Below are 52886 nucleotides of genomic sequence, written 5' to 3'. Positions count from 1 at the left end.
TGTGAAAACAAAACAAGCAACAAAACAGTATTACAACAATTGTTGCCCGGCAATGTGGTGGCGGTCTTACTGATGTTTGGCGGTTTTGTGAGGTTGTCGGTGTTTTGGGCCGACCGAAAGGCGCGAGGCGATCGCATCATTTTATACATGACATCAATAATCACCTTTTGTATGAAAGGGCATCTGTCGAGAAGGTGATCCATGTCGCTCCGCTCCCTCATCGTGTCAGCCGTCATCAGCCTGGGCATGGTCGTTGCCGTGCAGGCACAATCTTTCCCCGTTACCGTCCAGCACGCCTATGGTGAGAGCGTCATTCCCGAAAAGCCGCAGCGCATCGTGACCTGGGGCTGGTCAACGCAGGACGCGGTCATTGCGCTGGGGGAAGTGCCGGTGGGTATTCCGCATTTCAGCTATGGTGGCGACGAGAACGGCGCGCTGCGCTGGACCAAGGAGGCGGTGGCGGCGCTTGGGGCGGAGTTTCCGACCATTTTGCCGGCTGGTGGCGAGCCGCCGGTCGAGGCGATTGCGGCGCTGCAGCCGGACCTGATCCTGGCGGTCTATTCGGGGCTGACGCAGGAACAGTATGACGTGCTGAGCGGGATTGCGCCGGTGGTAGCGTTTCCCGAGACGGTCTGGGATACGTCGTGGCAGGATACGATCACCATTACCGGCGAGGCTATCGGCAAGAAGGCCGAGGCGGAGGCGCTGGTGGCTGAGCTTGAGCAGTTCATTGCCGACGAGACGGCGAAGTATCCGCAGCTCAAGGGCACGAGTTTTGCCGCCATCGCTGAGTGGAATGGCGAGATCAATGTTTATGGGGACCTCGACTCGCGCGTGCAGTTTCTGGTCAATGCCGGGCTGACTTCAGCGCCCAGCGTGGACGAACTGGCGCAGGGGCAGGACCTCTATTTTATGCTGAGCTTTGAAAATCTCGATCGGCTGGCGAGCGATGTGCTGGTGACCTATTTCGAGACTCCGGAAACCGATGCGGCCTTTTTCGGCAATTCGGTGATTGCGCTGGCGCCGCAGGTGGCCAAGGGGGCGGTGGCGCGGGTCGTGGGGGCGGAACTCATCAATTCGGTTTCGCCGCCGAGTGCTCTGTCGCTGAAGTGGGGATATCCGCAATATATCAAGCTGATTGCCGACGCTGCCACGGCGGCCGGGAAGTAGGGGGCTGCGTTCCGCGGCCTCTCACCGCACTGGTCAAGCGGACGGGGCTGGCTTACATAGGGGCAACACGCGCAACCCGAGAGTTGGAAAAGCCATGACCCAGAGCAGCAACCGGATTTTCGATGGCCTTGGCCGGATCATGAACGAGGCTGCGGGCGTTGCCGATGGCGTGCGCCGGGAAGTGGAAACCGTTGCCAAATCGCAGGCCCAGCGCATCGTGGCCGATATGGAACTGGTGAAGCGCGAGGATTTTGACGCGCTGCGCGAGCTGGTGCAGGTGCAGGGCGAAGAGATCGACGCGCTGCGCAAGGAATTGGCTGCTCTCAAGGCCGAAAAGTCCGCGTAAGCTTTGCGCCTCGCGGTCATTTCAGACGTGCATGGCAATGCGCCGGCGCTGGACGCCGTGCTTGAGCATATTGCCGGCGAGCATGTCGATACCATCGTGCTGCTCGGTGATCATGTTAGCGGGCCGATTGACCCGACCGGGGCGGCGGAGCGGCTGATGGGGCTCAATGCCGTGGCCATTCGCGGCAATCATGACCGCTGGACGGTGGATACTGCGCTGTGTGGGGCAGGGGCGGTGGACCGCTTTGCCAGGGCGCAGCTGTCGGCGGGGCAGCTGGATTGGCTCGCGGCACTGCCGGCGACGGCAAAGGTGGGCGAAGAGGTTTTCGTTTGTCACGGAACGCCCGATGACGACGAGATGCCCTGGCTCGATAATTTCTATGATGGGCGCACGACGACGCTGCCTTCCGAGGAGGAAGTGGCAGGGCATGCCGAGGGGATCGACAGCGCGGTTATTCTTTGTGGCCATACCCATATTGCGCGGACGCTGCGGCTGACTGATGGACGGTTGATCGCCAATCCCGGTTCGGTGGGGATGCAATTGGTGCGTGGTTCGCCCGATGCGCATTATGGGATCGTCGAGAAGGGGCGTCGTGGCTGGCAGACGGCGCTGATTGCCGTGCCCTATGATACGGAGGCGGCCGCAAAGCTGGCCGAGGCCAATGGATTTCCCGGCTGGGGCGAGTCGATCCGGCATGGATGGGCGGGGCCCGAGAGTCTGGGCTAGGTGCTCGCTGGCGCCTGCTGGTTAACAAGTCGTTACTGTCATCCACAAGAGATTGCCCTCTCCGGGATCAGCCGCACTCCCTGAATCAGTAACGCAGTGTACCCTTTCCATTGTGGACGATTCGAGCGCTGGAGGAGGCGCGAGAGACGGTCCGCATTCACGGTGCGTCACATATCGATGCACTCGACAGTCGCGCCAAGCCAGCATGGAAACGGCCAATGTCCTTGATTGCCCACGAGCCCGATCGCGTGTCCCATCCGGTGGACCTGGTCGAGCATATCGCATCGATCAATGACTGGAATTTTGAGCGCCAGGACGCGGACGAAATCTCGATTTCGGTGCGCGGCGGCTGGAGCGACTATCATGTGTCGTTCAACTGGATGGAGGATCTCGAAAGCCTCCATGTGGCGTGTGCCTTTGACCTCAAGGTGCCCGATGGGCGGCGCGCGGAAATCAGGCAGTTGATCAGTATGATCAACGAGCAGCTCTGGATCGGCCACTTCGACATCTGGAACAAGGAAGGCGTCGTGCTCTTCCGCAATTCGCACCTGCTTACTGGTGGCGCCGATGTGTCGCCCCAGCAATGCGAAGCGCTCTTGCGTTCGGCCAGCGATAGCTGTGATCTCTATTATCAGGCTTTCCAGTTCGTCGTCTGGGCAGGCAAATCGGCGGCGGATGCACTTAGCCATGTGATGTTCGAAACCGTGGGAGAAGCGTGATGGCGAATCTGCGCTCGATCGGACCCGTTATGCTGGTAGGTGCCGGCAAGATGGGTATGGCTTTGGCGACGGGCTGGCTGGAAGCGGGGTTGCCGCCGACCAATCTGGTGCTGGTGGAACCGCGGCCAAGCGAAGAGACCAAGGCCTTCGCGGCTGAATATGATTTGAAGATTTATGATCACGCCGTGGGGCTTCTGCCCAATGTGCTGGTGCTTGCGGTGAAGCCGCAGGTGATCGACGAGGTGATGGCGAGCCTCGTGCCGGTGATCGGGCCGCAGACGCTGGTGGTGTCTATTGCCGCCGGGATTTCGCTGGCGCGGCTGGCCAAGGGCACGGGGACGGATCGGGTGGTGCGCAGCATGCCCAATACGCCGGCCCAGATCGGCAAGGGTGTGACGGGTGTCGTCGCTGGAAGCGGTGTCGATCAGGATGGACGGTCGGCGGCCGAGGCTTTGCTGTCGGCTGCAGGGCTGGTCGTCTGGTTCGATCAGGAAGGCGATCTGGATGCCGTGACGGCCGTTTCGGGCTCGGGCCCGGCCTATGTGTTCAATCTGGTCGAGGCATTGGCCGCGGCGGGCGTGGCGCAGGGGCTGGATGAGCATGTGGCCATGGTGCTGGCGCGGCAGACCGTCATTGGCTCGGCGGCGCTGCTGGAGGCCGATGCGGCGCCGGCAAGTGTGCTGCGGCAGAATGTGACGTCGCCCAATGGCACGACGGCGGCAGCGCTGAATGTGTTGATGGGCGAAGATGGCCTGACGCCGCTGATGGATCGCGCGGTTGCGGCTGCGCGGAAGCGCAGCGTGGAGCTGGGGCAGGGCTAGAACTGGTCGTACTAACCACTTCACGCTCTATCTGAGACATCCAACACTCGGTTGTCACCCGGCGAAGGCTGGGGCCCAACCTGAGATCTCGAGATGGGCACCGGCCTTCGCCGGGTGACAGCCGGTGGATGCGTAGGCCCTGCGCTAGACTTCGCTTCACTCAAAGGATGACCTGCTTTAGCGCGAGCCGGTGAGAAGCGAGCGGAGCGAGCGTATCTGTTCGAGCGGGGTGCTTCTATCTCGGCCAATCTATCCAGCTGGATATTGGCGGCGAGGAGGTCTTGCGTCTGGCCTGAAAGCTGGAAGCGCAGGATGTAGGCTTCGGCCAGGGCGAGACCGAGCGTGGGTTCGGTCGGGTCGGATTGGCTGGCTGTTGCAAGCGCGGTGATGGCGCGATTGACGAGGCGATCGACGCGTCGCGGATCGTCGCTGTGGCGGGCTTCGGTGATCAGCAGGAGGCCGAGGCCAAGACCGGCGGCCTGCAGGGTCGGTGTGTCGTCCTTGACCAGAGGATCGCGCAGGATGGTTTCGTAGCACCAGATGGCTTCGACCAGTTCACCCTGTTGTTCCAGGCGCTGGGCTTCGGACAGATACTGAACCAGACTAAGAATCTGCCGCTCCCGAAGGTTGCCGAACTGATTCCAGAGTGCCGGACAAGTTATTGTGGCACAAGCCTATTTTGTGGTGGGGCTCGGTGGTGGCCAGGCGCAGGCCGGTTCTATTTCGAGATCTTGGGATGGGCCCCGGCCTGCGCCGGGGTGACATTCGAGGCGTGGTGAGACTTTGGTGGGGCCAAAGGCCTCAGAGATTGACGGTGAGGTTGAGTCGGTCGAGCACCGAATGGTCGGAAGGCTCGACCATGCCGACGAGGAATTGTCGAACCATCCGTGCGCCTTCGGGGGGCAGGGCGGCGATGGCGTCTTCGATGCGGCTGGCTTGCGTGGCCGAAAGGGTGGCGAAGAGGCTGCGGCCTTTGTCGGTGGCAAAGAGCAGGCGCTGGCGGCGGTCGGAATGGCCGGTCTTTTGCTCGATATAGCCGTTGTCGATCAGCTGGCGGAGCACGCGGGCGAGGCTCTGCTTGGTGATCTTCAAAATGTCGAGAAGGTCGGCGACCGGCATGCCGGGGCGCAGGTTGACGAAATAAAGCACGCGATGGTGGGCACGGCCAAAACCCTGGCGTTCGAGCAGGGCATCGGCATCGCCGGTGAAGTCTCGATAGGCAAAGAAGAAAAGGCCCATGATGTCGAGCGGCAGCCCGGCTTCTGCGGGTTTTGCAGAATTTATGTCAGCCTTGTTGACATTTTTTTGGCTCTCTGCCATTGTCTCTCCATCGCACAGGCGTTCCGTCTTATCCCAAAGACATTCAGGTTTGCCAAGGGCATGGCCCTTGGGGCATGATCAAGGGAACGTCCGTTTCGCGAGCAAACGGCAAAAACGAAGACTCTGGAGAGGATCATGGCAGGCGTGCCCATGGACCAGCGCGATGGCTGGATTTGGTTCGACGGCGAACTCAAACCGTGGAAGGACGCGAAGATTCACGTACTGACGCACGGGCTTCACTATGCCAGCTCGGTATTTGAAGGCGAACGCGCCTATGGCGGCGAAATCTTCAAGTCGCGCGAGCACACTGAACGCCTGATCCGTTCGGCCGCGACTCTCGACATGCCCTTCCCCTATTCGGTCGACGAGATCGAGGCTGCCAAGCGCCTCGTGCTCGACAAGAACGGGCTGGTCGATGCCTATGTGCGGCCTGTGGCCTGGCGCGGCTCGGAAGAGCTGTCTGTGCCGGCGCGCAACAACAAGGTGCATGTGGCGATCGCCGCCTGGGTCTGGCCGAGCTATTTCTCGGTCGAGGAGAAGCTCAAGGGAATCCGTCTCGAGTGGAGCAAGTGGAAGCGCCCGAGCCCGGAGACCATTCCGTCTTCGGCCAAGGCTGCGGGGCTTTATATGATCTGCACGCTCTCCAAGGACCATGCCATGGCGAACGGCTTTGCCGATGCGCTGATGCTGGACTATCGCGGCTATGTGGCTGAAGCCACGGGCGCCAACGTGTTCTTCATCAAGGGCAAGGACATCACGACGCCGACACCGGATTGCTTCCTTAACGGCATCACCCGGCAGACGCTGATCGCGCTGGCCAAGGAGAACGGCTTTACGGTGACCGAACGGCATATCATGCCGGAAGAACTGAGCCAGTTTGACGAGTGCTTCCTGACGGGTACCGCGGCGGAAGTGACGCCGGTTTCGCTGATCGGGGACTACAAATTTACCCCGGGCGAAGGTTGCCGGACGCTGATTGATGCGTATTCGGCGGCAGTGCAGCCGAAGCGGGCGGCGGCGGAGTAATTTTCGCTGAATTGAGTTTTGAGAGGCCGGGCAGCGATGCCCGGCTTTTTTTGTTTTTGAGCGTGCTGGGGCATCCCCCTCATCCGGCGCGATGCGCCACCTTCTCCCCGAGGGGGAGAAGAATGGGCCGGTGGCTTTTGCAAGCTGGATGCCCGTCCCTCTCCCTCTTGGGGAGAGGGTGGATCGCGCATGGCGCAAGACGGGTGAGGGGGCTACTTGCTCCAGCGATCCCTGGCGTTGTCGTCTGCCGCCTTGGCCTCTACCCATTCAGTACCCGTTGCCGTCTCTTCCTGCTTCCAGAAGGGGGCGTCGGTTTTCAGGTAGTCCATCAGGTATTGGGCGCCGTCGAAGGCGGCTTGGCGGTGGGAGGCGAGGGTGATGACCTGCATGATCGGTTCGCCGGGGACCAGGCGGCCGTAGCGGTGGAGGACCGCGGCGTCGATCAGGTTGAAGCGGGCGATGGCGGCGTCGCGAATGGTGGCGATCTCGTTTTGGGCGAGCTCGGGGTAGCATTCGAGGATGAGGGCGGTGATCGGGTGGTCCGGGGTGGAGCGGACCATGCCGGTGAAGGTCACGGCGGCGCCGGCTTCGGGGTGGTTGGCTTGGAACTCGGTAAGGAGGGTGCCGGGGTCGAAGGGGGAATTTGAGATGATGATCATTTCGTTCCGCTCGTCCGGCCCTTCTGGCTTTCAAACTATCACCACGTCATCCCCGCGAAAGCGGGGATCTCGAGCTCAAACAGGGATTCCCGCTTTCGCGGGAATGACACCGTGGGTTAGCCACCGGTCATGGGGGGCAGGATGGCTATGGTGTCGGCATCGGCGATGGGGGTTTCCCAGGCGACGATGCGGGCGTTTTTCGAGAGCTTGAACTGTTTTGGGTTCGCCATGGCGAGATCGAGGGCTTCATCATTGGCGCGGAGCCAGATGATGAGGTCGGCCAGGGTTTTGACTTCGGCAGGTGGAGACACCTCGTCGCTGGCGCGGTTGAGGCGCTCGCGGAGCCAGGCGAAGTAGAGGATTTTCATTTCGCAGTCGTGCCGGAAAGGTGCGGCCAGGAGGCGCGCAGGTAGTTCCAGCCGGTCCAGAGGGTGATGGCGCCGGCGGCCCAGAGGATCAGGTCGGAGATGAGGCGCAGGCCGGGGATGAGGGGTTCGACGAGGACCACGGCCAAAGCGACGAGCTGGATGGTGGTTTTCCACTTGGCGAGCTGGCTGACGGGAAGGACCACGGCGGTGTTGCCGAGGAATTCGCGCAGGCCCGAGATGAAGAATTCGCGGAAAAGGATGGCGCTGACGGGGATCATGTCCCAGCCGGAAAAGCTGCCGTCCCAGGCGAGGGCCGCGATGAGGATGCCGACGAGGAGCTTGTCGGCGATGGGGTCGAGCATGCGGCCGAGGTCGGAATACTGATTCCAGGCGCGGGCGAGGAAGCCATCGACCCAATCGCTGGCGGCGGCCACGACGTAGAGAACCAGGGCGATGATGCGCATGGTCAGGTCGCCGTCCATCACCAGATAGACGATTGGGATGATCGCCGCGATGCGGGCGATGGTGATGATATTCGGGACGAGCGTGAGTGGGTTTCTGGCCATGGGGGGACAGAACAGGAATGGGGGCGGGGGTCAAGAGTGGGCTTCGCTCTTGCTGGTGCCCCCTTGATACGTCCCCTCGCACCGCGTCATTCCCGCGAAAGCGGGAATCTCTCCTTGGCGCGAATGCGATTCCCGCTTTCGCGGGAATGATGCGGTGGGTGTGGATAGATCGATGTGCTGGGCGTTACGCTACTGCCTGATTGGTGGCGGCGCGGCGCTTTTCGACGGATTCGGCCAGGGCGTTGAGGGTGGTGACCGTCGTGTCCCAATCAATGCAGCCGTCGGTGATGGACTGGCCATAGGTTAGTTCTTGGCCGGGGACGAGGTCCTGGCGGCCGGCGACGAGGTTGGATTCGATCATGACGCCGATGATGCGCTTGTCGCCGGCGGCGAGCTGGGTGCCGATATCGGCGAGGACCAGCGGCTGGTTTTCCGGGTTTTTCGAGGAATTGGCGTGGCTGGCGTCGATCATGATGGCCGGGTTGAGGCCGGATTTGATCGCGGCCTGGGCTGCGGCTTCGACGCTTGCGGCGTCGTAATTGGTGGTTTTGCCGCCGCGGAGGATGATGTGGCAATCTTCATTGCCCGTCGTCGCGGCGATTGCCGAGCGGCCGCCCTTGGTGACGGCGAGGAAATGGTGCGGGTGGCTAGCGGAGAGGACGGCGTCTAGGGCGATCTTGACGTTGCCATCGGTGCCGTTCTTGAAGCCGACGGGGCAGGAAAGACCGGAGGCCAGTTCGCGGTGGATCTGCGACTCGGTGGTGCGGGCGCCGATGGCGGCCCAGGAGACGAGGTCGGCAATGTATTGCGGTGTCGTCATGTCGAGGAATTCGCAGGCGGCGGGGAGGCCGAGATTGGCGATGTCGAGCAGCAGGGTGCGGGCGGTGTGGAGGCCCTGGGTGATGTTGAAGCTGCCGTCGAGATCGGGGTCGTTGATCAGACCCTTCCAGCCCACGGTGGTGCGGGGCTTCTCGAAGTAGACGCGCATGATGATTTCGAGACGGTCGCCGAGGGTTTCGCGCAGGGCGACGAGGCGGTTGGCGTAGTCCATGGCCGCCTTGGGATCGTGGATGGAGCAGGGGCCGACGATGACGGCCAGGCGATCGTCCTGGCCGGTGAGGATGTTATGGAAATCGTGGCGGGCGGCGATGACGGTGCGGGTGGCGGCATCGGTGCGCGGGTGCTGGCGCATGACCTCGATGGGCGTGGTCAGCGGCTTGATTTCGGTGATGCGAAGGTCGTCGGTGGATTTGAGCATTTGGTGGTCCTCGGAGATTTTGGTCGAGGGGCCAACAAAAAAGCCGCCTCGAAAGTCGGGCGGCTGGCTTGCGATTTGGGTCTGGTCGTGTCGGGATCAGAACGCGCGCGCAATAGCCTCCGCCGGGAGCGGATAGCTAAAATACCAAAAAAAGGTCGCTGCGTTGATCATGGCGTGGAAGCTAGCGGAGGAGGTCGAGGGTTGTCGAGTCCCGACTTTAGGAGGGGTCAGTGTCGATCTTCTACCTTATTTCTATCGTCACCACCGGGCTTGTCCCGGTGGTCCATGCGGAGGTGAGATGGATTGCCGGGACAAGCCCGGCAATGACGATGGAATGGGGTAGGCGGAGGGACAACTAACCGCCTGCGCCCTGGTAGTTGCGGATGCAGTGGCGCCAGTGGAGGGCGCCGAGGGTGACTGCCAAAGGGCCGGCGGCGAGGGAGCCGAAGAGGGCCCAATCGCCGAGGAGGGGGACTGGTTTGCCAAGGGTGACGGCGACCGGGACGAAGGCGAGGAAGCCGAGCGGGGCCACGGTCAGCATAAGGATTTGCAGGGGCACCGGGAAGATATTGAGCGGATAGCGCGCCAATTCCCAGAAGCCGAAGAAGATCGAGAACAGGTGTTTTGAGCGTACCCAGACGAGGGCCGTGGCGCCGATCATGGTCATGATGGCGGCGGTGACCATGGCGGCGCTGATGAGGCTGGCGAGGAAATAGAGCGCTGTGAGCACGGACCAATCGACGGCGACCTGGGTGACGGCCCATGCCATGAGGCCGACGGCGAGGATGATGTGGCCGGCATAGCCGATATTGAGGCCGGAGAAGACGAGGTAGACCCAGGGACTGACGGGCTTGATGAGCACGGCATCGAAGGTGCCCAGCCGAACTTGTTCCTCGATATTGCGGAACTGGGTGAAGCTGAGGGAGGCGCCGATGGAATAGGCGAGGAGGTGGAAGGAGAGCAGGAGGGCCATTTCGCTCCAGTCCCAGCCGCCGAGATTGCCGAAGCGGAGGAGCAGGAGGGCGATGGCCGTATAGGTGGCGGCGTAGCTCAGGGCTTGGGCGAACCAGGCGAGCAGCATGGCGCCGCGATATTCCATGCGGGTGCGCACATACATGCGGACAAGATGGGGGACGACGGCGAGGGAGCGGGGCATTTCAACCTCCCTGCACGATGAGGCGGTGACGCGCCTTGGCCCAGAGCGCGAGCACGGCGGCGGTCAGGACGGCGAGCCACACGAGGCCGATGCCGAGATGAGCCCAGGTGGCGGCGACGTCGAGTTTTCCGAGATAGACGGCGGATGGGTAGTAGCTGATCCAGGCGAAGGGCATGTAGCCGAAGGCGGTGGCGAGCGGTGCGGGCAGGAACCAGAGGGGGATGATGGCGCCGGAGAAGAGCGACATGATCGCCATGAGGAACCATTCGAGGGAAAAGGCGGTGAGGAGCCAGAAGGCGAGGAGGCCGCAGAGGCAGGCGAGGGTGAAGAGGATCAGCCAGGACACGGCCCAATAGGCGAAGAACATCAGGCCGTGGAAAGGGCTGGCGGGAGGCAGGAGACCGACGGTGAAGCCGACGATGAGGCCCACCGGCAGGACGATGGCGACGCATTCGAAGGCGAAATGGCCGAAATGGGTGCTGAGTAGATAGGACGGGTAGTGCAGCGGCTTCAGGAGGAAGACCGCCACGTCGCCGGTGCGCACGGCGTCGCCGACGTCGTAGAGGACGCGCGAATATTCCCAATAGAGCAGGGGGCCGGCGAGGAGGGAATAGGTGACCATCTCGGGCAGGGTGATGCCATCGACCTGGCTCGCGCCCGCAAAAAGGGCGGTCCAGATGGCGACGCGGGCAAAAATGCTGACGAGATCGCCGAAGGCGCTGGCCCAGACCTGGTTGCGATAGACTAGGCGGGACTGGAAGGCCGTGAGTGCGAAGGCGGGGTACGCGGCGGCCCTCATGGCCGGGCTCCGGCTGATGTCAGCTTGTTCTGGTAGAAGGTGCGGATCACTTCCTCGATGTCGGGCTCTTCGAGCTTTATGTCGGTGAGGTCGTGGACTGAGCCGAGCTCGGTGAGGACATCGAGGATGGAGGTCTGCTCGCTTTCGAGCAGGAAATGTTTGGCGAGGCCTTCGTCGGTGACGAGTTGAGCCGTCTTGAGCGTGATGGGGCCGGGATCGGTGCCGAATTCGAGCTTCAGGCGGCGGCGGGAGCCGAGGGCGGTGCGCAGGCGGTTTAGTTCGCCGTCGAAGAGCAATTTGCCATCGTCGACCATGATGAGGCGCGGGCAGATTTCCTCGATGTCCACGAGGTCGTGGGTGGTGAGGATGATCGTGGTGCCGCTGTTGCGATTGACGTCTGCGAGGAACTTTCGGACCACATCCTTGGCGACGACATCGAGGCCGATGGTGGGTTCGTCGAGGAAGAGGATTTTGGGGTCGTGCAGCAGCGCCATGGCGATTTCGGCGCGCATGCGCTGGCCGAGGCTGAGCTGGCGGACCGGGCGGTCGATATAGCCCGCCATGTCGAGCATGGTGGTGAGGCGCGCGAGGTTGTCGGCGAAGCGCGGGGCCGGGATGTCGTAGATGTGGCGATTGAGATCGAAACTGTCGCGCACGGGCAGGTCCCACCAAAGCTGGCTGCGCTGGCCGAAGACGACGCCGATTTCGGCGGCATTGGTGATGCGGTGGCTGTGGGGCTCGCGACCGAGGACTTCCACCGTGCCGGTCGTGGGGACCAGGATGCCGGTCATCATCTTGATCATGGTGGATTTGCCGGCGCCATTGGGGCCGAGATAGCCGACGGCTTCACCGGGCTGAATCTCGAAGGAGATACCGTCGACGGCGCGGACTTCGGTGAATTCTTGCGAGAAGAGGCCGCGAATGGCGCCGCCGAAACCGGCCTGGCGCTTGGGCTGGCGGAAGATTTTTTCGACGCCTGATGCCGCGATGATAGCCATGTTTCCCCTCCCCAGAGGCAGGGCAAGCTAACCGATTCTCGGGGCGTGGGAAGGGGATAGAAGTATTGGGCCCGCGGAGAGAGCCGCGGGCCGAAAGGGCGCTACATGCGCACCTTGGCGGTGTCGCCCATATTGGGCTTGGCGCCGGTGGCGGCAGCGACCAGCATTTTTGCGGTGGCGACGAGCATGTTGGGGCTGTCCCAGACCTCGCCATCTTCCGGGGTCACGCGGAGGAGGCGGATCTGCGGATCGCTCGCATCGTCCCACCAGGCCTTGTCGAAGCTCTCCCAGAGATCGGCGATTTTGGCGCGGTCGTTCAGCGCTTCGGCCTCGCCGGCGATGACAACGTATTTGTGGCCGCCATTGTCGGCCCAGGCGAGGGAGACGTGCGGAAAGTGCTCGATCTCGGTGAGCTTGTGGCCTTCGAGATCGGTGAGGAAGTAGATGGCGTTTTCCTCGCGATGGACGCGGGCAGACATGGGACGGCTGCGCTGCTGTTTGCCGTCCCAGGTGGTCAGCATGCAGATGTCGATCTTTTCGGCCAGCTCCCAGATGCGGTCGAGGGCTTCGCCGGGCGGGAGGATGTTGTTGTTCTCTTCGGTCATGGTTCGTCTCCTTGAAGGGGCTGGGAGACGAACGGGTGGAGGCGGGGGAGGTTGCCGGTGAACGGGCCTCCCGCCGATCACATCATTCGGCGGCGCAGGGCGATGGATCGAAATAGTGGAGCTGGCGGATGACGACTTCGCCGTCCCACGCGGGCCAATGCTGGCGGTGGAGGTCCATGAAACGCTCGGTCCAGGCGAGGGCTTCGGCTTCGGAGGGAAGTTCATAAACGGCGAAGCCGCCGACGACTTCCTTGGCTTCGGCGAAGGGGCCGTCGGTGGTGAGGGCGCCCTTGCGGATAGTCACGGTCGCGGTGTGGGACATGCCGCCATTTTCGGTCATGCGGGCGCCGGCCTCCATGCCGAGCTGGGCGATGGCCTGCATGAGGGAGGCCGGAGGGGAACCGGCTTCGGCGGGGTTGAGGGTGGTGACCATGGTGAGGAATTTCATCGGACGCTCCGGAGTGGGTTGCTGGTGCGACGAGTGGGGGTGGGGGATTTCGACAGGGGCACGCCCTCGCCCTTCGAGGCTACGCTACGCTTCGCGCCTCAGGGTGAGGTCTACTGGGGTTTTGTCACCGAGGTTATGCGTATGTCAGGTCCGATTGAAGTGGTCGTAGACCAGTTGGGCCATGGCTTTGGAAATGCTCGGGACGGATTCGAGGTCCATGAGGCTCGCCCTTGCGACGGCCTTGGCGGAGCCAAAATGGTTGAGGAGGGCGCGCTTTCTGGTGGGGCCAATGCCTTCGATCTCGTCGAGGGGGTTTTTCACCACGTCTTTCTTGCGTCTTGCGCGGTGGGTGCCGATGGCGAAGCGGTGGGCTTCGTCGCGGAGGCGCTGGACGTAGTAGAGGACCGGGTCGCGGTGGGGGAGCATGAAGGCGTCCTTGCCTTCCATGAAGAACTTTTCGCGGCCCGCGTCGCGCTCTTCGCCCTTGGCGATGCCGATGAAGGTGACCTCCTTGGGCAGGTTCAGTTCGGCGATGACTTCCTTGACCGCATTGAGCTGGCCGGCGCCGCCGTCGATGAAGACCACGTCGGGCCAATCGGGCATGCCGGTCTGCTCGTCTTCGGCGTCCGTTTCACTTTCGGCAGCGAGGCGGGTGAAGCGGCGGGTGAGGACTTCGCGCATCATGCCAAAGTCGTCGCCGGGGGTGATGTCGGTCGATTTGATATTGAAGGTCCGGTAGTGCTTTTTGGAAAAGCCTTCCTCGCCGGCGACGATCATGCCGCCCACGGCATTGGTGCCGGAGATATGGGAGTTGTCGTAAACTTCGATGCGGCGCGGGGTTTCCTCCAAGCCGAAGATTTCGCCGACGCCTTCGAGGAGCGCTCGGTGGGAGGCGCCTTCGGCGAGCTGGCGGCCGAGGGCTTCGCGGGCGTTTTGGAGCGCATGGTTGACGAGGTCGCGCTTTTCGCCGCGCTGGGGTGTTTCGACGCGAACCTTGTAGCCGGCGCGGGTGCGCAGGGCTTCTTCGAGGACGTCCGGCTCTGACATTTCGTGGCTGAGGAGCACGAGACGCGGCGGGGTGCGGTCTTCGTAGAACTGGCCAATGAAGGCTTCGAGCACTTCGGCGTCCGAGAGCGAGTCGTCGGCCTTGGGACGGAAGGCGTGGTTGCCCCAATTCTGGAAGGCGCGGAAGAAGAAGACCTGCACGCAGAACTGGCCGCCTTCGTGGTGGATGGCAAAGACGTCAGCTTCTTCAACGGATTTGGCGGTGGCGTCGCCCTGGGACTGGATGTGGGCGAGTGCGGAGAGGCGGTCGCGGAGCAGGGCCGCGCGCTCGAAATCGAGGTTTTCGGCGGCGCTGGCCATGTCCGTTTGCAGGTGGTCCCTGACAGTCTGGGATTTGCCGGTGAGGAAGAGGCGCGCGTCTTCGACCAGTTCGCCATAGGCTTCGAGGCTGATCTCGCGCGTGCAGGGCGCGGCGCAGCGCTTGATTTGAAATTGCAGGCAAGGCCTTGTTCTGGCGGCGTAAAAGCTATCGGAGCAGTTGCGCAGCAGGAAGGCCTTCTGGAGGCTGGCAATGGTGCGGCTGACGGCGACTGCGGAGGCGAAAGGCCCAAAGTAGTGGCCTGGGCGGCGGCGGGAGCCGCGGTGCTTGGTGAGTTCGGGGGCCTCGTGATCGGTGGCGATCAGGATGTAGGGAAAGCTCTTGTCGTCGCGGAGGAGGACGTTGAAGCGCGGCTTCAGGCGCTTGATGAGATTGGCTTCGAGGAGGAGCGCCTCGGCTTCGGTCTCGGTGCGCACGAACTCCATCGAGACGGTGGCCATGATCATGCGCTGGATGCGCACAGAGAGGCCTTCGGGGCGGGTGTAATTGGTGACGCGCGACTTTAGCGAGCGCGCCTTGCCGACATAGATGACCTCGCCGTTTTCATCGAGCATGCGATAGACGCCCGGCGCCGAGGGCAGGGTGCGGACGAAGTTCTTGATGACTTCGGGGCCGGCGGGAATGGGGGCGGGAGTCGTGTCGGTATCAGTCATTTTCGGGGCGTGGGGCCGCGGCGGCTCGGGTAATCGAGGTGCTTGCCGCCATCGAGGGCGAGCATCTGGCCGGTAAAGGCGGGCATGGAGAGAATGGCGAGAACGCCCTGCGCGATGGCTTCGGGATCGGCATGGCGCTTGAGGGGCAGGGTTTTGACGCTGTTCTCAAAATCCTCTTCGCTCTGGCCATTGTGTGGCAGGACGGGGCCGGGGCCGATGGCGTTGACGCGAATGGCGGGCGCGAGGGACTGGGCCATGGTCTGGGTGGCGGTCCAGAGCACGGATTTTGAGAGGGTGTAGCTGAAATAGGCCGGGCTGGGTTTGAGAACCCGCTCGTCGATCATGTTGATGATGTTTCCCTCCACGCCGTCGGGAAGCTGCGCGGCAAAGTCGCGCGAGAGAAATATGGGGGCTTCGGCGTGGATGGCAAAGTGCTCGTCCCAGAGAGCCTCGTTCACATCACTGATACTGTCTGGGTGAAAGACCGAGGCATTGTTGACGAGGATGGTCAGCGGGCCGAAGGGCTTTTGGGCCTTGGCGACAAGGCCGGCCCGGTCGGTGCGGCTGGCAAGATCGGCTTTGACGGTGGCGGCGCGGCCGCCTTGGGCGGTGATTTCGGTGGCGAGATCACGCGCGCCGGTTTCGTCGGAGCGGTAGTGGATGATGACGGCATGGCCTGCCCCAGAGAGAGCGCGTGCGATGGCGGCGCCGATGCGGGTGCTGGCGCCGGTGACGAGGGCTGTGCCGGGGCGGTTCGGAAAGATTCGGGGCGTTTCGGACATCGGGCGGACAATAGGCCGGATTGGCCGCTTCCTTCAATCGGGGCGTGGCGATGGTGAGCGAGGCGCAAAGGCTTCTTCGGGCTCAATTATCTCAAACTGAATGACAGAACCCGGCAGTAGCTTTGTGCTTTCCCTGCACCGCGAGGAGAGTTAACGTCCTCATACACGGAGGTTGGAGCTTCCGTGAAAAAGAGGGGGACTACCATGGAAGTCATAGTGCCTTTATTGGTGCAATTGATCGCTGGCGGTGCTGGCGGCAATGTCATCGGACAATTGGCGAAGAACCTCAACCTCGGGACCACCGGCAATTCTATTGTTGGTGCAATCGGGGGCCTTGCCGGCACATGGCTGGCCGGCATGATTCCGGGTCTCGACTCGCTGGTGGGTGCAGCCGCCGGCACGGGAGGCCTGGATTTTGGTGCACTGGCAGGACAGGGCGCGACCGGTCTGGTCGGCGGTGGCGTGCTGACGGCAATCGCCGGCATCATCAAGTCCGCAACGGCCAAGAGCTGAGGCCGAAGGCACTTTCGGCTCATCTGGAGCCGAAGGTCGACTTGGCTTCTCTCCTGCGCTAGCGTTCCGGCGCCCCGCGAGGCCGATATTTGCGAGGCGCCACACTCTTCCCTCCGGTGACCATGTCCTCCCCCTTGAACCACGCGCGGATAATCTGGGCCGCGCGATCGCGCTCACCCTCACCACTATCGCGGTATTCGGCGTTCAGGATGCGGTCGCCAAGCTCCTGGTGCAGGAGCATTCGCCGTTCCAGATCACGATGATGCGCTATTGGGGCTTTGCGGTCTTCGCGCTTGTTATCGTGATGCGGCAGGGGCCGCTGCGCGAGGCGCTGCGCTCGAAAATGCCGAAGCGGCAGATCCTGCGCGGCGTGTTGCTGATGATCGACATCTGGTGCTTCGCCATTGCGCTGCAGACGGTGGCGCTGGGAGAGTTGCAGGCCATCGTCATTGTCTATCCGCTGATGGTGACGGTTTTTGCGATTCCCATTCTGGGCGAGAAGGTCGGCATTTTCCGTTTTGCGGCGGTGGGGGCGGGGCTGTTGGGGGCGCTTATTATTCTTCGGCCGGGTGGCGTGCCGCTGGAATGGGGCGTGGCCTTTGCGATTGCTTCGGCTGCCTCCTATGCGCTTTACATTGTCCTGACGCGGCAGGTTTCGGCCAGCGATAGTGCGGCGACCAGCCTGGCTTATGGCGCGCTGGTGGGGCTGGTGATGTCGAGCGGGGTTGGCATCTTCTTCTGGCAGCCCATGCCCTGGACGGATTTTGCGCTTGTTGTCGTGACCATGCTCACGACCTGCGCGGGGCATGGCCTGATGGTCTATGCGCTGACCATGGCGCCGGCCAGCGTGCTGCAGCCGTTCAACTATTTCTCGCTGCCCTGGGCCATTGTGCTCAGCATCGTGGTTTTCGGGCAGTGGATCGATCCGATCTCGCTGATCGGCGCAGCTGTTATCGTGGCGGCGGGGCTGGTGGTGATGGCGCGGGAGCGGCAGAAGCGGATTCCGGCCGTGGCAGCGACGCCTGTGGGCGAGGAATAGGCTGCACTTGCAGGCGTGCCCTCGAATGGGCATGTGATGCAGAATGGTTCGGGAGACTTGCCGATGTGGCTACAAATCGCCTTGGTGCTGATGCTGATCGGTGGTGGCTGGACGCTTCTTACCCGCGGAAAGGTGACCAAAGAGCGCGAGGCGCTGACCTTGCGGCGCGTAGACGCCTATATCGAGACGATCCGCCGCGAGAGGCGCAATCCCGAACTCGTGGCCATGAGCGACAGCGAATTGCGCGATCTGCTGCATGCGGGGGCGCGGAATTTTCGCGTGGCAAGCCAGAAGCGCGGCTGGTTCCTGCTCGGCGTGGGCGGCGTGACGCTGTTTTCCGCCATCGCCATTGCCAGCCAGGACGGCTGGCGCGGCTTCGGCATTGCTGTGGTCGTGGGCGCCATCGTCGCCTATGGGCTCAACGAATTTCTCGTTCGCAAGGCGCGGGCGCCGCTCGAGCGCTATGGCGTCGATGTGGAGCGGCTGACGGTGGAATGAAAAACGCACCGGGTGGGGACCCGGTGCGTCTCGTTTGCGTATGGGCCGGAATTAGCTGCCGGCGCAGAAGTAGCCGTTGGGGCCGTTGAAGCAGAAGCTGGCGCCCGGGCGGGTCGGATAGGGCGTCGGGTAAGGACGCGGCGGCCAGGGTTCCGGATTCCAGTGGGGCGGACGCGGCGGGCGCGGGTTCCAGTGGGGCGGGCGCGGGGGCGGAGCGGGTTCGTAATAGTCGTCGTCCCAGCCACCATTCCATCCGCCGCCGCTCGACAGATAATTGGCCGAAACCCAACCATCGGGACCGCGCTTCTGCACGAAGCACCAGCTGCCGCGGCAGTATTGGATATCCACACGTTCGCCGCGACGCAGCGCATCGACCACAGCGTAGCCAGTGCCCGGGCCGGAGCGCACGTTGACATTGCCGGTGGCGATTGCAGGCGCGGCAGAGGCCGCAGCGGTTGTCGCCAGGACTGCCAGGGTGGCAAGCGCGGAAGTGATCAGCTTGCGATTAAGAGCCATGGGAGTTCTCCTTTCCCTGTCGTTAGCTTTTTTGCCTGGGTCCACTAAAGCGCATTGTGGATGAACCCAGACTGAACGAAGCCTTCAGACGTCGATTCAGGAAATGCGCGAAGCTGCAGCGCGTTGCTGCAAGCGCAGCAAAACACTCAAAATTGCAGGAGATCGGTGAACCGGCGCAGGATCTTGCCGAACCGCTTGCGGTGCTTGGGCTTGAGTTCGCCCAGGAGCGCTTCCTCGAGCTGGGCCCAATGGTCGGCGAGGCTATTGCGGATGCGGATGCCGCGCTCGGTGAGGGCGACGCCGGGAATGAGTTCGGGGCCCACGGCGCGACGATCGACCAAATCCCGCTCGATGAGGCGGGCAAGGCGGGGCGCCAGCATGTCGGAGGGGAGGCCGAGTTCTGCGGCCAGGTCCTCTTCGGTGGTGCCGGAGCGGCCGAGTTCGAAAAGGATGGCATCGTCGCCAGGTTCGAGCCCGCGCTCCTTGAGCGGCACAAGCAAAGCCTTATGCGCCAATTGCCCAGCCGCAATGAGCTGATAGAGCGAGGAACTGGGTGAAGGTTTGGCCATGAGCGGGAAAATAGTCCGAACTCCGGTTGCGCGTCGATGACGCATCTATCCTATCGTTAATCAGGCAACGCCCAGAACCAAACGACATTCAGGTGATGCTGGTCTGCAAATGACGGCTTTCTGCGCTTCCGGTGCTCACGTACTCAAACGTACGCTGTGCCACAGCCCTGCGAGCGTAGCTCTCCGGGCGTTCTTCGCTGCAAAGGTCCACCGGACCTTTGCCGAGTCGCTCATCACTCTCGATAGCCATCATTTTCGCCTCAGCCTGACCTGAATGTCGATTGGTTCCAAGGCCCGTTATTGTTCACCCTATGCAGATGAGTTATGCGTCGATTGGTGGTGTTCAACGGTGTAATTCCGCTTGGACGATTCCCGGCAATGGAGGCCAATTTGCAGGATCTTGCCCGCATTCGCGCATTCGTGCAGGTCTTTGATGCTGGCGGATTTTCTTCGGCGGCGCGGCTGCATGGCCGCTCCAAGGCGCTGCTCAGCAAATATGTGACAGACCTTGAGGACTATCTCGGGGTGCGGCTGATGAATCGCACGACGCGAAAGCTGAGCCTGACCGAGGCGGGGGAGGCTTATTATCGCGAGGCTTCCTCGCTGTTGCAGCAGCTTGACGATCTCGATGCGACGATAACCGACCAGACGGCCGAGCCGCGCGGCATGTTGCGGGTTTCGGCGCCGCGCAATTTTGGCGAGTCGACGCTGGCGCCGGCGATTTTTGAATATCTCAAGAAGTATCCGAAGGTGACGCTCGATCTGCGGCTCGAGGATCGCTATGTCGATCTCGTCGACGAGGGGATCGACGTGGCGCTGCGGATTTCGACGTTGGCGGACTCTTCGCTGATCGCGCGCAAAATTGCCGATATGCATGTTGTGGTGGGCGCTTCGCCGGGGCTGATCAAGACCATCGGCGCGCCGCAGCATCCCGATGATCTCAGGCATTTGCCCTGCATTATCGACGTCAACCTGCAGGGCCAATCGAACTGGCGCTTCATCGAGAACGACAAGACGATTTCGGTGCCGGTGAATGGGCCGCTGCGGGTGAATTCGCCGCTGGCGGCGCGTACGGCGGCGGCCATGGGTCTCGGTTTTGTCGTATTGCCGTCCTATCTCGCTGACCCGCTGGTGGCGAGTGGCGAACTCGTGCCGGTGCTGCCCGGCTTCCTGCCGACGGGGCAGACGCTGCAAGCGGTCTATCCGCATCGGCGGCATCTGGCCGGCAAGGTAAGGGCACTGATCGACCATCTGGTGGACTGGTTCGCGGTGCACCCGATCAACTGACGGGTTTGGGCGTGGGTTTTTCGCGTTTTGGGGCGTGGGCTCTGCGGGTTGCGGGGCTGGTTCTGGTGCTGTTCGGGCTGGCGCAGCCGGCGATGGCGCATCCGCATATTTTCATCGACGCCAAGGTGGCCGTGGTCTTCGACGACGCCGGGCGGATCGCGACGCTGCGCAATAGCTGGACGTTCGATACGGCCTTTTCCGTGTGGATGGTGCAGGGGCTCGATACCAATGGCGATGGTGTCGTCTCGTCCGAGGAAATGCAGGAGCTGGCCGACGAGAACATGGTCGGGCTGGCCGACTATGGCTTTTACACCGTGGCCGGTGATGGGGTGCATTTTACGCCCGTGGGCGACCAGCGCATGCGCTACGAAGATAACAAGGTCACGCTGGATTTTTCCATCGACGCGGCAGAGCCGGTTGTGCCGGGATCGCGCTTTGAGCTGGGGATTTTCGACGCCGAATATTATGTGGCGATCAGCTTTGCCGATGTGGGGCATGTGACGCTGGAGAATGCGCCGGCAAGCTGTGGCACGGAGCTGGTGCCGCCGCGGCCGATGGATCGGGCGACCGAGGATCGGCTTTATGCGCTGGGGCCGGACGTGCTGGAACTGCCGCCGGACCTGGCCGCGGCGATGCGCGGGACGCAGGGGATGATCGTTATTTCCTGCGGCGCGGCGCCGGCGCCGGTGACGGCACTGGAAGCGACGGAGCATGTGGCGCAGGCGCGGCCAGCCGCACCTTTTGGTGGCCCGCCGCCGGAACCTGGGCTCAATCTGCCGCGCACCGGGTTTTTCGGTTGGGTGCAGGAGCAGCAGCGGGTGTTTTATGGTGCCATGACCGATGCTCTCGACCGCATGCGCAGCGACTGGACGGCGTTCTGGGTGCTGGGCGGGTTGAGTTTTCTCTATGGCGTTTTCCACGCGGCGGGGCCGGGGCATGGCAAGGTGGTCATCTCCTCCTATGTGCTCGCCAATGAACGGCAGCTGCGACAGGGCATTGCACTGAGCGCGCTCTCGGCGCTGCTGCAATCGCTGGTGGCGATCGGGTTCGTGCTGGTGCTGGCTGGCGTGTTGCAGATGACCAGCACGGCCATGGGCGATGCGGCGCATTGGGTGGGCGTGTTGAGCTATGCGCTGGTGGCGCTGCTGGGACTTTGGCTGATTGCCCGCAAGATTTTTGGGTGGGGGCACCATCACCACCACCATCATGAAGAGCCGGCGAAGCGCGATATCTGGCATGAGCATGATGGGCACGATCATGGGCATAGCCATGACCACCATCATCATGACCACGATCACGATCACGATCACGATCATGCGCATGAGCATCATGCCGAGCATATGCATCACGCCGTAGGGCCGGCCGACCTCAAGGGGAGCTGGCGGGAAAAGCTGGGCGTGGTGTTGGCGGTGGGGTTGCGGCCTTGTTCGGGTGCGCTGGTCGTGATGGTCTTTGCGCTGTCGCAAGGCGTCTTGGCGGCGGGCGTGGTTTCAGTGCTGCTGATGGGGCTGGGAACGGCGATTACCGTGGCGGTGCTGGCCTCGCTGGCCGTTGGCGCCAAGGGGCTGGTGAGCCGGCTTGGCGGCGGCGACAGCGCGCTGGCGCAGGGAATCGTCTGGTGGGCGGAGCTGGCTGGGGCAGTCTTCGTGCTGCTGTTCGGTGTTCTGCTGCTGATGGCAAGCCTCTAGAACCGCTCTTTGCCTTGATCTCGCGCAAGCGGGAGCGCGACCCATCGCCGCCTTGCGGCGGGGCGAGAAAGGGCTATGTTGCCGGGAACTCTGGAAGTTTTCCAAACTGGCGCCCCATGTCCTCTTCGCTTTCCAAGAATCCGCAATTTGCCGCTCCGCAGAAAATCGGGGTGCTGCTGCTCAACCTGGGGACGCCGGACGGGACCGACTACTGGAATGTGCGCCGGTATCTTGGCGAATTCCTGTCCGACCCGCGCGTCATCGAGTCGCCGAAATGGCTTTGGTGGCCGATTCTGAACTTTGGTATTTTGAGCTTTCGGCCGCAAAAGGCCGGACACGCCTATGAGCAGGTGTGGGACAAGGAGTTCAACGAAAGCCCGCTGCGGGTGATTACCCGCAAGCAGACGCAAGCGCTGGCGCAGCGGTTGGAAGGCGACGGAATCGTGGTCGATTTCGCCATGCGCTATGGCAATCCCTCGACCAAAAGCGTGCTCGAGAAGATGCAGGCGGCCGGCTGCAAGAAAGTTCTCCTCGTGCCGCTCTACCCGCAGTATTCTGCTACGACGACGGCAACTGCGAATGACAAGGCGTTTGATGCGCTGAAAGAGATGCGCTGGCAGCCGGCCGTGCGGACGCTGCCGGCCTATTATTCGGACGCGAAATATATCGAGACGCTGGGTAATTCGATCCGCGACGGGGTGGCGGCGCTGGATTTTGAGCCGGACCTGGTTCTTACAAGCTATCACGGCCTGCCGCAGACCTATGTGGATGCGGGCGACCCCTATGAATATCACTGCCACGAAACGACGCGGATGGTGCGCGACTATCTCGGCTGGCCGGAAGACAAGCTGATGGTCACGTTCCAGTCGCGCTTCGGGCCGACCAAGTGGCTGGAGCCGGCGACGGCGGATACGCTTGAAGAACTGCCCAAGAGGGGCGTGAAGAAGGTGGCCATTCTCGCGCCGGCCTTTTCGGCTGACTGCATCGAGACGCTGGAAGAAATCTCCATTGGCGGCAAGGAGGCCTTCATGGAGGCCGGGGGCGAACGGTTCGCCTATATTCCCTGCCTCAATGACAGCCCCGCCGGCATGGACATGATCGAGGCCATGGTGCGGCGCGAGCTTGGGGGCTGGCTGTAGGGCTAATCGTCATTCAGCTGATGCTGGTCTGCAAAAGGCCATCTTCTGCGCTTCCGGTGCTCACGTACCAACGTACGCTCCGCTCCGGTTCTCGAAGATGGCCTTTTTCGACTCAGCCTGAGCTGACTGCCGATCAGCCCTAGAGGCCCAGGATTTCTCCCAAAGCACTGACCAGCTTGTCCATTTGCGGGCGGGAATTGTAGCCCTGCACCGAGACGCGGGCGATACAGCGGTTTTGCCAGCGGTAGACCGGGATTTCGATGCCGTAGCGCTCGAAAAGGGTCTTGTGGACTTCCGGTGGGTCGCATTCCGGGATGGGCATGGCGGCCATTTGTGGGGCGCGGAAGGTTTCGGCGCTGAGCGGGGGCAGGCCGGTCATTTCGGCGACACGAGCGGCGGTCTCGCGGGCGAGGGCGCTGCAATGGTCGGCGATCGCCCACCAGTCGTTTTCGGCGCGGAATTTTAGCGCGGCCGGGACGGCGAGCCAGGGGGCGGGATCACGCGTGCCCTGCATTTCGATCTCGTCCACGAAGGGGGAATTGCCGAAGGCGCCCTTGGCGCCTAGCTCTTTCGACTGCGCGGTCCAGCCGTGGCTGATGACCAGCGGATCGAGCAGCCCTTGCACTTCGGGGCGGGCGTGGAGGAAGGCGGAGCCTTTGGGGGCCATCATCCATTTGTGGCAATTGCCGGCGTAGAAATCGGCGCCGAGGGCATCCAGCGCCAGCGGAATGTGGCCGGGGGCGTGGGCGCCGTCGATGACCGAGAAAATGCCGCGGCGGCGGGCTTCTTCTATGGCGCGCTCAATGGGGAAGACGAGGGCGGTGGCCGAGGTGATGTGGCTGAGGAACAGCACGCGGGTGCGGTCGGTCATGCCTGCGATCACCGCATCGGTGAACTGCGCCTCGGTTTCGAGCGGCATGGGAATGCTGACCACCACGATCTCGGCGCCGGTCTTGCGGGCGACATAGGCCCAGGTCTTTTCGAGCGCGGAATATTCGTGATCGGTGGTGAGGATCTGGTCGCCGGGTTTCAGGGCCAGCGATTGGGCGACGATATTGAGGCCGGTCGTCGCATTGGTGACGCCGACGATATTTTCGGCCGTGGTGCCCAGCTCTGCCGCGAGGATTTCGCGGGGGAGGCGCATGTGCTCGGTGAGCTTGCGACCCAGAAATTCCACCGGCTCGCGCTCGAGTTCGAGCTGCCAGGCCTGGTAGGCTTCGAAGACGGGGCGGGGACAGGCGCCGAAGGAGCCGTGGTTGAGAAAGGTCACATCCTCGCGAAGGAGGAAGTGGCTGCTGAGATTGTCTGACATGGAGTGGTTTACCAGCCGGGGCCTTGGAAATCGGGCGGAGTGACGCGCATTTTGGCTGACCAGCCGACGAGCCAGGAGGCGTCGACCCAGCCGGTATCGGTGACGAAGCACCAGCGATCGTCGCGGGTGCAATAATCGAGGGTGACCTCTGTGCCGTCGGGGATGCGGCCGACCGTGGGGTAGAACAGGCCCGGGCCGGTGCGGACGGCGATGTTGCCGCCGGACACTCGGGCAGTGGGTTCGGCCAGGGCCGGAGTGATGGTCAGGGCGGCGAGGGCCGCTACGATAGGGATGCGCATGGAGGCAGTTTTGCGCTGGCTCAGTGGCCGATGCAAGGCGGTGTCTTTAAGTCGCGCTTTCCGGGAGCACTTTTCCTGAAAGCGCCTAGTAGCGGATTGGGCGGCGGCGCTTGATTTCGGCGATGCGGTCCACGTCGCCGGTGCCGAGATAGCGGCCGCGTTCGAGGATTTCGAGCGTGTATTCCTCGTAGGTGAGGCCGATCAGGGCGGCGCGGCGGGCGCGGAGGACGGCGACGTCATAGGGGGCGTCGAAGGCTTTTTTCTTCGCCGCGGCCCATTCGAAATAGCGGCCTATGCCATTGCGACCCCAGGGTGGGGCGTTGTCGTCTAGAGGAGGGCCGCCGTTAGAGAGGGGTTCGGTCATGCCTGCAATGTTGCGGGGAAGAGGTCCGGGCGTCCAACGAAGGTTTTTTATCGTGGCGATTGGACCAGCTGATGCGAAACGGCCGCCCGGGGCGGCCGTTGGGAAGAACTTACTCGGCGGCTACGACGATGCCGGGGGAATAGACGACCGCGCGATTGGAGAGGTCTACGAAGTAGACGCGGTCATTGGTGTAGAAATAGCCGTAGGTCGGGTCACCCTCGATGGGGTGGATGACGATGGCTTCGGGGACGGCGTAGCCGACATCGATCTCGCCTTCGAGCACCACGGGGTCTGTGGGGTTGAGGCGGACATAGTCGACCGATGAGGCTTCGATGCCGGCGCCAGCACCGATGGTGGCGCCAGCGAAGCCGCCGATGGCAGCGCCGATGGGGCCAAAGATCAGGCCGCCGACGACGGCGCCTGTGACGCCGCCCGCCGTGCCGCCGACAACGGCGCCGCCCGTCGCTTCGGCGTCAGGCTGGCTTTTGATGATCTGGGCATGGGCAATAGTGGGGACGACCAGCGCGGCCGAGGCAATGATTGGAATCAGAAATTTCTTCATTTTTATCTCCTTCGGCTTTCGCCTTTGGCAATGGCAAGACAACCGAAGGGGGCGGATTTGGTTCCGATCTGTTGACCGACGGGCGACGCGCAAGGGCTTGATTCTTCGTCGAAATCGCTGGCATCGCTGAAAAAATCCAACAGACGTGCGCAAGTGTCGCCCGGCCCCTTGGGCGTTGCGATTGCACGGTCGCGACGCCCAAGGGCGCACGGTGGAGAGCGGCTTTCGCCCCGAAAATTTAAGACAGAAGAGGCGAAAGCCGCTTCCCACGAACGGGATTTTTGCGCACGCCTTGAGCGCTCCCTTTTTGGGGGGGGCGGTCCAGATCGCCGTCGGAAGCTCGGCACTTCGTCGATGCCGCGTGTTTTCGGCGGTGGGGATAAGACCAATAGGTTAGCTGGGCGGTGCGCGGACTCTACTTTTGCGGCGAAGGCGCTAGAGTGGGGCATTCTTGGAGGGAGAATGCCGATGAAGGGGTCTTTTTCGCGTCTGAGGTTTGTTGCGGTAGCGGTGATGGCCCTGCCGGGGGCTGCGGCCATGGGGCAGGAGGTGCCGGAGGGCTGGCATCTGCAGGAGGAGGATATGGGCGGGTACATCGACCTGAACCTCGCCTGGTACGAACCGGGCAGCGGCGATGTGAAGGCGGCGATCAGTTGCCAGAAGGGTTATGCCGACGTTGTGGTCACCATCTATGTGGATGGGCCGGCGTCGGACACGCCGGTGGCGGTGGCGCTCGAAAAGGACGGCACGCGCTTTGCCTTCGAAAGCCCGGTCAGCGACTATAATGGCTATTCGGTCGGCACCATTACCAGCTTTGGGCCAGAGCTGACGGCGCTGCTGCAAGGCGGTTTTGCGGTCAGCCTCGACGGCGTGGCCCATGGCGATTTCGGTGCCAAGAGCGGCAAGGGGGAAATCGACCGGATTCTGGAGGCCTGCCCGGCAGGCTAGGCATGGACCGGACTGTTCATATCTATACCGATCGCGGCGCGATCAGCATTCTGCTGGTGGCGGTCAAGGGCGCCATGGTGGTGTTCGGGATTGTCATCCTGGCCCAGGCGTTTTTCCGCGGCGAAGTGGGGCAGGTGCTGTGGATCGGGCTGGTGCTGGTTTTGGGCGGCGCGGTGTTTGGTGGCTATGATCTGATAAAGCTGATCGACCGCTCGCCGCAATTGACGTTTTCGCCGGAGGGTTTTGTCGATCATCGCGTGGCCCGGCCGGTGGTCATTCCCTGGGAAAAATTCGGCTCGCTCGGCTATCGCGGCGGCGGGTCCTCGGGCTGGACGCTGGAGCTCTTTATGGTAGATGGCGGGCACGTGCTGGTGCCGGCGAGCCATCTGGCGGTGACGCCAAAGGGGTTGGCGCGGCTGGTGCAGGAATATGCACCGCAGGCCGAGGTGGATCGGCGGTTTCGGCTTTGGTTGGGGTGATGGGTAGGCGCGGCTCATTGCTATGGACGTCGCCCCTTTGCTGTGATCTTAATTCTGCAGTTCCCCCCGAAGTATTACTTTTGAAAGACCAATGAAATCCCAAGCGCTTAGTGGAATACAAGTTTCCAAGGAGCTTCTCTCTCAAGCCGTTATTCTGTCTCGAAGTGAGGACAGATTTTCTTCCTCTGCAGCGCTTGTTGTACTTCAGGATGCGGTTGAGCTGATTTTTTTGTCGTCGTTGATTGAGCTTGGCGTAGACGAAATCTCACCACTGGAGGGACTGTCATTTGACCAGATGATTGGTGCTCTCGGGAAGCAAGGCGTTAAAGTGCCAAAGAGCGGCACCTTAAAGGCGATGAATAAGCAGAGGGTGATCGTCAAGCACTACGGACAAATCGTAGATTTTCAGTCTTTATCAACCTACCTCGGTGCCGCGAACCAGGCAATCGACACCATCTGCCATCAGGTATTCGGCAAATCTATCGATGATATTTATAGAACGGAAATTATTGGAGGTGCGCCTAGTGCTTCCCATCTCGATGCGGCCATCAAGAGTTTAGAAGCCGGAGATATTTGGGAGACGCTCGTCTCGGTAAGAAAGGCGATATTTGTAGAAATTGAAGAAGATTACTGCATCGACGAGTACTTGGATTCAGGCGCTAAGAATTATTTCGGCCTTGGGATGCGCGGAAGGAAGTCACCGTATTATACGCAGAACAAGGAATGGATATCCAATAACGTTCAGAACGCTTTCGATTTCATCCAACTTGATCACGAGAATATCCGGATGGACCTTATGGAATGGGGGGCATCGACGGACCAGTTTTGGAACCTGTGGCGATTAACGCCAAAGGTTTACCGTGCCAAGAACAGCAAATATTGGATTATTGAACGCGACGCTCGCGTGGTTTCCCTTGGAGTCACCGAAGGGAACGCGAAATACTGCCTAGATACGGCAATTAACTTGATTGCAAAACGTCGTAGACATCTATCTGCTAGTCGATCTTTGGAGTGGGGCGCCAAATTCTTGATTGAAATATTGTCTGATACTGAACTTCGAAAGAAGGCAGATGTAGAATCGGACGTTATTCGCACGCTCCGTTCCGGAGAGTTATTTGATGCTGACGAAATCGTCTATGGAATAGATCTCGAAACAGAATATGTACATTTGGCGCATTTGACGCCTACTAAGCCTCCTGATTTTGTCTTTGGATATATCCCGCTGACGAAATGCAGATTTCGCACCAGCTAACTACTTAAATTTAGATGCGCTTGGGTCGTCGGAGTAATGAAGTACGATTTTGTCATCATCCTCGTCTATGCCTCCGCTTTGAAACGTTATGTCTTCAAAGGTCATTCCGGCATCGAGCATTCTGGCGAATAGATTCTGTCCGTCTCTGTCGCCCATGAAGTGAGCAAACTGCTCCGGAGTTATACGGCGGGCGAGAAGGTCGATTACTAGTCGCGAGGATATCTCCACGCTTCCCTTGTGATCCTTACTTCGATAGGTCACTCCGGTGTACCAACCCTTGGCTGTGGGACCGTACGCCCTTTGTTGCACTAGCTGCCTCGCTTGATACCCCGCGAAGCGAGGGGATGGCAGCTTCAAGCATGCCTTTTGGAGCCATTCGACGTCCAATTGAGCTCCCGCGTCGTTGTTTGTAAAGTGCGATAGGTGCCACCAGTTTTCCCTCGACTGGCCCAAAGTTGAATTGCTATGGCGGGGAGACAGAACGATGACCAAGTCTATATCTTGGTAGAGCAGCAGAAAATTTTGAATAATCTGCTCGGCGGATATTGAGCTTTGCATGTGACGTACAGTCCCGCAGGCTCTGAGGATGTCGGATCCCGCGTCGCATAGCCAAATAACGCGTTTGTACTCCGTTGAGGCGGAAACAAGCTGCTCGCGCTTGCGCTTCAAGGCGTAGAAAATCGGATTGTCGGTAAGCGACTTGGCTTCCGGGGGAACCGAACTGTGGAAGTTGAAAAGGTGATGCTGCCGCCGCTCTCGCCTCTCTATCACAACATCCAAATTTCCTTCCTTTAGCCGTACGGTCTTGAGTTCACCTAATAGAAGGTCATGAAGGCCCTGTCGAATATACGGTGTGATTTCGAGATTTAGAGGAACCTGCCGCACACGCACGCGCCGATGGTTTATCCTCTCCCACTCTTCTAGATACGTGAAGAACAGATATTGACCGGTGCCCTTCTTAATTCTGTTTGCCGCGTCGACCATGCGTTGTGACGACGACCTCATCTCGCCTTCTTGTTTGGTCTTGCTGTTATCCAGCGCGGTGATCTCTGATAGCTCCCCGACATTGCCGAGAAAGATGCTTTGGCTGTAGGCGTCCGGTCGCGTTGGAAAGCACCAGTGGGGCTCAAGCTCAAAATTTCGGTCTGCCGAAAGCATCCAGAAAACAATGAGTTCGTACTCGGCTCCAAGCGTTTGTTCTGGTCTCTTCTCGTCGTTGAGCCGATTGACCAGATCCTTTCTTTTCTGAGAATCCAGAGAACGTGCGCCAAGCTCATCAAGAATGGCTTGCATACGTCGCCGAGTTAGGAAGGCCATCCTTACCGCGCCGTTGTTTCTAGTCCACCTCGCCCGACAACGTATCCAGCTCCATCTCCCGCAGCCGTTTGACCTCGTCGCGCAACCTCGCTGCCTTTTCGAACTCCAGGTTCGTGGCGGCCTCGCGCATTTCGCGTTCGAGGTCTTTGATGACCGTCGCCAGGTTATCGCCGGTGACGACTTTTTCCTTGCCGTCCTTGCCTTTGCCGATTGAGATCGTGACGTGGTCCTGTTCGTAGACGCTGTCGACGATGTCGTTGATGCGGGCTTTTACGCTCTGGGGCGTGATGCCGTGTTCGGTGTTGTAGGCGATCTGCTTTTCGCGGCGCCTTGTGGTCTCGGCAAGGGCGCGTTCCATGGAGCCGGTTTCCTTGTCGGCATAGAGGATCACGCGGCCATCGACATTGCGCGCGGCGCGGCCGATGGTCTGGATAAGACTGGTTTCGGAGCGGAGGAAGCCTTCCTTGTCGGCGTCCAGAATGGCGACGAGGCCGCATTCGGGGATGTCGAGGCCTTCGCGCAGGAGGTTGATGCCCACCAGCACGTCGAAGGCGCCGAGGCGGAGATCCCTGATGATCTCGATGCGCTCGATGGTGTCGACGTCGGAGTGCATGTAGCGGACCTTTATGCCCTGCTCGTGCATGTATTCGGTGAGGTCTTCGGCCATCTTCTTGGTGAGGACCGTGCAGAGGGTACGATAACCCTTGTTGATGGTCTGGCGGATCTCGTCGATGACGTCGTCCACCTGATGGGTGGCGGGGCGGATTTCGACCGGGGGATCGATGAGGCCGGTGGGGCGGATGACCTGTTCGGCAAAGACGCCGCCGGCCTGTTCCATTTCCCATGAGCCCGGGGTCGCCGAGACATAGACCGATTGCGGGCGCATGGCGTTCCACTCCTCGAAGCGGAGGGGGCGGTTGTCCATGCAGCTTGGCAGGCGGAAGCCGTATTCGGCCAGGGTTGCCTTGCGGCGAAGGTCGCCGCGATACATGGCGCCGAGCTGGCCGATGGTGACGTGGCTTTCGTCGACGAAGACCAGCGCATTGTCAGGAAGATATTCGAAGAGGGTCGGAGGGGGCTCGCCGGGGCGGCGGCCGGAGAAGTAGCGCGAATAGTTTTCGATGCCGGCGCAGGAGCCGGTGGCTTCCATCATTTCGAGATCGAAGAGGGTGCGCTGCTCCAGGCGCTGGGCTTCGAGGAAGCGGCCGGCGCCGTTGAGTTCCTGCAGGCGGCCGGCGAGTTCGTCGCGGATCATCTTGATGGCGCCGGTGGTGGTGGCGCGGGGGGTGACGTGGTGCGAGTTCGCATAGATGCGGATGAACTTGCGCTCGCCGATGGTTTTTCCGGTCAGCGGGTCGAATTCGACGATCTTTTCGATCTGGTTGCCGAAGAGGGAGACGCGCCAGGCGGCGTCTTCATAGTGGGACGGGAAGATTTCGACCGTGTCGCCGCGCACGCGGAAGGTGCCGCGGGTAAAGGCCTGCTCGTTGCGCTTGTATTGCAGGGCGACGAGCTTTTGCAGCATTTCGCGCTGGTCGATGCTCTCGCCCTGGTGCACGTCGATGATCATGGCGGAATAGCCTTCCACCGAGCCGATGCCGTAAATGCACGACACCGAGGCGACGATGATGACGTCGTCGCGCTCCATCAGCGCCCGCGTGGCCGAGTGGCGCATGCGGTCGATCTGCTCGTTGATGGTGGATTCCTTCTCGATATAGGTGTCCGTGCGCGGAACGTAGGCTTCCGGCTGGTAGTAGTCGTAGTAGGACACGAAATATTCGACGGCGTTTTCCGGGAAGAAGTGCTTGAACTCGCCATAGAGCTGGGCGGCGAGGGTCTTGTTGGGCGCCAGGATCAGCGCCGGGCGCTGGGTGCGCATGATGGTCTGGGCGACGGTAAAAGTCTTGCCCGAGCCGGTGACGCCGAGGAGGACCTGATCAGTCTCGCCGTTGGAAATGCCTTCGACGATGTCGGCGATGGCGGTGGGCTGGTCGCCGGCGGGTGTGTAGTCGGTTGAGAGCTTGAAGGCGCGGCCGCCTTCGAGCTTTTCGGGGCGCTCGGGACGGTGGGGCACCCAGGGCGAGGAGCCCTCCACTTCCTTGCGGCCGTGGAGAATGATCTGTTCGAGCGCCTTCACCGTGGCGGTGATGCCGACGGTGGTGGCGTTTTCGAGGGATTCGCCTTTGCGGGCCTTGTTCTTTTTGACCGAGGCGTCGAGGGCTTCGCGGAGTTTGGCCTGGGCTTCGGGATCGGCAGCGGCGGCGCGGGATATGTCGCGGGCGGTGACGGCCTTGGAGGGCATGTGGCCGAAGCCGGCTTGCGGGGCTTCGCCAAAGCCGTCGAAATCGACGCGGTCGACGGAATTGATCTTGGTCTTGCCGGCCTTGGCGGCCATGCCGGTGGCGGTGTCGTAGTTCGACTTGGTGGTGCGGCGCTTTTCGAGCGGGGTTTTGGGAGCAGCCGCTTCCTTCTCGGCTGCTTCGGCGCGGTCGAGGGCGCGCTTGTTCTTCATCCGCTCGGCATAAAGCGGCTTGGACGCCTGAATGTCCTCGGCCTTTTCGATCTCGGCGAAGAACTCGTCGATGGAAAATTCGGCTTTGCCGGGGCGAGTCGTCTTGGGGGCCATGGCGCGGGCTCTTCTTCAGCAGAACAGGTGAGGCAGGAGAACCCTAAGATGGGTGTCCTGTCACGCAATGTCAGCAGGGGAACGAAGACCAGCCATTAACATGTTGTGAACGGAAAGGGAACGGGCGTCAGGCGGCGTTCGCCTTGGCGTCGGCGTCGGCATCGTCCGCGGGAGCAGGTTCCTCCACGATGCCATTGATGCGCGCAAAGCCGCGTTTCAGGGCGGCGAAAATTTCCGGGTCAATGGCCGTGCCGACGCCGCGTTCCATGGTTTCGAAGGCGACGGGGACCGACATGGCCTTGCGATAGGGTCGGTCGGCGGTGAGGGCGTCGAAGATATCTGCGGCCGTGACGATGCGGGTGTCGCGGTCGATCTCGGCGGCCCCGATGCCGAAGGGGTAGCCCTTGCGGTCGAGCCGCTCATGGTGGTCGCCGGCAATGCGGGCCATGGAGCGGAAGGCGCTGATCTTGGAGAGAATGATGCGGCCGAGCTGCGAGTGGCTGCGGACCTGTTCCCATTCTTCCTCGTCGAGCGGGCCATTCTTGTCGAGCACGGAATTGGAAACACCGAGCTTACCGATATCGTGGAGAAGCGCGGCGCGCTTGAGCCAGCGGCGGTGTTCGGGGTCGCAACCGAGCTCTTCGGCGATCAGATCGGCGAAGAGGGACACGCGATCGCTGTGGCCGGCGGTGAAGGGGCTTTTGGCGTCGACCACCTGGGCGAAGCCGGCGGCGATGTCGTCGAGATAGTCTTCATCGACTGAGCGCACGAGGGTCTGCGGTTCGAGATCGGCGACGCGATCGGGCAGATCGTTGGCGAGGAGGGGGAGCCAGAAGAAGGCGTCGTTTTCCAGGGTCGAGACGATTGAGACCAGTTCCGGATCGAACCAGCGGCCGGAGCGGCTTTTGACTTCAGCGACTGCGGCGGGGGCGCCGCCGCGCATGAAGAAGACGTCGACCACCTGTGAGATGAGGGCGATGCGGGCGAAGAGGGAAATGTCGCGGCCGCGACGCTGCAGCGGCTGGCCGGTGCCATCCCAGTGTTCGTCGAGGTCGAGGATGCCGTGGGCGACGGCTTCCGAGAAGTGCATGTTGCGCACGATATCGGCGCCGCGCTGGCAGCGTGTCTCGATCAGCTCGCGGGCGATTTCGCCGCTGCTGCGGGCGACGTTGATCATGGTCTGCAGGCGTTCGACGAAGCCGGATTTGCGCGCCGTGTTGGCAAGCAGGAAGCGCAGGACTTCGGGAAGCTTGTTGTCGATCAGCTTGTAGGCGTGTTTGAAGTTCAGGTCGTCGGCCAGGTAGAGCTTGCAGATGCGTGCGGCGTTGGAGCTGCAGCCGATGTCCTTGAGCAGAAGCGTGTAATAGAGGTCGGACAGGGAGGATTCCGACAGTCCCAGACGCTTGCCGATATGCATGCCGATCCAGCAGCAGCGCAGGCTATGGCCAATCGGCTGGCCCTCGGTCAGGTCAAGCGCATAGCTCAGGGCGCCCACGACTTCCGAGAGATGAACGACGTCCTTCATGCCTGTGCCCCCATGCTTTCCCCGTCAGTTCTACGAGAAAACTCTTAATGGGAAGCATTGACCGTCCATCATATTGGACGGGTTGCGCGGCTAGTGGCGGGGTTAGCAGGCAGGGATGGGGTTTTCTGCCCAGGCGGCGGCCATGGCGGCGACTGTGGGTAGGTGGGGGCCACCTTTGGTGTCGAGCATGCCGTGGTCGAGGGCGGGGAACTCCCAATAGGTCAGGTTGCATCTGATGTCAGTGGTGAAGGCATCGGCCGTGGCGCGGGCGGCGGCGAGGGGAGAGGAGGTGTCGAGGCCGCCCTGGATGAGGAGGAAGGGCGTATCGGTCTCGCGCATGTAGTCGATGGAGCGGTGATCGAGAATGTCAGCCCAGAAGCGATAGGCGTGGCCGGCGAAGAGGTCGCTGCTGTCGGGATTGGCGCGGGCAGCGGCAAAGCCGGCATCGATGTGGGCATGGCCTTCGGGTGGGACGGTGCTTTTCACCATGTCGCCAAAACTGGTGCCGGTGGCGGAGGAGAAGATGATGGCGGCATCGGGATCGAGTTTGGTGGCGAGGATGGCCATGGCGAGACCACCTTCGGAGCCGCCGAAGAGGATGATGCGGCCGGGCCGGGGGCCGAGCGCGGAAAGGACGGCTTCGTAGTCGTCGATGCGCTGGGAGACGGTGTAGCGATCATAGAATTCGGTGGGGCAGTTAAGTTCGTCGATTCCCATCTCGGGCGCGATGCCTGCTTTCTCGACGATCAGCGTGTCATAGGCGGAGAAGGCGGCGCGGACGGTGGCAAGCGCGGCATTTTGGGCGCCGGGGCGGCAGCCGGAGCCCTGGCTGAGGACGAGGAGACCGGCGGCGGGTTCGGCGGTGCGGTCGATTGTGTAATGGATGAGGCTGCCATCGGGACGGGTGAGGTGATGGGCTTCCGGGGCCGCGCCCGCCGCGCCGGTGAGCATGACAAGGGCGACGAGGCTTTTCATGTCGTGGACCTGGCGCCGAAATGGAGCAGGAGGGGCAAGAGGGAGAGGGCCGCGAGGGTGACCAGCGGCAGGGGCGCGGGGTGCGTGAGCGCGAGGGTGATTTCGCCGTGGATGTCGGCCAGGGGCATGGTGACACCGATATTCGTGGCGGCGGCGAGGGTGGAAACGGCGAGGGCCGCGATAACCGGCCAGCGCATGGAGGCGCGGCGGCGATGGGCGGCGAGAATTGCGGCCCAGCTCAGGATGACGGAACCGGCAAGCCAGAGGATAGCGGCGCCTGAGGCGAGATCGATCAGGGCGGGGCGGAGCGGCGTCGAGGCTGCGGCGATGAGGGATAGCGCGGCGAGGAGTGCCAGAATGACCTGCGAGACGAGCGGCAGGCCGAGATAGACTAGGGCGGGCCAGCGTGATGCCATGCTGCGGAAACGGGTATCGGCGAGCATGGGTAACAGCAGCGTATCGTGGGAGCCGAGGCGCTGGAGGGCGTCTCGTTCGGCGTCGTGGCGGGAATGGCCGTGGGCCTCCAGATGTTCGGTGAGGTCGGCGTGGTGGTCCGAGAGTTCCCGGACATAGCGGTTCACGCGGCGCGGCGAGATGCCGGCGCGAAGGAGGTCTTCGCGGAGGTCGACGAAATGGTCATGCATGACGGGGCGCCTCCAGAACGTTGGCGATGGCCCCGGTGAGCGTGCGCCAATGGGCCGAGAGGGCATCGAAGCGCTCGCGACCGGTGGGGGTGACGGAATAATAGACGCGGCTGCGGCCATTGATGGTCTGGCGGCGGGTGGAGAGGGCGCCGTCGCGCTCGAGCGTATGGAGCAGCGGATAGATGACGCCTTCGGCGAAGGTGAGTTGATCGGCGCTGGCCTCGCGGATGGCCTGCACCAATTCGTAACCATACATTTCCCGATCGCGCAGCAGGCGCAGGACCAGGAGTTCGGGGACGCCATTGAGGAAGGTGGATGGAGTGGGGGGCATGTTTATACCTATCGTTGATATGTATATGCCTTGCGGTGATAGGTATGTCAACCGAGGGCGGGTAGGAGGCCATTGGGCGAGCGAAGGCGGAGAGATCATCGGGCACCGGAGTTTCTTGCACGCGGCGCGGTGGCCACTGGGCCTATGAGGACGCGCCCGGAGGCACACTCAGCATTGTGATGGGCCGTGGGGGAACGGAGCCCCGCGGATAGCAGTTGGTCCCTCACATGAAAGGAGATTGACCATGGACCACAGCCATCACGTACGCCTTTCCAGCACTGAACTTACCCCGGCCATGCTTGAGGGCGCGACCATCTATGGTGTCGATGACGAAAAGGTCGGCACTGTTGATCACATCGACGGCGCCGGGATGGACAGCACCGCCATTGTCGATGTTGGCGGCTTCCTGGGTATCGGTGCCAAACCCGTTGCCCTGCCGCTGCGCGAACTTGACTTCATGCGCGACGAAGATGGCGAGGTTCATGCCATGACGTCGTGGACGAAGGACGAGCTCAAGGAGTTGCCGGAGCATCCGCGTCACTAGCGACATCTCCGACCGAGAAGAAAGGGCCCGGTTTGACCGGGCCCTTTTCTTGGGATGGCGCGGCGCTGAAAATCGAAGGGGCGCGCTTACTGTTCTGCCATGTATTGGGGTCCGGCATTCATAATGCCCGTGATTTGACAAGCGGCGATTTTCTTCTAGCTTTCCGGGCTTGCTTCCGAGGGACGCGGATGACGGACTGGTTATTTTCGAGCGGACGACATAGCCATGTCGCGGATTTCAACGATCGGGAGCGTTTGAGCTTTCGATATGGGGCTGCCAAGGCCTATCTGGAGGAGACGCTCGTCCTGCCAGGCCTTTGGCTTTATCGCAGCGAGGCTACGCCCGGCTGCCGCTTCAATATTGAAGTGGAAAGCGGGGAGCCGAGCACCGGAAGGCTTATTCTTGGCGCCATCCTGACCAGCCAGGGGATTGCCAGCCTCGAGGGCTGCGACGACCAGATGTGGCGTGAGGACGGGCGGGCCTATGTGATGACGCCGGTGGAGCGGCGGGCGCGCTACGAGATCGATGCGCATCGGGGATGGCGGGCCGTGTCGCTGCGGCTTGAGCCGGAGGCGCTGGAGCTGGTGGGTGGCGATTCAAACCTGCCTGATCTCTTCACGGATACGCTCGACAGGGGCAAGGACGATGTTCTGGGCATGGCGACCCTGCCGGCCAAGCTTCGTCTCGTGGCGCAGGAGCTGCTGCGACCGGCCTTTCGCGGGCCGATGAACCGCATTTTCCGCCAGGCCAAGGCGCTGGAATTTCTGGCCTATCAGTTCAGCGTGCTCGACCGGTCGCATTTGGCCGACGATACATTGCCGGCGCGCGACCTGGCGAAAGTGCGCATGGCGCGCGACCGGCTGCTGTTCGACCTGCGCGAGCCGCCCGACCTCGATGCGCTGGCGAAGGATGTCGGGCTTTCACCCAAGCGGCTCAATCGAGGCTTTCGCCAGCTCTATGGCACGACCGTGTTCGCCTTTCTGCGCGATGCCCGGCTCGATGCGGCGCGCGTGGCGCTGGAAGAAGGGACACCCTTGCCGCTCAAGCAATTGGCCTGGGAGCTGGGCTATGCGCAGGTGAGCAATTTCGTGACGGCCTTCCGCCGACGCTTTGGCGTGACGCCGGGGGCGTGGAAGCGGGGCGACGAAGAGGAAGAGGTCTAGCGCCGGGCCATTATGCCCGGCGGCAATGCTTATGCCCGTGAGGCGCTCGCGTTGAGTGCGTCAATCTAGTCCCCTAATTGGCAAAGCCGGTCCGCAAGGGCCGGTTTTTTCAATTGTGCCGGAGGGACGTATGGCGCGAGTAGCTTTTGGGACGCGGGTGCGGCGCCGGCAGAATAGGAAATGGCTCGGCTTTGGCCTGCTGTTGGCAACGACGGCACTGGTGATGGCGCCGCGCGTCGAGGCAGCCGGGGAAATTCTCGATCTCTCGCGACCGGACCTTGGCTGGATCTACTACGGCATTCCAGCAGTCAGCGCGGATGGCACCATTTTTGTCGGCAATGTCGATGACGTCCTGAACGGCCTCCGCAGCGTCTACTACGAAGCCGATGGCGGGGTGACCAGCCTAGGCAGCTTCGGAGGCAGCTATAGCGAAGCGCGGGGAATGTCTGGCGACGGGCGCTACATTGTAGGCCGGTCGCGCCTGCCTTCGGGCCATGACCGCGCATTCCGATGGGATGCGACGATGCTGACCATGCAGGACCTGGGCTTGCTCTATGTTGGTATTCCCAACGCGCAGATGGACGCCTGGGATGTGTCGGGAGACGGCAAGCGGGTCGTTGGAGGCTACAAGCGTCCCGGGATGACCCGCGCCTGGGCCTGGATCGAAGGCGCGACGACCGGGGAGGTCGGCAATGAGCAGATGTTCCGGCTCAATGGTCTGGATGACGCAGGTCACTGGGCAGCTCACGCAGTGTCGGACGATGGGAACTATGCGGCTGGGTACAGCGATGGCAATGCCACGCTGAGCCGAGCTGTTCGCTGGGACCTCAGGGGGTTGGAGGCCGGCGGCAGCAATGCAGACATAATCTTGGACCTCGGATCGCTGACCGGGGAAATGACGGGATCTTCGAGGGCGCTCGACATTTCGGCCGATGGGCGGGTCGTGGTTGGCCAGTCAAATGATGATGTTGGGCACCCAAAGGCATTCCGCTGGGTGGAGGGGGCAACCACTGGCGTTGTCGGCAATGTGCAGATGTACAATCTCGGGTCGCTGGGGAGCGACCCTTTCAACCACAGCGCGGCAAATGCGGTTTCACGAGACGGGACGATTGTCGTCGGGTGGAGTGATGCGGGACTTCCCCAGAGGCTGGCGTTTCGCTGGGTCGAGGAAACCGGCATGGAGTCAGTTCACGACTGGCTGGGACGCCATGGGGTGTCGGTGGAAGCCGACCAATATCTGATGGATGCGACCGCGGTTTCGGACGATGGCACCGTGGTTGCGGGTGTCATGGCTCTTCCGGATGGAAATGAGCGGGCCTATCTCGCGAGGGTTTCAGGACAGCCCGGCCCGGGGACCGGCCTGATGGATGTGGCGCAGTACAATGCCACGTTGCATGGCGCGGCGGGTATCGCCAGCGCCGGCGAATTCCTGACGTGGCTGCCGATGAATGGGGCGCACCACCGGCCCTTGATGCTGACGCCAAATCTTTCGGGCGACATGTGTGCCTGGGCGACGGGGGACTTTGCCCACTATGGCGAGAGTGGCGCGAATCTGGCGCTGGCGGAGACCGGGGCCTGTGTCGATCTGGCTGGTGGATCAGTGCGCCTCGGGGGCTCGATTGGCACGACTGCTTCTTGGCAGGCGCTGTCGCTGGGCGGGGCGGCCAATATGGTTGGGCAATATGTATTGGGCGAGGTGGATTGGCAGCCGGATGGCACGCCGCTGCTGTTGTCTGTGACAGGCATGTTGGGCGGGTGGCAGGCCAAGGTGGATCGGGCCTATTCCAATGGCGCGGCGACGGCGGTGTCGAGCGGGCAGACCAATGCCATGGGTGGCGTGGTGCGGGTGCGGGCGGATTGGCTGGAAGCGGCTGTCCTAGGCAATACCAGCTTTAATCCGTGGGCGTCGGTGTCGTTCGGCGCGCTGCATGTGGATGGGTATAGCGAAAGCGGCGGGCCATTTCCGGCGCGCTTTGCGGCGCAGAATCTTGGCCATACCGATATTCGCGTGGGCGTGACTGCGACTACCGAGTTTTCTAGCCAGACCAAATTGAGCACGACGCTGGAAGTGGCGCATCGCACCGGTACGGCGGCCTCGGCCGTGGGGCAGGTGGATGGGCTGTTCAGCTTCTCGCTCGGGGGCGGAACCTATGGTCAGACCTGGGGTCGGCTGGGGCTCGAACTCGATCACAAGATCAACGAAGCGGTGGCGCTGTCCGGTTCGGTGCATCTGGCGACCAATGGGCGCGATCCGACCGTGGCCATTTCGGCCGGTATCAAGGGAGCTTTCTGATGAAGTTTGGGATTTTGCTGGCCGCAGCGAGCCTGCTGATGGCGACCCCGGCTCTGGCACTGACGGCTGATGAGGCGGAGGCCGTGGTGACGGTCGTCGAGCAATTGGCGGCGGAAACGGGCGAGGGCATGGTCGCCGACGCTGCCGAGATCTTTTTCGACTATGACGCGCTCGGCACCAATCTGATCCCGGAGGCGGGGTTTGATCGGGCGAGTTGGACGATCGCTTATGACGCGGTGGCGAGCGGCTATATGGCGACGATCCCGCAGGATGAGTTCAACGCGATCTTTGAGGAGCCCCTGGCACGGCTGGCAGACTCGGCACTGCCGGACGACCAGAAGGCGATGATGCGTGAGCATATGGAAGGGCTGATTGCCGAGGCGCAGGCGGCGCGGGAACAGGGTATGGCCCATGCCGATGTGGTGCGGCCGCTCGAGGATCGGCTCCACACGCTGTTTTTCGGAGACTTCGGAGAATAGCGGCGTTCTTCGAATGGTGGGCCGCCACGCAGAAGACTGCGGGCGGCCCTTTTGTCATTCTGCCGGCTGCATGCGGGCAGTGCTGGAACTGGCCGGCATGAAGAAGATATAGGCGCCGATGAGGACGCCCGCGGCGGTGATCAGGGAGCCGACGGCGACCAGAGGTACGAAGCCGGTATTGCCCTTGAGCAGCAGATAGAGCGACACGGTCATGAGCAGCACGCCGAGCGTGTAGACCCAGAAATGCACGCGCGCCAGCATGCCCTCGGCCTTTGCAGGGTTGAGGGCGTAGTAGCCACCGAAGATAGCTGATGTGACCCAGCCGAGCAGGTTTATGTGGGCGTGGGCGCCAATAACGTCGTGGTTTTGGCTGATCGACATGATCAGGCCGAGACTGATCCCGACGATCAGAAACAGAATTCCGGCACGAAAGAACATGTGTGAGATCTTAGGCACGATTTTCTCCCCTCTTATTGCCCGCGGATCGTAAACTCCTCAACACCCGCGGGAGGGGCGAATAATACTGTTTTTCTAAGGGTTTCGCCAGCCGGGAGCGGTGGGCGGCGCGCCAACCTTACCGACCTTGCCAAGAGTTCATGCCGTCGCAATCTCGTGAAGAGTTTCCTATCGCTAGGGTCGTGTTGTTCCGGTTCTGCCGGTTTCCCATGCAAGGAAAAACACTATGACCTCCACCTCGATCAAAGCCCTCATGGCCGTCGTTGCGACTGCAATCGGTCTGAGCGCCGTGGCTCCCGCCATGGCCCAGCCGGCTCCACAGGCGCCGGACGCCGCGGTGACCCAGGAAGATGCCGGGCCGGGCAACCAGGCATTCCGTCCGCAAGGCGGTGGACCTCGCCAGCAGGGCGGCGGTGGCGCCGGCTTCTTGGATTTCTCGCGTGGTGGCGAGGGCATCGAGATTGCACTGGTGCGCCTCAGCCATCGTCTTGACCTGACCACGGAGCAGCAGGCGCTGTTCGACACGCTGAAAACTTCGGCACTGGCTGCGGCGGAGGATTTTGCGACTGCGACCGAAGGCCTGCGCCCGACGCCGCCGGCCGAGGGTGAAGAGCGCACGGTTCCGACCGTTGCGGAGCGCCTGGAAACGCGGATTGCCGTCGAAAAGGCGCACGTGGCGGCGCTTGAGGCGGTGCAGCCGTCCGTTGCGGCTTTCTTTGACAGTCTGACCGATGAGCAGAGGGCAGAGTTGATGCCGGCGCAGGGTGAGCATGGCCCGCGTGGGCAGCATGGCGGCCAGGGTCCGCGTGGTTTTGGCGGCAATAACCGCTAACCCCATTCCGGCTCCCGTGTCTCCTTCGGGCATGGGAGCCGACGAGCGGCGCGGTCCGCCCCCCGAACGACCTGCGTCGCGACAACCCCGGCTCTCAACAGCCGGGGTTGCTTTTGCTGGAGGCTTGTCTACCAATCGATCACTCTTTGACGGATCGATGATGACCAATCTGCCTCTGGACCCGGCGCGTATCCGCGCTCTCTTCCCCGCCTTTGCCGAGCCGAGCCTGCAGGGCCAGGCGTTTTTCGAGAATGCCGGTGGTTCCTATACTGCCAAGGCTGTGCTCGATCGGCTGGAGCATTACTATCGCGCGACCAAGGTGCAGCCCTATGGCGCCTATCCGGCTTCGATAGAAGCAGGGGAGGCGATGAACCTTGCCCATGAGCGCGTTGCGGCGGCGCTTGGTGTTTCGGCGGACTGGATCCACTTCGGGCCGTCTTCGTCGGCGAACAGCTATGTGCTGGGCAATGCCTTTGGCGGTTGGCTCAAGCCGGGCGATGCGATTGTCGTGACCAATCAGGACCATGAGGCGAATTCGGGCTCTTGGCGACGGTTGGCGCAGAGGGGCATCGAGGTCCGCGAGTGGAGCGTCGATGGGCAGACCGGTCGGCTGGCGCTGCCGGCACTGGATGCGGTGCTCGATGACAAGGTGAAGCTGGTTGCGGCGCCGCACTGCTCCAATGTCGTGGGTGAAATCAATCCGGTGGCTGAGATCGCGAAGCGCGCGCATGCTGTTGGTGCGGTGCTGGCGGTGGATGGGGTGAGCTATGCGCCGCATGGGCTGCCGGACCTCAGCGAGCTTGGGGCTGATATCTATCTGTTCTCGGCTTACAAGACCTACGGGCCGCATCAGGGCGTGATGGCGGTGCGGCCGGAACTGGCGATGCAATTGCCGAACCAAGGGCATTTTTTCAACGATGCCAAGCCGCGTTACCGGCTGACGCCGGCTGGGCCGGACCATGCACAAATCGCCGCTTCGGCGGGGATTGCGGATTATCTGGAGCAGGTGGCCGAGATTGCCGGGGGCGAGGGCAATCCGTTTCGGCGGGCGCATAAGGCGATGCGGGCGCAGGAAGTCGCGCTGGCGCGGCCGCTGCTCGACTATCTCAATGGGCGCAATGACGTGAACCTGGTGGGGCCGGGCGATGCGGAATTGCGCGCGCCGACGATTGCGCTGCGGCATCGCGAGCCGGGTGTCGAGGTCGCGAAGCGGTTGGCAAAGCACGGCATCATGGCTTCAGGTGGGAATTTTTACGCCTGGCGATTGATGGAGGCGCTGGGGATCGATCCGCAGCATGGGGTGTTGCGGCTTTCGTTCGTGCACTACACGAGCCCGGAGGAAATCCAGAGTCTCATCAAGGCTTTGGATGCGGAGCTTTAGAAGGGGATTCAGTTCCTCGGCGTTTGACGCCCAAAGAGAGATCCCCGCTTTCGCGGGGATGACGCCGTGGGTGGGTAACCGGCCCGGGACTTCCAAAGAGAAACAAGAAAAATGTCACGTCCACTCGCAGCCCTGCTTTTGCTGCTTTGCACCATGTTTTGGGGTTTTGCCTTTGTGGCCCAAAAGTCGGCCATGGGGTCGATCGGGCCGCTGAGTTTCGCCGGGGTGCGATATATTCTCGGCGGGCTGCTGGTGCTGCCGCTGGCGCTTGGTGAATGGCGGCGGCGCAAGGTGGAGCTGTCGCGTGCGCAGTGGATGCTGGTGGGCGTCTTGTGCTTTGCCTTCTTCATGGGGTCGTGGCTGCAGCAGGCGGGGCTGGCGACGACGACGGCGACCAATGGCGGGTTTCTGACGGGACTCTATGTCTTCTTTGTTCCGCTCATCGGCTATTTTGTCTTTCGTGTGCGGCCGCATTGGATTGTCTATGTCGGCGTGCCGCTGGCGCTGGTGGGGATCTATTTCCTCAATGGCGGCGGGCTTTCGAGCTTCAATGGCGGCGACTGGCTGATCGTGGGCAGCGCAGTGTTCTGGGCCATGCATGTGCTGACGCTGGGGCATCTGGCGAAGGAGACCGGGCTGCCGATTTTTGTTTCGGCGGTCAGCTTCCTCGTGGCGGGGACCGTGGCGCTGGTGATTGCCGTGCCGGTCGAGGCGCCGACGCTGGGGCAGATTTCGGACGTCTGGGTGCAGCTGGCTTATGCCGCGGTGCTGTCGACGGCCGTGGGGTTCACGTTGCAGGCGGTGGGGCAGCAATATGTGCCGCCGGCCAATGCGGCGATCATTTTGTCGGCCGAGAGCCTGTTTGCGGCGCTCGGCGGGGCCGTGGTGTTGGGGGATCGGTTGCCGGCCGTGGGCTATGCCGGGGCGGCGCTGCTGTTCGTGGCTATCGTCATGGTCGAGGCGGTGCCGGCGCTGCTTGAGCGCCGGAGGTTGCCGGAAGTCAGAGCTACGAACTGAGAGTCTGCTCGTAAACACTACTGCGGCGGCCAACTGCCGGCGTTTTCTGCGCTTCCGGTACTCACGTACTAATGTACGCTCCGTTCCGGTTCTCGAAAGCCACCGGCATTTGTCGCGCCGCAGCGTGTTTCCAAGCAGACTCTAGCGCTACTCGGTGTAGCGATACATCTGGTAGGTCTTGCAGACCACAAGCAGGGCGCAGCCGTGCAGTGTCATGTGGTTTTCGCTGTTCTGGGTCAGCGTGCCGGACAGGTTGTAGCCGAAAAGGCGGATGTCGCCCTTCCAGCGATTTGGGCCTGACTGGCGCATGTGGTCGGCCATGGGCCGGTTGAGATAGGGCTTGTACTGCTCGTTGTAGTCCACATCGCTCAGCCAGGTGAGGAGCCCGCAGAGCTGGGTGCCATCTCCGCACATTTCGAGCTGGAAGCGCGTATCCTTGCCTTCCAGCTCCCAGGTGCCGACCGGCGAGGCGAGGGCGGGCGTGGCGATCAAGGCGGCGAGGGCAAAGGCGAGGGTGCGGACGAAACGCATTGGCTGAAACTCTCTACTCGGTGAACCGAACATGGCTGGGCGAGCCTGAATGCTGGCTGAACGGCTTCATGCGTCCGTCATGTAATGTGCCTAGGCTGCAAATGCTCCGGGGCAGCCCATGCATGCCGGATGCGCCGTTCGCACCAGCCCCCAGGCCCGCGGACGCATTCCCCCGAGGCCATTCTGCCTCAACGCGTAGGCCTTGGCCGCCCCCCGGGCGGCCCTTTTTTGTGGACCGTCCAGAATAGTCCTCGCCCCAATGCGCGCGCTGCGCGAGAAAGGGCCGAAGCTTCTGAGGCGGACTATGGCCAAACTCTATTTTTCCTATGCCGCTATGAATGCCGGCAAGTCCACCTTGCTGCTGCAGGCTGCCTACAACTATCGCGAGCGCGGTATGCGGCCGCTCCTCTATACCTCGGCGCTTTATGTCGAGGACGGGATCGGGTTGATTTCGTCGCGCATTGGCATCAGCGAGCCGGCTGAGCTCTATTCGGCGGGGGACGATCTCTATCAGTCGATCCGCGACCAGCATGAAGAGTCCAAGGTCGATTGCGTCTTTGTCGACGAGGCGCAGTTTCTCGAGCGCGAGCAGGTGTGGCAGCTGGCGCGCGTTTCCGATCGGCTGCGCATTCCGGTGATGTGCTTTGGCCTGCGTACGGACTTCCAGGGCAAGCTCTTTCCCGGATCGATGGAACTGCTGGCCATTGCCGATGTGATGCGCGAAATTCGTACCATCTGCACCTGTGGCGCCAAGGCGACCATGGTTGTGCGGCAGAGCATGGATGGGCGCGTGCTGACCGATGGCGATCAGGTTTCGATCGAAAAATCCGTCTATCTCTCGCTGTGCCGCAAGCATTGGGAAGAGGCGGTCGGCCGGTGGCCGGTGAAAGGACCAGAATGAGCGAGACAGTGATGAGCGAACCGCTGGGGCAATTGACCATCCGCACCCTGGCCATGCCGGCCGATACCAATGCGGCGGGCGACATTTTTGGCGGCTGGGTGATGAGCCAGATGGACATTGCCGGGGCGATCGCCGCTGTCGAGCGCGTCAAGGGCAGGGTGGTGACGGTGGCGGTCGAGGCCATGACCTTCATCGCGCCGGTGAAAGTGGGCGACGTGCTCTGCGTCTATACCACCATCGAACGGATCGGCCGGACCTCGATCACCGTGGGGCTTGAGGCCTGGGTGCGGCGGCATGAACTGGACGACCGCAAGAAGGTCACCGAGGGACGCTTCGTTTATGTTTCTCTTGACGATAACGGCCAAAAGCGGGTGATCCCGCAAGGCTGACCAATTACATTCAGACTGCGTTCAGGCTGGACGAGCGACAAGGCGTATGAAGCGCTTTGGTGCTGGGGCAGGGCTATGAAATCTGACGTCATGACCGGTCGCCGTCTCCTAAGCTTTTGAATCCGTTCGGGGCCGGAACTCTTTGAAGACCGTACCCGTTTCTGCATCGTAACGAATTCCGCTCCGGGTTTTGAGCGTCAATCCCGGACGTGGTGGAAGAGGGAATAGTCATGAACCGCCATACCCGCAAAACCCTGCTTAACGTCGCGACGGCCATTGCTGTTGCCACCACCGCAGTCGTCGTGTTCCTGCCGGCAGCGCAGGCCGCGCCGGGGACCGTGACCAGCAATGTCAATGTGCGCTCGGGTCCGGGCACCAATTATGCCGTGGTCGACACCGTGCGCCGTGGGCAGCAGGTCGATGTGCAGCAGTGCCAGGGCTCCTGGTGCTATGTGTCCAAGCCCGGTCCCGATGGCTGGGTCTCGGCCACCTATCTTGCCGCTGGCGGTGGCCAGCCGGTTAATCCGAGCCAGCCGGGGATTTCTTTCGGCTTCAACCTCGGCCCCAATGGCCCGAACGTGAATATCGGCATCGGCAATCCGCAGCAGCCGCCGCGTCCGCCACGCCCGCCGGTGATCCAGCCGCTGCCTGAACCGGTGTATGATGAGGTTTGCTTCTATGACCGCACCAATTTCCGCGGCCAGAGCTTCTGCCTTGCCGCCGGCGACAGCGTGCGTGACCTTCGCGACTGGACCGATCGGATTTCCTCGATCGACAACCAGGGCGGCTATTCGGTGCAGGTTTGTTCGGAACCGAACTATCGTAGCTGCCGGACCTATACGACCAGCGCCAGCTCGCTGAATGATTTCGACGACTATGTTGCCTCGGTTCGCATTCGCTAATTAGTAAAAGCGGCGCTGTACAAAAGTACGGCGCCGCTTTTTCTTGCCCTTGGCCGCAACAAGGTGCCGAGATAAAGTCCCGCTGATTTTCACCTGGGGATTCTCTTTCCATGAAGCGCTTAAAGAGCTTGGCTCTCGCTATCGGTTTCGGGCTTTCCCTGCTTTCTCCGGTGGTAGCCGCGTCCGATGTCGGTTCGCATGGTTGGGCGCAGGTCGACCTGACGCTGCGCAAGGGGCCGGGGGCTGCGCATGACGTGGTCGGGACGATCGCTGAAGATAGTGCCATCCGCATTCTGCGCTGCCAGGTGACCTGGTGCCTCGTTGATGGCGATGGTGGCCGGGGCTGGACAAGCCTTGAAGCGCTGAGCTTTGGTGCTGGTCCCGAGGGGCCGTTGTTTCTCGTTCGTCCGGATTATCCGGAAGGTGGCCCGGGGACGGTGTGCCTCTATGAAGGCCGCAATTTCACCGGCGCCTCGCTCTGCGCGGGGGCCGGGCAGGTGTTCAATGACCTCAAGCTCTATGGCCAGGATAACCGTTTCTCGTCGGTCGAGATCACCGGGAATGTGTCGGCTGCGGCCTGCCGCGATCGGGGCTTCCAGTCCTATTGCGAACGGATCATCGAAAGCCAGCCGGTGTTGAACCGGTATCTGGCGCGCAACCTCTCTTCGATCCGCGTCTACTGACGGCGCTCAAAAATCTGACTGCAAAATCCCCGCGGAAGCGGGGATTTTTGTTTGCGAACGCAGAAGAGGGGGGCAGGGGCTAGCTGGCGATGTATTCGCGCAGCACTTCGGCCTCGTGCTCGACTTCCTCGATCTTGAGCTTGACCACGTCGCCGATGGAGATGATGCCGGTGAGGCGGTCGCCATCGACCACGGGCATATGGCGGATGCGGCGGTGGGTCATGCGCTCCATGACATCGGAAATGGCCGTGGTGCGGTCGCAGGTGACGACTGCCCGCGTCATGACGGAGCCGATGGACTGGGCGAGGGCCGCCGAGGGGTTCTTGCCCAATTGCCGGACGATATCGCGCTCGGAGAGGATGCCGACCACGCTCTCGCCGGTGCCGACGATGACGATGGCGCCTATATTGTGGCTGTTGAGCATGGCAACGGCATCGCCCAGCGTATCGCTGTCGCGCAGGGTGTGAACGGCCGTGCCCTTGAGTTGCAGGATGGTATCGACGATCATGGTCAGGTCCTCCTTGCGTTGGACCAATCGACACTCAGCCGAACGAGCTGGGAGTCGATCGGTGAGAGGAGTGTGAACCCGAAGCCGCTCAGCGGCAAGGCAGAAAAACGCTGGCGCGGGGGCCTGCCTGCGGCGTTTGGGCAGATGGACGGCATGGAGGGCTTCATGCCGCCTTTGAAACTTTTTCGCCCAAAGAACGTAGATATTTGCATGGGATCCAGCGCCCTGGCACAATGGCCGGTGCGCCACCCGGGCGGAGGCCATGATCATGGTTCGGTTTTTTGTGGCGCTGGTGTTTTTCCTGAGCAGTATCGGCATAGCGCAGCCGCAGGAGGCCACGCCCTGGCAGGCGACCGTGACCGGGCAAATCGAGGCGCTGCAAAGTGGCAATGCCGAGATCGCGCTCGGTCTGGCCAGTGCCGCATTTCGCGAGATTTATACCGATCCCGAACGGTTCCTTGCGGATGTGAAGCGATCTGGCTACGGGCCCATCGTTGAAGCGCGCTCGCATAGTTTTGGTGCTTACGAAAAGACCGAGAGCGGCGTGGTGCTGCAGGTGGTCAAGCTGGTGGGGCCGGACTTAGACCTCTATGAAGCCGTGTATCAATTGATGGACGAGCCGGGCCAGGGATGGCGGGTGCTCGGCGTCATACTGCGCAGGGTGCTAGGACGCGGGGCATAACGTCGCTGGCGCCATGATCGACGGCAGGGCAGAAAAAAGGCCGGCGCGAGGCCGGCCTGAGGACTTTGGAGAAAATACACGGCATGGAGGGCTTCATGCCGCGGGTATTGATCAGCGGGTCTTCGCCACTGACCAATTGGTGCGACGCTGACGCGTGGGCGTCGAAGTTGGAATACGGTTGCGCCAGACGAAGCGTCCGACTTCAAACAGCATAGTCAGGATGAGAATAGTGAGCGGGACCATGAAGATGGCCACCTGCGTATCGGGCTGCGCCGCGAGATCGGCGGCCAGGGAAGGCGTAACACCCGCGAGAAATGCGCCGGCAAGACCAAGTGCAGTGGCGAAGCCAGCGGCCACAGCCATCTTCACTTTCAGGCCCTTCCGCCCGCGAGACGAGAATAGTTGCATGGGATAGGCGTCTCATCGTTGTGGATGAGGGGAGGAAACCATGCAAATGGGGTTTTGCTGTGACGCAAGGGTGGCAGGCGTGAATTGTCACGCCGCGGTTACGAATGGCCAGAGGCCAGGCCGGCGGGATAGAGTATGTCGGCTACTCGGCGCAGCAGGGTGGCGAGGCTCTGGCGCAGGGACGGAATGGCGTCGAGGCGAGCTGCTTCCTGGCGGGCCCAAGCGCATTCAAGATCTGGGTCAAGCCAGGTCTGGCGATAGATGTCCTTGTAGAGATAGCTGGCGGGAATCATTGCTTAGTCCCTTTCGTATGAAAGTGTTGAATCGGTTCAATTTGGGGATGTGACATTCCTTGAACCGGTTCAAATGTGCGCTTCTTGCGGCGTTGGGTCAAGCGAAAATTGAACCGATACAAAAACTGTGATAGCGAGGGGGTGGAGGATATCAATGACTCAAGACAATCCGGTACGCCTTCGGGACGTGGCGCGGGTGGCGGGCGTGTCGCAGGGCACGGCGTCGAATGTGTTCAACCGGCCCGAAATCGTGCGGCAGGAAGTGCGCGAGCGGGTGGAGGCGGCGGCCAAGGAGCTCGGCTATGCCGGGCCAAGCCTGACGGGGCGATTGCTGCGGGCGGGCAAGATCAACGCCATTGGCGTGGCGACGGCGGAACCGCTGACCTACTTTTTCGAGGACCAGTGGGCGCGAACCATGATGGCGGCGATCGCCGCCGAGTGTGACAAGCAGGGCGCGGGGCTTTCCATCGTTTCGGCGATGAATCGCGGGCGACCGGCCTGGAATATCCAGAGTGCACTGGTCGATGGGCTGATCCTGCTCTGTGCGGAGGAGGGGCCGGCGCTGATTGGGCAGACGGAAAAGCGTGAGCTGCCATTTGTGGCGCTGGGGTTGGAAGAGAGCACTATCGATGCGCCGGGCGTCGGCATCGACAATCGGGATGGGGCGCGGCAGGCAGCGGAGCACCTGGTGGCGCTGGGGCACCGCAGGATTGCCATTCTCGGTATCGGGGAAAGCTGGAACGCGCTCTGGCCGACGCCCGAAGAAGTGTTGGCGACGCCATATCTGACTGTGCGGGACCGCGCGGAGGGCTATTGGGCAGGGCTGGCGACAGCAGGCATTGCGGCTGCGGATGTGCCCTATGCCGATACCGATGCCGAGCGGGAAACTGTGTGGGCGGCCATGAGCAGGTTGTTTGCGGCGGAGCGGCCGCCCACGGGTGTTCTGGCCATGTCGGATCGCGTGGCACTCTTTGCCATCGAGTGGCTCAAGGGCAATGGCCGGCGCGTGCCGGAGGATGTGTCCGTGGTCGGTTTCGACGGTATTCCGGAAGGAGCTGACACGCTGCCGGCGTTGACGACGGTGCAGCAGCCTTTTCAGGAACTGGCGGCCCGGGCGGTGGGCGCAATTCTGGGCGGCGAAGAGATTGCAGCACGAACTGTGCTGCCTTTGCCGCTCGTGGTGCGCGGCAGTACGGGGCCGGCGCCGAAGAGCGAGTTATGACTTTTCGATAACGGTGGTTTCGACTACACCAGCCACGGCTTAAATGGAGGCGGGCATGGCTTTTCTTTCCGATGCGCTGGGACGCGTAGCACCATCTGCGACTGTGGCGATCAGCCAGAAAGCGCGGGTGATGGCGCAGGAAGGCAAGGACATCATCGCCCTTTCCGCCGGCGAGCCGGATTTTGACACCCCGCTCCATGTCCGCGACGCTGCCAAGAAGGCGATGGACGAGGGCAAGACGCGCTACACCAATGTCGACGGCATTCCCGAACTGAAGGAAGCGGTTGCGCGCAAGTTCAAGCGCGACAATGGGCTCGATGTGACGGCAGCGGATTGCTTTGTCTCCTCGGGCGGCAAGCAGATCATTTTCAATGCGCTGATGGCGACGCTCAATCCGGGCGACGAGGTCGTCATTCCGGTGCCCTATTGGGTGAGCTATCCCGAAATCGTGCGGCTCTGTGGCGCGGATCCGGTTTTTGCCGTGGCGGATGCCTCGACGGGGTTCAAGCTGTCGCCGGAAGCATTGGAAGCGGCGATTACGCCCAAGACCAAGTGGCTGCTGCTTAATACGCCGTCGAACCCGACGGGCGCTGCCTATACGGCGGACGAATTGCGCGGTCTGGCCGATGTGCTGCTGCGCCATGAGCATGTGCACATTCTGACCGACGATATCTATGAAGTGCTGGTCTATGACGGCGGCACCTTCTCGACGATCGCGCAGGTGGAGCCGAAGCTGCAGCCACGCACGCTGACGATGAATGGCGTGTCGAAGTCGCATGCCATGACCGGCTGGCGCATTGGCTATTGCACAGGCCCACGGCCGCTGCTGGCGGCGATGACCAAGCTGCAGGGGCAGTCGACGTCGAACCCGACCTCGATCTCCCAGTGGGCGGCGGTAGCCGCGCTGGACGGGCCGCAGGAGTTTCTGGCGGACTGGCGCCGGGTGTTTCAGGAGCGCCGTGACCTGGTGGTGAAGGGGCTCAATGCCAATACCGGGCTCGATTGCCTGACGCCGGAGGGGGCGTTCTATGTGTTCCCGTCTTGCAAGCGGCTGCTGGGCAAGACCAGCGCGGGTGGCAAGGTGCTGAATACGGACGAGGATTTCGTCATGGCGCTGCTGGAAGAGACCGGCGTGGCGCTGGTGCATGGCGCGGCGTTTGGCCTGCCGGGACATTTCCGGCTGAGCTATGCGGCGAGTAATGCGGAGCTGGAAGAGGCGGTAAGGCGGATCCAGCAGTTCTGTGCGGGGATTAGCTGAGCATGGGCCTTGCCGTGTCGCTGCTTTTCGATGGCGCGACAACGGCGGCTGTTCGGGCGCTGTGGGAACGCTTGGCAGGGGCGGGGATCAGCTCCAGCATGATTGATCTCGGCTATCTACCCCATGTGACGTTGACTGTGGTGCAGGACGAAAACCTTGCGGGCGAACTCCAGCGCAAACTGACGCAGCAGGCGTGGGGCGAGGTTCGGGACATGGAAATCGGCCCAGCGGACCGGTTTGATGGCACCGATGTCGTTTGGCTTGGCTGCTCGGGAAATGAATTGCGGGCGATGCAGAGGGCTGTGTGTGGTCTCATCTCGCCTGACGAGATCGAGCCGCACTATCGGCCGGAGAGCTGGGTTCCGCATGTGACATTGCAGACGAGTGGCGATGCCGGGGCGGCTCGGGCGCTCGCTGAAGTGGTGTGGCCCGTGCAGATAAAGGCGCAAGCTGTGGCTGTCGACCTAATACGGTTCCGGCCGGTGGTGCCGCTGTGGCGTGCAGAATTGCGGGCTGTCGCTTAGCCAGAGACAGAGATCCCCGCTTTCGCGGGGATGACACTGTGGGTGTGGGGGCAACGCCGTTGGCGGCGTTGCCGGTCGAGGCTGATTAGCCCAGCAAGCTCGCAAAACTGAAGCTGGAGCCGGAATTGCTCGAGCTGCTGCCGGCGCTGAGCTGGTTGAACATCTCCAACAGCTTGTTCGACGTCGAGTAATTGGCGACGGCGGCTTCGTAGAGCTGGTCGGACCAGCCGGCGGCCTGGCGCTCTTCGGCGCTGAGCGAGGAAAAGGCCGAGATCACGTTCTGGCTGAAGGCGGTGGGGTCGCTCGACTGGGAGGCCGACTTGAGGCCGGCCATGAGCACCGAGCTCGACTTCGTGCGGAGCTGGGACTTTGCTGCGGCCACTTCCTGCGAGGTGAACTGGCCTTCCTCATCGAGAACGATGGCAGAGAGCGAACGGCTCGAAAGGCCCGACAGGTCGACATAGGTGCCGTTCGGGCTGGTCGGTTTGAAGCTCGGGATGCGGCCGGTGGCGTGAATTTCCTCGTAACGCTTGTCGAGCGCGGCGCGGGCATTGGTCGCCAGGGTCGCCATGGACTGATCGAGTGAGCCGCGGGTTTCCACCAGCTTGATATAGATGGCGACGGGATCGTCCTCGCCGGCCGAGGGCAGCTTCTTGGGATCGGTCTGCAGCTGCTTGAGGCCTTCGGTGACGGCGTCGCGAGAGGCCTTCCAGTCCTCGCTGGCCTTTTCCTC

Annotated in this window: 62 protein-coding genes (1 of these 62 running past the window's edge); 31 read left to right on the top strand and 31 right to left on the bottom strand. The window is 62.2% G+C overall.

Translation table 11 applies throughout. From position 1 onward, the window contains the following. Nucleotides 1-201: 201 nt before the first annotated feature. The 6 genes from NVV77_RS09880 to NVV77_RS09855 all read left to right on the top strand — a co-directional run bounded on the left by NVV77_RS09880 (nt 202) and on the right by NVV77_RS09855 (nt 4561). Nucleotides 202-1170, top strand: a complete 969-nt coding sequence (locus NVV77_RS09880) for an iron-siderophore ABC transporter substrate-binding protein (RefSeq protein WP_295412571.1) — start codon at nt 202-204, stop codon at nt 1168-1170. Nucleotides 1171-1264: 94 nt separating this feature from the next. Continuing rightward, entirely contained in the window at nt 1265-1516 is a 252-nt protein-coding gene (locus NVV77_RS09875; RefSeq protein ID WP_295412569.1) for an accessory factor UbiK family protein, read from the top strand. 3 nt (nt 1517-1519) lie between these two features. Next, a complete protein-coding gene (locus NVV77_RS09870; protein ID WP_295412568.1) occupies nt 1520-2242 on the top strand; it encodes a metallophosphoesterase family protein in 723 nt (240 codons plus the stop codon). A 218-nt stretch (nt 2243-2460) separates the two neighbouring features. Further along, complete coding sequence (locus tag NVV77_RS09865; protein ID WP_295412566.1) at nt 2461-2961, top strand: YbjN domain-containing protein; 501 nt, start codon at nt 2461-2463, stop codon at nt 2959-2961. Beyond that, complete coding sequence (gene proC, locus NVV77_RS09860; protein ID WP_295412565.1) at nt 2961-3782, top strand: pyrroline-5-carboxylate reductase; 822 nt, start codon at nt 2961-2963, stop codon at nt 3780-3782. Before NVV77_RS09865 ends, proC begins: the two co-directional genes overlap by 1 nt. A gap of 362 nt (nt 3783-4144) precedes the next feature. Continuing rightward, on the top strand, nt 4145-4561 hold the full coding sequence (locus tag NVV77_RS09855) for a hypothetical protein (RefSeq protein ID WP_295412563.1): 417 nt from the start codon (nt 4145-4147) through the stop codon (nt 4559-4561). Nucleotides 4562-4583: 22 nt separating this feature from the next. Here the strand turns inward: NVV77_RS09855 and NVV77_RS09850 are convergent, their stop codons facing one another. Further along, nucleotides 4584-5021: a MarR family transcriptional regulator gene (locus NVV77_RS09850; RefSeq protein ID WP_295412609.1), complete on the bottom strand. Its 438-nt coding sequence runs from the start codon at nt 5019-5021 to the stop codon at nt 4584-4586. Nucleotides 5022-5237: 216 nt separating this feature from the next. Between NVV77_RS09850 and NVV77_RS09845 the strand changes: the two genes are divergently transcribed. Further along, nucleotides 5238-6128: a branched-chain amino acid aminotransferase gene (locus NVV77_RS09845; protein WP_291416570.1), complete on the top strand. Its 891-nt coding sequence runs from the start codon at nt 5238-5240 to the stop codon at nt 6126-6128. Between the two features lie 212 nt (nt 6129-6340). On the opposite strand, the gene NVV77_RS09840 is transcribed toward NVV77_RS09845, so the two are convergent. From NVV77_RS09840 to NVV77_RS09790, 11 genes are all read right to left on the bottom strand, one after another. Then, the gene (locus NVV77_RS09840) at nt 6341-6787 is read right to left on the bottom strand and encodes a molybdenum cofactor biosynthesis protein MoaE (protein ID WP_295412561.1); all 447 of its coding nucleotides are present in this window, start codon (nt 6785-6787) and stop codon (nt 6341-6343) included. A 116-nt stretch (nt 6788-6903) separates the two neighbouring features. Further along, entirely contained in the window at nt 6904-7155 is a 252-nt protein-coding gene (locus tag NVV77_RS09835; RefSeq protein ID WP_295412559.1) for a MoaD/ThiS family protein, read from the bottom strand. Beyond that, nucleotides 7152-7721, bottom strand: a complete 570-nt coding sequence (pgsA, locus tag NVV77_RS09830) for a CDP-diacylglycerol--glycerol-3-phosphate 3-phosphatidyltransferase (protein ID WP_295412557.1) — start codon at nt 7719-7721, stop codon at nt 7152-7154. Before pgsA ends, NVV77_RS09835 begins: the two co-directional genes overlap by 4 nt. 184 nt (nt 7722-7905) lie before the next feature. Beyond that, on the bottom strand, nt 7906-8979 hold the full coding sequence (locus NVV77_RS09825) for a 3-deoxy-7-phosphoheptulonate synthase (RefSeq protein WP_295412556.1): 1074 nt from the start codon (nt 8977-8979) through the stop codon (nt 7906-7908). A gap of 355 nt (nt 8980-9334) precedes the next feature. Further along, on the bottom strand, nt 9335-10135 hold the full coding sequence (locus NVV77_RS09820) for an ABC-2 family transporter protein (protein WP_295412555.1): 801 nt from the start codon (nt 10133-10135) through the stop codon (nt 9335-9337). Between the two features lies 1 nt (nt 10136). Continuing rightward, nucleotides 10137-10934, bottom strand: a complete 798-nt coding sequence (locus NVV77_RS09815; protein WP_295412554.1) for an ABC-2 family transporter protein — start codon at nt 10932-10934, stop codon at nt 10137-10139. Then, on the bottom strand, nt 10931-11932 hold the full coding sequence (locus NVV77_RS09810; RefSeq protein WP_295412553.1) for an ATP-binding cassette domain-containing protein: 1002 nt from the start codon (nt 11930-11932) through the stop codon (nt 10931-10933). Before NVV77_RS09810 ends, NVV77_RS09815 begins: the two co-directional genes overlap by 4 nt. Before the next feature lie 101 nt (nt 11933-12033). Then, nucleotides 12034-12537, bottom strand: a complete 504-nt coding sequence (locus NVV77_RS09805; RefSeq protein ID WP_295412552.1) for a pyridoxamine 5'-phosphate oxidase family protein — start codon at nt 12535-12537, stop codon at nt 12034-12036. Between the two features lie 82 nt (nt 12538-12619). Continuing rightward, on the bottom strand, nt 12620-12985 hold the full coding sequence (locus NVV77_RS09800; protein WP_295412550.1) for a YciI family protein: 366 nt from the start codon (nt 12983-12985) through the stop codon (nt 12620-12622). A gap of 144 nt (nt 12986-13129) precedes the next feature. Continuing rightward, a complete protein-coding gene (gene uvrC / locus NVV77_RS09795) occupies nt 13130-15022 on the bottom strand; it encodes an excinuclease ABC subunit UvrC (protein WP_295412549.1) in 1893 nt (630 codons plus the stop codon). Continuing rightward, nucleotides 15019-15804 (bottom strand): SDR family oxidoreductase, encoded by a 786-nt coding sequence (locus NVV77_RS09790; protein ID WP_295412548.1) that lies wholly within the window; start codon nt 15802-15804, stop codon nt 15019-15021. The genes uvrC and NVV77_RS09790 overlap by 4 nt, the downstream gene beginning before the upstream one ends. Nucleotides 15805-16008: 204 nt before the next feature. On the opposite strand from NVV77_RS09790, the gene NVV77_RS09785 reads away from it, so the two are divergent. Next, nucleotides 16009-16317: a hypothetical protein gene (locus NVV77_RS09785; protein ID WP_295412546.1), complete on the top strand. Its 309-nt coding sequence runs from the start codon at nt 16009-16011 to the stop codon at nt 16315-16317. Between the two features lie 58 nt (nt 16318-16375). On the opposite strand, the gene NVV77_RS09780 is transcribed toward NVV77_RS09785, so the two are convergent. Further along, nucleotides 16376-16558: a hypothetical protein gene (locus NVV77_RS09780; RefSeq protein ID WP_295412544.1), complete on the bottom strand. Its 183-nt coding sequence runs from the start codon at nt 16556-16558 to the stop codon at nt 16376-16378. Here NVV77_RS09780 and NVV77_RS09775 point away from each other — a divergent pair. Together NVV77_RS09775 and NVV77_RS09770 are read left to right on the top strand one after the other, a co-directional pair. Next, the gene (locus NVV77_RS09775; protein WP_367178613.1) at nt 16472-17356 is read left to right on the top strand and encodes a DMT family transporter; all 885 of its coding nucleotides are present in this window, start codon (nt 16472-16474) and stop codon (nt 17354-17356) included. The genes NVV77_RS09780 and NVV77_RS09775 overlap by 87 nt on opposite strands. 63 nt (nt 17357-17419) lie before the next feature. After that, nucleotides 17420-17854, top strand: a complete 435-nt coding sequence (locus NVV77_RS09770; RefSeq protein ID WP_295412542.1) for a hypothetical protein — start codon at nt 17420-17422, stop codon at nt 17852-17854. A 51-nt stretch (nt 17855-17905) separates the two neighbouring features. Here NVV77_RS09770 and NVV77_RS09765 read toward each other — a convergent pair whose 3' ends face one another. Next, complete coding sequence (locus tag NVV77_RS09765; protein WP_295412541.1) at nt 17906-18370, bottom strand: SH3 domain-containing protein; 465 nt, start codon at nt 18368-18370, stop codon at nt 17906-17908. Nucleotides 18371-18516: 146 nt separating this feature from the next. Next, complete coding sequence (locus NVV77_RS09760; RefSeq protein WP_295412539.1) at nt 18517-18939, bottom strand: MarR family winged helix-turn-helix transcriptional regulator; 423 nt, start codon at nt 18937-18939, stop codon at nt 18517-18519. Nucleotides 18940-19329: 390 nt separating this feature from the next. Here NVV77_RS09760 and NVV77_RS09755 point away from each other — a divergent pair, with 390 nt between their 5' ends. From NVV77_RS09755 to hemH, 3 genes are all read left to right on the top strand, one after another. Continuing rightward, on the top strand, nt 19330-20226 hold the full coding sequence (locus NVV77_RS09755) for a LysR family transcriptional regulator (RefSeq protein WP_295412537.1): 897 nt from the start codon (nt 19330-19332) through the stop codon (nt 20224-20226). A gap of 11 nt (nt 20227-20237) precedes the next feature. Further along, nucleotides 20238-21914: a DUF1007 family protein gene (locus NVV77_RS09750; RefSeq protein ID WP_295412535.1), complete on the top strand. Its 1677-nt coding sequence runs from the start codon at nt 20238-20240 to the stop codon at nt 21912-21914. A 116-nt stretch (nt 21915-22030) separates the two neighbouring features. Then, nucleotides 22031-23053 (top strand): ferrochelatase, encoded by a 1023-nt coding sequence (gene hemH, locus NVV77_RS09745; RefSeq protein WP_295412533.1) that lies wholly within the window; start codon nt 22031-22033, stop codon nt 23051-23053. A 139-nt stretch (nt 23054-23192) separates the two neighbouring features. Here the strand turns inward: hemH and NVV77_RS09740 are convergent, their stop codons facing one another. The 4 genes from NVV77_RS09740 to NVV77_RS09725 all read right to left on the bottom strand — a co-directional run bounded on the left by NVV77_RS09740 (nt 23193) and on the right by NVV77_RS09725 (nt 25590). Next, the gene (locus tag NVV77_RS09740; protein ID WP_295412532.1) at nt 23193-24365 is read right to left on the bottom strand and encodes an aminotransferase class V-fold PLP-dependent enzyme; all 1173 of its coding nucleotides are present in this window, start codon (nt 24363-24365) and stop codon (nt 23193-23195) included. Between the two features lie 8 nt (nt 24366-24373). Further along, nucleotides 24374-24664: an SH3 domain-containing protein gene (locus NVV77_RS09735; RefSeq protein ID WP_295412531.1), complete on the bottom strand. Its 291-nt coding sequence runs from the start codon at nt 24662-24664 to the stop codon at nt 24374-24376. Nucleotides 24665-24749: 85 nt separating this feature from the next. Next, entirely contained in the window at nt 24750-25028 is a 279-nt protein-coding gene (locus NVV77_RS09730; RefSeq protein WP_295412529.1) for a hypothetical protein, read from the bottom strand. A gap of 109 nt (nt 25029-25137) precedes the next feature. Next, nucleotides 25138-25590, bottom strand: coding sequence for a DUF1236 domain-containing protein (locus NVV77_RS09725; protein ID WP_295412528.1), 453 nt, complete (start codon nt 25588-25590; stop codon nt 25138-25140). A 468-nt stretch (nt 25591-26058) separates the two neighbouring features. On the opposite strand from NVV77_RS09725, the gene NVV77_RS09720 reads away from it, so the two are divergent. The 3 genes from NVV77_RS09720 to NVV77_RS09710 all read left to right on the top strand — a co-directional run bounded on the left by NVV77_RS09720 (nt 26059) and on the right by NVV77_RS09710 (nt 28269). Beyond that, a complete protein-coding gene (locus tag NVV77_RS09720; RefSeq protein ID WP_295412526.1) occupies nt 26059-26538 on the top strand; it encodes a hypothetical protein in 480 nt (159 codons plus the stop codon). A 2-nt stretch (nt 26539-26540) separates the two neighbouring features. Beyond that, nucleotides 26541-27017, top strand: a complete 477-nt coding sequence (locus NVV77_RS09715) for a hypothetical protein (RefSeq protein ID WP_295412524.1) — start codon at nt 26541-26543, stop codon at nt 27015-27017. 91 nt (nt 27018-27108) lie between these two features. Then, nucleotides 27109-28269, top strand: a complete 1161-nt coding sequence (locus tag NVV77_RS09710; RefSeq protein WP_295412522.1) for a hypothetical protein — start codon at nt 27109-27111, stop codon at nt 28267-28269. Here NVV77_RS09710 and NVV77_RS09705 read toward each other — a convergent pair whose 3' ends face one another. From NVV77_RS09705 to NVV77_RS09680, 6 genes are all read right to left on the bottom strand, one after another. Next, complete coding sequence (locus tag NVV77_RS09705; RefSeq protein ID WP_295412520.1) at nt 28270-29562, bottom strand: hypothetical protein; 1293 nt, start codon at nt 29560-29562, stop codon at nt 28270-28272. Nucleotides 29563-29605: 43 nt separating this feature from the next. Next, nucleotides 29606-31981 carry an excinuclease ABC subunit UvrB gene (uvrB, locus tag NVV77_RS09700; RefSeq protein WP_295412605.1) on the bottom strand — a complete coding sequence of 792 codons (2376 nt, stop codon included), beginning with the start codon at nt 31979-31981 and terminating at the stop codon, nt 29606-29608. Between the two features lie 358 nt (nt 31982-32339). Next, on the bottom strand, nt 32340-33737 hold the full coding sequence (locus NVV77_RS09695) for an HD-GYP domain-containing protein (RefSeq protein WP_295412518.1): 1398 nt from the start codon (nt 33735-33737) through the stop codon (nt 32340-32342). A 102-nt stretch (nt 33738-33839) separates the two neighbouring features. Then, entirely contained in the window at nt 33840-34712 is an 873-nt protein-coding gene (locus NVV77_RS09690; RefSeq protein ID WP_295412517.1) for a hypothetical protein, read from the bottom strand. Beyond that, the gene (locus NVV77_RS09685; RefSeq protein WP_295412516.1) at nt 34709-35356 is read right to left on the bottom strand and encodes a permease prefix domain 1-containing protein; all 648 of its coding nucleotides are present in this window, start codon (nt 35354-35356) and stop codon (nt 34709-34711) included. Before NVV77_RS09685 ends, NVV77_RS09690 begins: the two co-directional genes overlap by 4 nt. Next, complete coding sequence (locus NVV77_RS09680; protein ID WP_295412515.1) at nt 35349-35687, bottom strand: PadR family transcriptional regulator; 339 nt, start codon at nt 35685-35687, stop codon at nt 35349-35351. Before NVV77_RS09680 ends, NVV77_RS09685 begins: the two co-directional genes overlap by 8 nt. Before the next feature lie 244 nt (nt 35688-35931). Between NVV77_RS09680 and NVV77_RS09675 the strand changes: the two genes are divergently transcribed. From NVV77_RS09675 to NVV77_RS09660, 4 genes are all read left to right on the top strand, one after another. Then, entirely contained in the window at nt 35932-36231 is a 300-nt protein-coding gene (locus NVV77_RS09675) for a PRC-barrel domain-containing protein (RefSeq protein ID WP_295412513.1), read from the top strand. 188 nt (nt 36232-36419) lie between these two features. Then, on the top strand, nt 36420-37394 hold the full coding sequence (locus tag NVV77_RS09670; RefSeq protein WP_295412511.1) for an AraC family transcriptional regulator: 975 nt from the start codon (nt 36420-36422) through the stop codon (nt 37392-37394). A 130-nt stretch (nt 37395-37524) separates the two neighbouring features. Then, nucleotides 37525-39687 (top strand): autotransporter domain-containing protein, encoded by a 2163-nt coding sequence (locus NVV77_RS09665; RefSeq protein ID WP_295412509.1) that lies wholly within the window; start codon nt 37525-37527, stop codon nt 39685-39687. Further along, nucleotides 39687-40166 carry a hypothetical protein gene (locus NVV77_RS09660; RefSeq protein ID WP_295412507.1) on the top strand — a complete coding sequence of 160 codons (480 nt, stop codon included), beginning with the start codon at nt 39687-39689 and terminating at the stop codon, nt 40164-40166. The genes NVV77_RS09665 and NVV77_RS09660 overlap by 1 nt, the downstream gene beginning before the upstream one ends. Before the next feature lie 54 nt (nt 40167-40220). Here the strand turns inward: NVV77_RS09660 and NVV77_RS09655 are convergent, their stop codons facing one another. After that, the gene (locus tag NVV77_RS09655; RefSeq protein ID WP_295412506.1) at nt 40221-40622 is read right to left on the bottom strand and encodes a hypothetical protein; all 402 of its coding nucleotides are present in this window, start codon (nt 40620-40622) and stop codon (nt 40221-40223) included. 226 nt (nt 40623-40848) lie between these two features. Between NVV77_RS09655 and NVV77_RS09650 the strand changes: the two genes are divergently transcribed. From NVV77_RS09650 to NVV77_RS09640, 3 genes are all read left to right on the top strand, one after another. Next, nucleotides 40849-41454, top strand: a complete 606-nt coding sequence (locus NVV77_RS09650; RefSeq protein WP_295412504.1) for a Spy/CpxP family protein refolding chaperone — start codon at nt 40849-40851, stop codon at nt 41452-41454. A 160-nt stretch (nt 41455-41614) separates the two neighbouring features. Continuing rightward, nucleotides 41615-42835: an aminotransferase class V-fold PLP-dependent enzyme gene (locus NVV77_RS09645; protein WP_295412502.1), complete on the top strand. Its 1221-nt coding sequence runs from the start codon at nt 41615-41617 to the stop codon at nt 42833-42835. A 111-nt stretch (nt 42836-42946) separates the two neighbouring features. After that, complete coding sequence (locus NVV77_RS09640) at nt 42947-43852, top strand: DMT family transporter (protein WP_295412501.1); 906 nt, start codon at nt 42947-42949, stop codon at nt 43850-43852. A 147-nt stretch (nt 43853-43999) separates the two neighbouring features. On the opposite strand, the gene NVV77_RS09635 is transcribed toward NVV77_RS09640, so the two are convergent. Beyond that, nucleotides 44000-44383 carry a hypothetical protein gene (locus NVV77_RS09635; RefSeq protein ID WP_295412499.1) on the bottom strand — a complete coding sequence of 128 codons (384 nt, stop codon included), beginning with the start codon at nt 44381-44383 and terminating at the stop codon, nt 44000-44002. A gap of 304 nt (nt 44384-44687) precedes the next feature. Between NVV77_RS09635 and NVV77_RS09630 the strand changes: the two genes are divergently transcribed. The 4 genes from NVV77_RS09630 (at nt 44688) to NVV77_RS09615 (ending at nt 47258) form a co-directional block, all read left to right on the top strand. Beyond that, a complete protein-coding gene (locus tag NVV77_RS09630) occupies nt 44688-45284 on the top strand; it encodes a thymidine kinase (RefSeq protein WP_295412497.1) in 597 nt (198 codons plus the stop codon). Then, a complete protein-coding gene (locus NVV77_RS09625; protein ID WP_295412495.1) occupies nt 45281-45673 on the top strand; it encodes an acyl-CoA thioesterase in 393 nt (130 codons plus the stop codon). Before NVV77_RS09630 ends, NVV77_RS09625 begins: the two co-directional genes overlap by 4 nt. Nucleotides 45674-45903: 230 nt before the next feature. Continuing rightward, nucleotides 45904-46575, top strand: coding sequence for an SH3 domain-containing protein (locus NVV77_RS09620; protein WP_295412493.1), 672 nt, complete (start codon nt 45904-45906; stop codon nt 46573-46575). Nucleotides 46576-46685: 110 nt separating this feature from the next. Further along, nucleotides 46686-47258, top strand: a complete 573-nt coding sequence (locus NVV77_RS09615) for an SH3 domain-containing protein (RefSeq protein WP_295412491.1) — start codon at nt 46686-46688, stop codon at nt 47256-47258. A 79-nt stretch (nt 47259-47337) separates the two neighbouring features. Here NVV77_RS09615 and NVV77_RS09610 read toward each other — a convergent pair whose 3' ends face one another. Beyond that, nucleotides 47338-47766, bottom strand: coding sequence for a CBS domain-containing protein (locus NVV77_RS09610; RefSeq protein WP_295412490.1), 429 nt, complete (start codon nt 47764-47766; stop codon nt 47338-47340). Nucleotides 47767-48028: 262 nt separating this feature from the next. Here NVV77_RS09610 and NVV77_RS09605 point away from each other — a divergent pair, with 262 nt between their 5' ends. Then, nucleotides 48029-48448: a DUF4864 domain-containing protein gene (locus tag NVV77_RS09605; RefSeq protein ID WP_295412488.1), complete on the top strand. Its 420-nt coding sequence runs from the start codon at nt 48029-48031 to the stop codon at nt 48446-48448. 111 nt (nt 48449-48559) lie between these two features. Here the strand turns inward: NVV77_RS09605 and NVV77_RS09600 are convergent, their stop codons facing one another. Further along, on the bottom strand, nt 48560-48811 hold the full coding sequence (locus NVV77_RS09600; protein WP_295412487.1) for a hypothetical protein: 252 nt from the start codon (nt 48809-48811) through the stop codon (nt 48560-48562). A 143-nt stretch (nt 48812-48954) separates the two neighbouring features. Beyond that, nucleotides 48955-49149, bottom strand: coding sequence for a hypothetical protein (locus tag NVV77_RS09595; RefSeq protein WP_295412486.1), 195 nt, complete (start codon nt 49147-49149; stop codon nt 48955-48957). A gap of 154 nt (nt 49150-49303) precedes the next feature. Between NVV77_RS09595 and NVV77_RS09590 the strand changes: the two genes are divergently transcribed. From NVV77_RS09590 to NVV77_RS09580, 3 genes are read left to right on the top strand one after another with little or no spacing between them, the layout of a single operon-like run. Beyond that, a complete protein-coding gene (locus tag NVV77_RS09590; RefSeq protein ID WP_295412484.1) occupies nt 49304-50371 on the top strand; it encodes a LacI family DNA-binding transcriptional regulator in 1068 nt (355 codons plus the stop codon). 55 nt (nt 50372-50426) lie between these two features. Continuing rightward, the gene (locus NVV77_RS09585) at nt 50427-51629 is read left to right on the top strand and encodes a pyridoxal phosphate-dependent aminotransferase (protein ID WP_295412482.1); all 1203 of its coding nucleotides are present in this window, start codon (nt 50427-50429) and stop codon (nt 51627-51629) included. A 2-nt stretch (nt 51630-51631) separates the two neighbouring features. Continuing rightward, nucleotides 51632-52153 carry a 2'-5' RNA ligase family protein gene (locus NVV77_RS09580; protein ID WP_295412480.1) on the top strand — a complete coding sequence of 174 codons (522 nt, stop codon included), beginning with the start codon at nt 51632-51634 and terminating at the stop codon, nt 52151-52153. Nucleotides 52154-52238: 85 nt separating this feature from the next. Here the strand turns inward: NVV77_RS09580 and NVV77_RS09575 are convergent, their stop codons facing one another. Then, on the bottom strand, nt 52239-52886 hold the 3' portion of the coding sequence (locus NVV77_RS09575; protein ID WP_295412478.1) for a hypothetical protein. Its footprint extends 477 nt past the window's final position; 648 of the gene's 1125 nt are visible here — the last part of the coding sequence; its start codon lies beyond the right edge, outside the window; it ends in the stop codon at nt 52239-52241.

It is taken from the genome of Devosia sp. (assembly GCF_024707125.1).
GTDB lineage: Bacteria > Pseudomonadota > Alphaproteobacteria > Rhizobiales > Devosiaceae > Devosia.
The sequence above is the reverse complement of the archived record's forward strand: the minus strand, read 5'-3'. Positions and strand labels throughout refer to the sequence as shown.

Excerpts from the sequence above, each read along its gene's own strand:
- NVV77_RS09880 (WP_295412571.1), top strand. The coding sequence starts at position 202 with ATGTCGCTCCGCTCCCTCATCGTGTCAGCCGTCATCAGCCTGGGCATG.
- NVV77_RS09875 (WP_295412569.1), top strand. The coding sequence starts at position 1,265 with ATGACCCAGAGCAGCAACCGGATTTTCGATGGCCTTGGCCGGATCATG.
- NVV77_RS09865 (WP_295412566.1), top strand. The coding sequence starts at position 2,461 with ATGTCCTTGATTGCCCACGAGCCCGATCGCGTGTCCCATCCGGTGGAC.
- proC (WP_295412565.1), top strand. The coding sequence starts at position 2,961 with ATGGCGAATCTGCGCTCGATCGGACCCGTTATGCTGGTAGGTGCCGGC.
- NVV77_RS09850 (WP_295412609.1), bottom strand. The coding sequence starts at position 5,021 with ATGGGCCTTTTCTTCTTTGCCTATCGAGACTTCACCGGCGATGCCGAT.
- NVV77_RS09845 (WP_291416570.1), top strand. The coding sequence starts at position 5,238 with ATGGCAGGCGTGCCCATGGACCAGCGCGATGGCTGGATTTGGTTCGAC.
- NVV77_RS09840 (WP_295412561.1), bottom strand. The coding sequence starts at position 6,787 with ATGATCATCATCTCAAATTCCCCCTTCGACCCCGGCACCCTCCTTACC.
- NVV77_RS09835 (WP_295412559.1), bottom strand. The coding sequence starts at position 7,155 with ATGAAAATCCTCTACTTCGCCTGGCTCCGCGAGCGCCTCAACCGCGCC.
- pgsA (WP_295412557.1), bottom strand. The coding sequence starts at position 7,721 with ATGGCCAGAAACCCACTCACGCTCGTCCCGAATATCATCACCATCGCC.
- NVV77_RS09825 (WP_295412556.1), bottom strand. The coding sequence starts at position 8,979 with ATGCTCAAATCCACCGACGACCTTCGCATCACCGAAATCAAGCCGCTG.
- NVV77_RS09820 (WP_295412555.1), bottom strand. The coding sequence starts at position 10,135 with ATGCCCCGCTCCCTCGCCGTCGTCCCCCATCTTGTCCGCATGTATGTG.
- NVV77_RS09815 (WP_295412554.1), bottom strand. The coding sequence starts at position 10,934 with ATGAGGGCCGCCGCGTACCCCGCCTTCGCACTCACGGCCTTCCAGTCC.
- NVV77_RS09810 (WP_295412553.1), bottom strand. The coding sequence starts at position 11,932 with ATGGCTATCATCGCGGCATCAGGCGTCGAAAAAATCTTCCGCCAGCCC.
- NVV77_RS09805 (WP_295412552.1), bottom strand. The coding sequence starts at position 12,537 with ATGACCGAAGAGAACAACAACATCCTCCCGCCCGGCGAAGCCCTCGAC.
- NVV77_RS09800 (WP_295412550.1), bottom strand. The coding sequence starts at position 12,985 with ATGAAATTCCTCACCATGGTCACCACCCTCAACCCCGCCGAAGCCGGT.
- uvrC (WP_295412549.1), bottom strand. The coding sequence starts at position 15,022 with ATGACTGATACCGACACGACTCCCGCCCCCATTCCCGCCGGCCCCGAA.
- NVV77_RS09790 (WP_295412548.1), bottom strand. The coding sequence starts at position 15,804 with ATGTCCGAAACGCCCCGAATCTTTCCGAACCGCCCCGGCACAGCCCTC.
- NVV77_RS09785 (WP_295412546.1), top strand. The coding sequence starts at position 16,009 with ATGGAAGTCATAGTGCCTTTATTGGTGCAATTGATCGCTGGCGGTGCT.
- NVV77_RS09780 (WP_295412544.1), bottom strand. The coding sequence starts at position 16,558 with ATGCTCCTGCACCAGGAGCTTGGCGACCGCATCCTGAACGCCGAATAC.
- NVV77_RS09770 (WP_295412542.1), top strand. The coding sequence starts at position 17,420 with ATGTGGCTACAAATCGCCTTGGTGCTGATGCTGATCGGTGGTGGCTGG.
- NVV77_RS09765 (WP_295412541.1), bottom strand. The coding sequence starts at position 18,370 with ATGGCTCTTAATCGCAAGCTGATCACTTCCGCGCTTGCCACCCTGGCA.
- NVV77_RS09760 (WP_295412539.1), bottom strand. The coding sequence starts at position 18,939 with ATGGCCAAACCTTCACCCAGTTCCTCGCTCTATCAGCTCATTGCGGCT.
- hemH (WP_295412533.1), top strand. The coding sequence starts at position 22,031 with ATGTCCTCTTCGCTTTCCAAGAATCCGCAATTTGCCGCTCCGCAGAAA.
- NVV77_RS09740 (WP_295412532.1), bottom strand. The coding sequence starts at position 24,365 with ATGTCAGACAATCTCAGCAGCCACTTCCTCCTTCGCGAGGATGTGACC.
- NVV77_RS09735 (WP_295412531.1), bottom strand. The coding sequence starts at position 24,664 with ATGCGCATCCCTATCGTAGCGGCCCTCGCCGCCCTGACCATCACTCCG.
- NVV77_RS09730 (WP_295412529.1), bottom strand. The coding sequence starts at position 25,028 with ATGACCGAACCCCTCTCTAACGGCGGCCCTCCTCTAGACGACAACGCC.
- NVV77_RS09725 (WP_295412528.1), bottom strand. The coding sequence starts at position 25,590 with ATGAAGAAATTTCTGATTCCAATCATTGCCTCGGCCGCGCTGGTCGTC.
- NVV77_RS09720 (WP_295412526.1), top strand. The coding sequence starts at position 26,059 with ATGAAGGGGTCTTTTTCGCGTCTGAGGTTTGTTGCGGTAGCGGTGATG.
- NVV77_RS09715 (WP_295412524.1), top strand. The coding sequence starts at position 26,541 with ATGGACCGGACTGTTCATATCTATACCGATCGCGGCGCGATCAGCATT.
- NVV77_RS09710 (WP_295412522.1), top strand. The coding sequence starts at position 27,109 with ATGAAATCCCAAGCGCTTAGTGGAATACAAGTTTCCAAGGAGCTTCTC.
- NVV77_RS09705 (WP_295412520.1), bottom strand. The coding sequence starts at position 29,562 with ATGCAAGCCATTCTTGATGAGCTTGGCGCACGTTCTCTGGATTCTCAG.
- uvrB (WP_295412605.1), bottom strand. The coding sequence starts at position 31,981 with ATGGCCGCCAAGGCCGGCAAGACCAAGATCAATTCCGTCGACCGCGTC.
- NVV77_RS09695 (WP_295412518.1), bottom strand. The coding sequence starts at position 33,737 with ATGAAGGACGTCGTTCATCTCTCGGAAGTCGTGGGCGCCCTGAGCTAT.
- NVV77_RS09690 (WP_295412517.1), bottom strand. The coding sequence starts at position 34,712 with ATGAAAAGCCTCGTCGCCCTTGTCATGCTCACCGGCGCGGCGGGCGCG.
- NVV77_RS09685 (WP_295412516.1), bottom strand. The coding sequence starts at position 35,356 with ATGCATGACCATTTCGTCGACCTCCGCGAAGACCTCCTTCGCGCCGGC.
- NVV77_RS09680 (WP_295412515.1), bottom strand. The coding sequence starts at position 35,687 with ATGCCCCCCACTCCATCCACCTTCCTCAATGGCGTCCCCGAACTCCTG.
- NVV77_RS09675 (WP_295412513.1), top strand. The coding sequence starts at position 35,932 with ATGGACCACAGCCATCACGTACGCCTTTCCAGCACTGAACTTACCCCG.
- NVV77_RS09670 (WP_295412511.1), top strand. The coding sequence starts at position 36,420 with ATGACGGACTGGTTATTTTCGAGCGGACGACATAGCCATGTCGCGGAT.
- NVV77_RS09665 (WP_295412509.1), top strand. The coding sequence starts at position 37,525 with ATGGCGCGAGTAGCTTTTGGGACGCGGGTGCGGCGCCGGCAGAATAGG.
- NVV77_RS09660 (WP_295412507.1), top strand. The coding sequence starts at position 39,687 with ATGAAGTTTGGGATTTTGCTGGCCGCAGCGAGCCTGCTGATGGCGACC.
- NVV77_RS09650 (WP_295412504.1), top strand. The coding sequence starts at position 40,849 with ATGACCTCCACCTCGATCAAAGCCCTCATGGCCGTCGTTGCGACTGCA.
- NVV77_RS09645 (WP_295412502.1), top strand. The coding sequence starts at position 41,615 with ATGACCAATCTGCCTCTGGACCCGGCGCGTATCCGCGCTCTCTTCCCC.
- NVV77_RS09640 (WP_295412501.1), top strand. The coding sequence starts at position 42,947 with ATGTCACGTCCACTCGCAGCCCTGCTTTTGCTGCTTTGCACCATGTTT.
- NVV77_RS09635 (WP_295412499.1), bottom strand. The coding sequence starts at position 44,383 with ATGCGTTTCGTCCGCACCCTCGCCTTTGCCCTCGCCGCCTTGATCGCC.
- NVV77_RS09630 (WP_295412497.1), top strand. The coding sequence starts at position 44,688 with ATGGCCAAACTCTATTTTTCCTATGCCGCTATGAATGCCGGCAAGTCC.
- NVV77_RS09625 (WP_295412495.1), top strand. The coding sequence starts at position 45,281 with ATGAGCGAGACAGTGATGAGCGAACCGCTGGGGCAATTGACCATCCGC.
- NVV77_RS09620 (WP_295412493.1), top strand. The coding sequence starts at position 45,904 with ATGAACCGCCATACCCGCAAAACCCTGCTTAACGTCGCGACGGCCATT.
- NVV77_RS09615 (WP_295412491.1), top strand. The coding sequence starts at position 46,686 with ATGAAGCGCTTAAAGAGCTTGGCTCTCGCTATCGGTTTCGGGCTTTCC.
- NVV77_RS09610 (WP_295412490.1), bottom strand. The coding sequence starts at position 47,766 with ATGATCGTCGATACCATCCTGCAACTCAAGGGCACGGCCGTTCACACC.
- NVV77_RS09605 (WP_295412488.1), top strand. The coding sequence starts at position 48,029 with ATGATCATGGTTCGGTTTTTTGTGGCGCTGGTGTTTTTCCTGAGCAGT.
- NVV77_RS09600 (WP_295412487.1), bottom strand. The coding sequence starts at position 48,811 with ATGGCTGTGGCCGCTGGCTTCGCCACTGCACTTGGTCTTGCCGGCGCA.
- NVV77_RS09595 (WP_295412486.1), bottom strand. The coding sequence starts at position 49,149 with ATGATTCCCGCCAGCTATCTCTACAAGGACATCTATCGCCAGACCTGG.
- NVV77_RS09590 (WP_295412484.1), top strand. The coding sequence starts at position 49,304 with ATGACTCAAGACAATCCGGTACGCCTTCGGGACGTGGCGCGGGTGGCG.
- NVV77_RS09585 (WP_295412482.1), top strand. The coding sequence starts at position 50,427 with ATGGCTTTTCTTTCCGATGCGCTGGGACGCGTAGCACCATCTGCGACT.
- NVV77_RS09580 (WP_295412480.1), top strand. The coding sequence starts at position 51,632 with ATGGGCCTTGCCGTGTCGCTGCTTTTCGATGGCGCGACAACGGCGGCT.